Raw genomic sequence first — 57,671 nt, forward strand, 5'->3', positions numbered from 1 at the left:
TAGCGGCTTTTTTGAACGTTGTTGCCAGTGACGAAAGCTGCTGCGATGTACGCTAAATACTTGGCACAGTTTGTTAACTGGATAGCTCGTCTTGAGTTTCTCGATTATCGAGAATTGTTCAGAGAGTCGGACATCAAGAGAGCGGTAGCCTTTTTTAAAATGTCATTATGCTCCTCAAGGCGCGCCAGCTTTTTCTTTAGCTCCCGAATTTCAATTTGCTCTTGTGTGATGKGGGAAGCATGAGGCGTAACGCCTTGTTGCTCTTGTCTCAGTTGTCTTACCCACTTGTCCATGGTGGATTTGCCCACGCCCATGGCAGTAGCTGCTTCGATAATCGTGTAGTTTTGTTCGAGAACAAGCTCAGCGGCTTCACGTTTAAATTCAGCGCTGAAAGTACGTCTTGTGCGTTTGGTCATGGTTTCACCTGTCATGCTATGAGGCGTATCTTAACACCTCTAATCAGGTGGCCAAATTCACTATGCCACTACACTGGGAAGAAGGCATTCAATCCCCAGCAAAGTAGGAGAGTGACGCCGAGCATACTAAAAGATGCCCACACAGGGTATCGACGAAGAGACTGTAACATTCTCGAAGCTCACACCATTCACGAAGGCCCGTAATGTATCAAAAACGTCGCCATTCGCCGCGTAAAAAAAGCGTAAAGTCTATTCGAGTGATGGCAAAGAGGTAGAATTTGTCGACGAAACCACGCTCTTTTTAATTAATCATTATTTACCAGTGCCCAGATTGACATATGGAATTCCATATATATGATATGCCATATGTATGAAAAGTAGACTATAGCGATGTGTGACACCCTAACGTTTTACAAAGCCTTATCTGAGCCCACTCGGCTGACCTCTTTACTGCTGCTGTCTGAGCATGGTGAGCTTTGTGTGTGCGATTTAATGACGGCGCTGGCGTTGAGTCAGCCTAAAATTTCACGGCATTTGGCGGAGCTACGCAAGCATCAGTTAGTCGTCGCAGAGCGTCGTGGTAAGTGGGTCTATTACCAATTACACCCAGCCTTACCTGAGTGGATGCGCGGTGTTTTGCGCACCACAGCTATCAATAACCCCTCGCTTCTGAGCTCTGTCACGCCTGTAATGCAGGGCAATACGGCTTGTGGACATCATCAATAGGTAGCGTGTCGCATCATGAGCAACACGAGTGATTCAACGTCAAATAACCAAGGACTTGTCTTATGACTCAATCTGAAACCTGTGCACCGTCGGCCGCGCAAAAAATGGGATGGCTCGATCGGTATTTAACCGTGTGGATTTTTCTCGCCATGGCCATTGGGGTCAGTGTGGGATGGCTTTTTCCCGACGTTGCGACCCTCAGTGAGCGCTTATCGGTCGGCAGCACCAATGTGCCGCTGGCGATTGGCTTGATCTTAATGATGTATCCGCCACTGGCAAAAGTGAATTATCGTTTACTAGGCTCGGTCACGCGCGACAAAAAAGCCATCACGCTGTCGCTGATCATGAACTGGGTGGTGGGTCCTATTCTGATGTTCGCGCTGGCGGTGCTGTTTTTACGTGATGAGCCAGGCTATATGGCAGGAGTGATACTAATTGGCTTAGCACGCTGTATTGCCATGGTCTTGGTGTGGAACGACATCAGTGGTGGCAATAAAGAGTATGGCGCGGCCCTAGTGGCTCTGAATAGCCTCTTTCAGATCCTGACCTATAGTGTGATGGCATGGCTATTTATCACCGTTTTACCTCCTATGCTGGGGTTACAAAGCTATGTGGTGGATGTGACCATGGGGGACATCGCGCAAAGTGTGCTGATTTATCTGGGTATCCCTTTTTTGGCGGGCTATCTATCACGTACCGTGTTGGTCGCTAAAAAAGGTGAACAATGGTACGAAGACGTCTTTTTGCCACGTATTTCCCCGATAACGTTAATCGCTTTGTTGGCGACCATTGTGTTGATGTTTAGCCTAAAAGGGGAGGCGATTATTGCGTTGCCGCTTGACGTGTTACGTATCGCCGTACCGCTGGTAACTTACTTTGTGTTGATGTTCTTTATTAGCTTCTTTGTGGGTAAAAAACTGGGGATCCCCTATGACCGCAACGCATCAATTGCGTTTACCTCATCCGGTAATAACTTTGAACTGGCGATTGCGGTGGCGATTGCGGTATTCGGCATTCACTCTGATCAAGCCTTTGCAGGAGTGATTGGGCCGCTGGTGGAAGTACCGGTGTTGATTGCCTTAGTGAATGTCGCGCTAAGAATGAAACGGCGCTATACGATTTAATATGAAGTTTTTATGAATACTGACTGATAAGGGTTGTGTGCATGTTGGAAGGTAATAATATGCGTATATCCATATGTGCATTTAATAAAGCGTCATGAGAGAGCGTATGTTGCCTCACCAGTTTTTCAAATTGTTGGCCGATGAAACGCGCGTGCGATGTTTGTTGCTCATTGCTCGTGAAGGGCAGTTATGTGTGTGCGAGCTCACTGAAGCGCTAGACACCTCGCAGCCGAAGATCTCACGTCATTTGGCGCAACTGCGGGCCAGTGGTGTGTTGGTTGATACGCGCCAAGGGCAATGGGTGTTTTATCGCTTAGCCGCTGACTTACCCGGCTGGATGCGCAAACAAATTCAGGGGTTAGTTGATTCCAACTGCCTAAAAGACACTTATCAAGAAGATATCACGCGGCTGGCCAAAATGGCGTCACGCCCCACCTGCTGCGTGTAAAGGAGAAAGCAATGACAATTAAAGTCGGAATCAATGGGTTTGGCCGTATCGGTCGTTTGGCATTAAGGGCAGCATTTGATTGGCCAGAGCTCGAGTTTGTGCATATTAACGATGTGGCGGGAGATACCGAAACGCTGGCGCATCTGCTGGAGTTTGATTCGGTACAAGGGCGCTGGCATCACGCGGTGAGTGTAGAAGGTAACCGCGTACAGATTAACGGCCAAACACTGACGACAAGCCAAGAAAAAGCGATTGATGCCGTCGATTGGTCAGGTTGTGATGTGGTGATTGAGGCAACGGGAAAACACCGTGACGCGGATTTGTTACAACAATACTTGGACCAAGGCGTAAAGCGCGTGGTGGTCTCTGCGCCGGTCAAAGATGAGCGTGTGGCGAATATCGTGGTGGGCGTCAATGACGCGATTTTTGATCCGAGCAAACATCGAATTGTTACTGCGGCGTCGTGTACCACGAACTGCCTGGCACCGATTGTGAAAGTGATCCATGAAAAGCTGGGCATTGCGCAGTCGACCTTCACCACCATTCATGATTTAACCAATACCCAAACGATTTTAGATGCGCCGCATAAAGACTTACGTCGTGCCCGCGCATGCGGCATGAGTTTGATCCCGACAACTACAGGATCGGCGACCGCTATCGTAGAAATTTTCCCGGATCTAAAAGGCAAGATTAATGGCCATGCGGTGCGTGTCCCCCTTGCCAATGCGTCGTTGACGGATGTGATCTTTGATGTGGAAACCGATACCACCGCCGAAGAGGTGAATGCACTGTTGCAAGAGGCCGCGGACGGCGATCTTAAAGGCATTCTTGGTTTTGAGGCGCGTCCTTTAGTCTCGATTGATTACCGTGGCGATCAGCGCTCTACCATTGTCGACGGGTTGTCCACTATGGTGGTGGGTAAGCGTATGGTCAAAATCTATGCGTGGTATGACAACGAAATGGGTTACGCCACGCGCACCGCTGAGCTGGTGCGCAACGTCGGTCTTATCGATCAGTAAGTGATGCTTGTTAACGGTGGCGGTGCATACAATGCATCGCCTTTATTTATCGCTTTTATCAAACCTAAATAGACGGCCACTATGTTTGCTCAATTAAGCCAATCTGTGCGCCAGTATATGCTGGTGACCTTTAATTATTGGAATTTCACCATCACCGACGGTGCACTGCGGATGCTGGTGGTGCTGTACTTTTATGACTTAGGCTACGGCACCTTAGAAATTGCCTCGCTGTTTTTGTTTTACGAATTCTTTGGGGTAGTGACCAATCTTGTCGGCGGCTGGTTAGGGGCTCGATTAGGGCTTAACCGCACCATGAATATTGGCCTAGGCATGCAAATTGTGGCGCTTACTATGCTGGCGGTACCCGCGGCTTGGCTCACCATCCCTTGGGTAATGGCAGCACAAGCGCTATCTGGGATTGCGAAAGATCTCAATAAAATGAGTGCGAAAAGTGCGATCAAAACCCTGGTGCCCGATAATGCACAGGGTGCGCTGTTTAAGTGGATTGCGATCTTGACGGGCTCTAAGAACGCGCTCAAAGGGGCAGGCTTTTTTGTCGGTGGTGCACTGTTGTCTTTCATTGGCTTTCAATACGCGGTGGCAGCCATGGCCGGTGTGCTGACGGTGGTCTTTATTGGCAGTGTAGTGTCACTAAAAGCGGATTTAGGTAAAGCTAAAAGTAAGCCTAAGTTTTCAGAAATATTTTCCAAGTCGCGCAGCGTCAATATCCTCTCAGCGGCACGCATGTTTCTCTTTGGTGCGCGAGACGTGTGGTTTGTCGTCGCCTTACCGATTTATTTGGGCAACACATTCGGTTGGAGCCATAGTATGGTCGGTGGCTTTCTTGCGCTGTGGGTGATTGCCTATGGTGTGGTGCAAGGGATTGCCCCAAAAATTACTGGGAGCCAAGCAGGGCACTCACCGGGTGGTAAAGCGGCGTTAGGTTGGGCAGGTTTATTAGCCGTGGTGACGGGTGTTATTGCTTACGCGATTGGTGAGCAGTGGCATCCGCAAGGGGTGATAATCGTCGGGCTTATGGTGTTTGGAGCGATATTTGCGATTAACTCTTCACTGCATTCCTACTTGATTGTCAGCTACGCCAAAGGCGATGGCGTGTCGTTGGACGTGGGCTTTTACTATATGGCCAACGCGATGGGGCGATTAATTGGCACGGTGTTGTCGGGCTGGGTGTTCCAAGTATGGGGGTTAGCGGCCTGTTTGTGGGTCTCGTTCGCCTTCTTGTTAATCACGACGGTGATTTCGCTGTGGCTACCTAGATCGCACGTCTCGGTGGCTCAAGCCTAAACAATAAGGGCAAGAGAATACACTTGCCCTGTTCCAAGCTATATTCACTCATTGATCATGTTGCTGATCTGCTTTTGCAGTTCTTTATCTTCACGCGCTTGACGAAAGACATTGTTATATTCTTCAATGGATAGGCCTGTTGCCTCAATGGCTTGCGCCATTTCTTTCTGCGTTTCCATCATTAGTGCTTTAGCTTGCTCTTCATCACTGATGCTCTCGAGCTTACTTTGATAGTCTTTAGATATTGAAACAACCTGTTCAGCCGCTTCTGCGTAGCTGCTCACCACTTGGTCAGTCAGCTGATCTGCTGACATTTCGGTTGTCTCATTGGCAGCGAAACTTGGCAGACTGGCTGCAACAAAAAACGCAAAAGGTAGGGTCGCAAATAAACGTTTCATCAATTTTCTCCTTTTATTCATCGCTGTTCACAGTAGAGGACATAGTGAATGAAGGTCAAACGCGAAAAAGGCGATTAAGAAAGTTCTAACAAAATCATGACATTCTCAATATCGGAGCCATTGCTCAGTTTTTTCGAATAACTCCAACAATCGGGTCTGCCGACATTTCTATTGTTGCTTCATATACTGCACATAGAAAGAAAGGAGGACCTATGGGAAAACTGATTGACGGTATTTGGCACGATGTGTGGTATGACACCAAAGCATCAGGCGGGCGCTTTGTTCGTGAAGATGCTGGATTCCGACATTGGATAACCGCGAGCGGTGAAGCTGGCCCAAGCGGGGATACTGGCTTTACAGCAGCGTCTGATCGTTATCATCTCTATGTATCTCTCGCTTGCCCGTGGGCACATCGCACCTTGATTATGCGTCATCTCAAAGGGCTTGAACCCCATATCGACGTGACTGTTGTCGCGCCCGAAATGTTGGAGCATGGCTGGACGTTTTCCGAGCCCGAGCCTTTATACGGGTTTGAGTACGCTCACCAGCTTTACACGCAAGCCAAACCTGACTATACCGGCCGGGTCACTGTGCCGATTTTGTGGGATAAGCAAACCCAGACCATTGTCAGTAATGAATCGGCCGATATCATTCGGATGTTTAATTCGGCCTTTAATGCCATTACGGGGAATGATGACGACTACTACCCAGAAAACCTGCGTGCAGCGGTCGATCAGTGGAATGAATTTGTTTATCCGAACGTGAACAACGGCGTGTATAAATGTGGCTTTGCCACCGAACAAGCGGCTTATGAAGACGCTTTTGATAAGCTATTCAGTGCATTGACGGTATTGGACGATCATCTGAGTCGCAACCGCTATCTGGCTGGGAATCAGATCACAGAAGCAGACTGGCGATTATTTACCACTTTAATCCGCTTTGATCCTGTGTACGTGGGTCACTTTAAATGTAACAAACAACGTATCGCCGACTACTGCAATTTGTTCTGTTATATGAAAGAGTTATTTCAAGTGCCAGGCGTGGCAGGAACGGTCGATATGCACCATATCAAAACCCATTACTACTACAGTCACGGCAACATTAATCCGACGCGCATTGTGCCTAAAGGGCCAGAGCAAGATTTGTGGTCGCCGCATGGGCGGGCGGCTTTGAGTGGATAACGAATAGAATGTGTTGTTTCGCACAACAAACAAGGGCCAGCAAATGCTGGCCCTTTAAAAATGGTGGTGGAGGAAGGATTCGAACCTTCGAAGGCTGAGCCGTCAGATTTACAGTCTGATCCCTTTGACCGCTCGGGAACTCCACCACGGAGTCTTGCTTTRTAAAATTGGTGGTGGAGGAAGGATTCGAACCTTCGAAGGCTGAGCCGTCAGATTTACAGTCTGATCCCTTTGACCGCTCGGGAACTCCACCACGCGATTGGGGCGAATCTTACCAAACCGATTGGAGCTGTAAAGGGTTTTCTTAATCTCAGAATGCGGTTGGTGTTTTTTTCAACGTCTTGCGCCCAAAATCAGCGATAAGCGTTGTTTTTATCGCTTTTTGAAACCTGCCTGAGTTTTCAAAGTCTGAATGCTATGTAGCTAAATCTCGAATTTGGATGTAATAACGATAAAAAACAACGTCTTTACAATTCTTTAAGGACAAAAAAAAGTAGATCAGTACACTGGTGCTATTCAAATAATAAGGTGTGATGCAATGAAAAAATGGATGCTATTGGGCGTCGCTGTGTTGGCGGGGATCGCGTACTGGCAGTTTGGTGACTCGGCGCCATCGACCGACGAGACATCTGCGCCACCACCAGGCGCTCGCTCTGTGGATGTGATGACCGCGCCGGTAGAAACCCAGTCTGTTTCACCGTCTCTGTCGTTAGTGGGAAACGTCAAAGCTCATCAACAGATCAGCATTGAATCGGAAGTGTCGGCACGGATTGAAACCGTCCATGTGCAGCCGGGGGAAACGGTTGAAAAGGACGCACCTTTGGTGACATTTAACCGCGCCAAAGCCCAAGCGGCTGTGCTGGAAGCGTCGGCATATCTGAATGATGAAATGCGTAAACTTAAAGAATACAATAAGTTGGCGCAGCGCGGAGCATTGACGCAAACCGAGTTGGAAGCACAACAAGCCAGCGTCAACATTGCCAAAGCCCGTCTGCAGTCGGCGCAATCTGATTTAGATGATCATCGCCTAACCGCGCCATTTTCCGGGCGTATCGGTTTGTTTGATCTTAGCGTTGGTCAGCGTGTGGACATTGGTGAAACCTTGTTCAGTCTCGATAATCTGTCGCGAATGAATTTGGATATCCAAGTCCCAGAGCAGTATTTCAGCCGCTTATATCCTGATATGCCGGTGGTAGTGACCTCCCAAGCTTGGCCGGACAAAACGTTCAAAGGTGAGATTCGGGTCGTGGACTCGCGTATCAATCAAGACGCGTTATCTGTTGGTGTCCGGGTCGCGTTGGATAACCCTGAAAGCCAGCTGCAACCTGGTATGCTGATGGAAGCAAAATTGGCCTTACCACAACAGCAAGCGGTGATTGTCCCGGTGCAAGCGCTGCAGTATTCCGGCACCCGTCGCTATGTGTTTCGTGTTGATGATGAAGGTATCGCCCATCGTACGGAAATTACCCTCGGTGCACGCATTGATAACCAAGTGGTAGTGAGTAAAGGACTTGAACCGGGGCAAAACATCGTCATACAAGGCTTGGTGAACATGCGCGATGGCGCACAAGTATCAGTGTTAAATGCAGAAGCGCCTAAACATCAAGCTGATGATCAAAGTCGTGTCGATGAGACCGCATCTGAGACGGAGGCCAGCTAATGTGGTTATCTGATGTGTCGGTGAAGCGGCCGGTGATGGCGGTGGTTTTGAGTTTACTGCTATGTGTGTTTGGTGCTGTGTCTTTTTCGACGCTCTCTGTGCGTGAGATGCCGGATATTGATAGCCCTGTGGTGAGCATTTACACCGGATATTCGGGCGCGTCGGCAAGCATTATGGAAAGCCAAGTCACACAGTTGATTGAAGATGAGCTGTCCGGGATCAGCGGTATTGATGAAATTACGTCAGTCAGTCGTAATGGTTCATCGCGCATCACGGTGGAATTTAACCTCGATCATCCCTTGACTGAAGGGGTGAGTGACGTGCGCGATGCGGTGGCGCGTGCGCAAGGAGGATTGCCCGATGATGCCGATGATCCAATCGTGTATAAAGATAACGGCACCGGTGAAGCAGCGATATACATCAACCTAGCGTCATCGGAAATGGATCGCAACCAGCTTACCGAGTACGCTCAGCGCACCCTGGAAGACAGATTCAGTTTGATTTCTGGGGTGAGCTCGGTCGACTTATACGGCGCGCTGTATAAAGTGATGTATGTCAAACTGAACCCCACCCAGATGGCAGGACATGGGGTCACGACCCAAGATATTCTCGATGCATTGCGGGAGGAAAACCTAGAAAGCCCGGGCGGGGAAATCCGTAATGACGTGATGACCATGCCGGTGCGTAGCGATCGTTTATATCGTGATGCGGAAGATTTTAAACAGCTGGTGATCCGTACCACGGCCGATGGTACGGCGATTTATTTGTCGGATGTGGCGGACGTCGCTATTGGCTCACGTAATGAAGATGCCACCTATAAAAATAATGGTATCAACAACCTGAGTTTGGCCTTGATCCCACAATCCGGTGCCAATCCGCTTGATATCTCTGATCGTGCCCATAAGCTCGTGGATGATATGCAGGCGTTTCTCCCTGAAGGCACGCGTCTGTGGGTCGATTATGACACCACCATATTTATCGAGCGATCGATAGAGGAAGTGTACAGCACGCTCTTTGTGACTGGTGCGTTGGTGGTGCTGGTATTGTATATCTTTATCGGCCAAGCGCGTGCGACACTGATTCCCGCGGTGACCGTGCCCGTATCATTGATTTCGGCCTTTATCGTCGCCTCGGCACTGGGATTCTCGATTAATCTTCTCACCTTAATGGCGCTGATCTTAGCGATTGGGTTAGTGGTGGATGATGCCATCGTGGTGGTCGAAAATATCTTCCATCATTTACAGCAAGGCGATAAACCCTTGGTGGCCGCGTACCGCGGGACGCGAGAAGTTGGCTTTGCGGTGATTGCGACCACGGCGGTGCTGGTGATGGTGTTCTTACCCATTACCTATATGGACGGCATGATAGGCAAGCTATTCACAGAATTTGCGGTGATGCTGGCCGTGACCGTGTTGTGTTCATCCTTGATTGCTCTGACGCTGACGCCCGTGCTGGGCAGTAAGTTACTGCGCTTAAATGTGTCATCCAGTCCGGTCAACCGCATTGTGACACGTGGGTTTGAGCGGCTTGAAAGCTATTATCGGCGCGCTTTAGTGCAGGTGCTGCGCTGGCGTTGGATGGCCCCAGTAGTAATCCTACTTTGCCTTGGTGGCAGTGGGGCGTTAATGCAATCTTTACCGTCTCAGTTGGTGCCGCAAGAAGACCGTGGTGTACTGTTAGCCTTTGTGAAAGGCGCTGAAGGGACGGCTTATAACCGCATGGTGGGCAACATTGAGCAAATTGAACAGCGCTTAATGCCACTGGTGGAAGCGGGCACCTTGAGTTCGGTGAGCTTGCAGACGCCCGCGTTTGGTGGTCGTGCCGGCGATCAAACCGGCTTTGTGATCATGCTTTTACCGGATTGGGATGAGCGCGATCGCTCAGCGCAAGCCATTCTCGGAGAAGTGCGTCAGGTGCTAAACGGTGTGCCAGATGTGCAAGTGTTCCCGTTTGCGCCTGGCTTTGGTGGCCGAAGCTCTGAGCCAGTGCAATTTGTGCTCAGTGGCCCGGATTACCCGGAACTTCATAACTGGGCGGAAAAACTAGGTGAAATGGGGCGCGAAGCGGGCATGATTGAAAGTCCCGATTACGACTACAGCCAAAATACACCAGAGCTAGTCGTGAAAGTGGATCGTCGCCGTGCGTCTGAACTCGGGATCTCGGTACGGGATGTTTCAGATACTCTGGAAGTCATGCTCGGTGGCCGCGCCCAGACCAGCTATGTGGATCGTGGTGAAGAATACGATGTGTATGTCCGTGGCGATGAAAATGCGTTTAGCAGTAAGAGTGATCTTAGCCGTATTTACATGCGCAGCCGTAGCGGTCAATTGGTCTCGCTGGATGCGGTGACCTCGGTAGAAGAAACGGCGTCTGCGCAGCGTTTAAGCCATACCAACAAGCAAAAATCGATTACCGTATCGGCGCACTTAGGTGAAGATGTGACCCTAGGTCAAGCGCTTGATTATCTCGATTCCGCAGCGGCCGAGATGCTGCCTGCCGACATTTCGGTAGGCTACTCGGGTGAGTCGAAAGACTTTCGTGACAACCAAACCAGCGTGCTGGTGGTGTTTGGTTTAGCCCTCTTGGTATCGTACTTGGTGTTAGCGGCGCAATTTGAAAGCTTTATCAACCCCTTGGTAGTGATGTTGACGGTGCCCATGGGGATGCTAGGTGGCTTTTTAGGTTTGTGGCTGACCAACCAAGGGATCAATATCTATAGCCAAATTGGTTTGATCATGCTGATTGGGATGGTGACCAAAAACGGCATTTTGATTGTGGAGTTCGCTAACCAATTACGTGACCGTGGCATTGCGTTCGAAAAAGCGATTATCGATGCGTCAGTCCGTCGCTTGCGACCGATTTTGATGACGGCGTTTACCACCTTGGCAGGGATGATCCCGCTGATCCTGTCAACCGGGGCGGGGGCAGAGAGTCGTATCGCGGTTGGGACGGTGATCTTCACCGGCATGGCCTTTGCGACCTTTGTCACCTTGCTGGTGATCCCAGCGATGTATCGCTTGCTCTCGGTACATACCCATTCGCCTGAGTATGTGGCGCAGCAATTAGATAAAGCGTTGGCAGTGGAAACCGTGCATCGGACCAGTCATGGTGAGTTTGATACCCATCCGCATGATGAGCCGCATAAATAGCCGCTGTTGTATGCTCGATACAAAAACCGCCTCGCGATGAGGCGGTTTTTTATTTCTTGTTACTATCAGGGATGCGCGCTGTTACGCGTTTTCGGCTTGTTTGCGTTGCAGTGCGGCTTGCACGTCCGTTTGATTGGCAAGGTAGTCATCTAAGCCACGCTGACGTAAGTGACAGGCTGGACATTCACCACAGCCAGTGCCTTTAATCCCGTTATAACAGGTTAGGGTGTGGTCGCGCACAAAATCGAGGGCGTGATACTGATCGGCCAGTGCCCAGGTCTCGGCTTTATTCAGCCACATCAGTGGTGTGACTAGCGCGAGTTTTCTGTCCATGCCGCGTTCAAGCGCTTGCTGCATCGATTGAATAAAATCATTACGACAATCGGGGTAGCCCGAAAAGTCAGTTTCGCAGACACCGGTGATCACCGCCTCAGCGCCAATTTGATAGGCGTAGATGCCGGCCAACGTCAAAAACAAGATATTCCGTCCCGGCACAAAAGAATTGGGCAGGCCGTTTTCGTTCAGCGCGTTAGAAACGGGAATGTTGTCGCGTGTGAGCGAGCTAATCGCTAATTCGTTGAGCAAGCCAACATCTAATACCTTGTGCGCACTGACTTCGCGGTTTGCAGCAATCTCACGGGCAACGTCAATTTCTTGCTTGTGACGCTGGTTATAGTCGAAAGTGAGGCAATGCACTTCGTCGTACGCTGCCTGCGCTTGAATCAAACAGGTGGTTGAATCCTGTCCTCCGCTAAATACCACAACGGCTTTTTTCATCGGTTTGTCCTTTGGCGGTGCTACTTACCCAGTGTTACACAGAGCACGGATGGTACCCCTGTGTGGTATCGACAGCAAGCCAGACGCGATGATGTAATCCGTTAGGCAACGCGCAGTGTTCGTCCCTATGCTTACTGTTTCGCCACAAAGGCTTTTAACCCTTCGAGCGTTTCAGCTGGGATAGGGCAGCTTTTACCGGTGTTAAAATCGCAATAGACAATCAAAGCTTCGCCCTCGGCCACACAGCGCTCTTGATTGTGACTGTAGATTTCATACTTCATCGCATAGCGCTTTTCTTGAATATCTTCCACCCAAGCCACGGTGGTGATGGTATCTGGATACACCAAAGGGGCGCGATAATCGCAGCGCGTCGAGCCGACCACCGGGCCAACATGCAGTCGTTTGGCTAGCTCGAACACTTCCAGTTTTTCAAGCATCACCACGCGCACATCTTCAAAATAGCGAAAGTACACGGTGTTATTGATGTGTTGCAGGGCGTCCATGTCGTTCCAAACAATTGCCTGCGTATGAGAGAGTGGGTAGTTTTCTACTGGGATATTTGCCACAAGACAATCCTCCTTTATTGTGTGCCTTGATTGCACACCAAGCACAATGACAAGACAAGCTGGGCAAGTGTAAATACGGAGCTTGGTCTAACAATTGCGTAACAGAATGAATAAAGTGGCAAAGTAGGGAGCAAAGCGTGTGGCTATAATCGACTAATGTGGCAGCAGCCAGATTCTGGTATGATACGCCCCCTTTTTGGCCGTGCTTGGGCGCGGCTTTGTTTACTTTTGCTGTGGATACGACTTTGACTGATACCGCTTTTTCCTCGCTCGCGTTACCTGCTGATTTACTCGATAACTTAGCGACGCTGGGTTACACCGAAATGACACCGATTCAGGCGCAGAGCTTGCCGTCTGTGCTCGATGGTAAAGACATTATTGCTCAAGCAAAGACAGGTTCAGGGAAAACAGCGGCGTTTAGCCTTGGCGTGTTAGCCAAACTGAACGTGAAGCGCTTTCGCGTGCAATCTTTGGTGCTGTGTCCAACCCGTGAGTTGGCCGAGCAAGTCGCTGAGGAGATGCGCAAGTTGGCGCGTGGCCGCCATAATGTCAAAGTACTGACACTGTGTGGCGGGGTATCGATTGGCCCACAAATTGGCTCACTGGAGCATGGTGCACACATTATTGTCGGCACTCCAGGGCGTGTCGACGATCATTTACGCAAGGGTACATTGCGCCTCGATGATGTTGAAACCTTGGTGTTGGATGAAGCCGATCAGATGCTGGATATGGGCTTCCAAGATACCTTGGATGCTATCATTGCGCGTGTTCCCGCTCATCGCCAAACCTTATTATTCAGCGCCACCTTCCCGCGCTCGATCAATGCTATTGCCCAGCGAGTGCTGAGCCACCCTGTCTCCGTTAAAGTGGATGAGGTGCAAACGCAAAGTACAATCTCGCAACACGTCTATAAAGTTGATGATAACAGGCAGCGTTACCAAGCGTTAAAACTACTGTTATTGCACTTTCAGCCGCAAAGTTGTGTGGTGTTCTGTACGACCAAAGTCCAAACACAACAAGTGTGCGATAACTTAGAAGATGATGGTTTTAGCGCTGTTGCCTTGCATGGCGATATTGAACAGCGTGGCCGTGAGCGCACTTTGGTAAAATTTGCCAACAAAAGTGCGTCCGTGCTGGTGGCCACTGATGTCGCCGCGCGAGGCTTAGACATTGATGACATGGATATGGTGATCAACTATCAACTCGCCCACGATCCGCAAACTCACGTGCACCGCGTCGGCCGTACCGGTCGCGCTGGCAAAAAAGGGGTGGCGTGTTCTCTGTATAACGATGCTGAGCACTATAAGCTGGCGATGATTGGCGATCAATATGACCGCGATTTTCTCCCTGAATCTCTGCCGTCGCAGCACTTGCTTGACACTGCGCCTTACCAGCCTGAGATGGCAACCTTGATGATTGACTCGGGTAAAAAGCAAAAAGTACGCGCGGGCGATATTTTAGGCGCACTAACCGGTCAAGATGGTATTGACGGTAAACAGGTGGGTAAAATCAATGTGCTCGATAATGTGGCGTTTATTGCAGTGTCACAATCTTGCGTTAAAGCCGCGTTGCGTAAGTTGAATGATGGAAAAGTGAAAGGCCGCACCATTCGCGCCCGCCGGGTTTGATCTTTACCTCAAGCTATAGATTAGCTTGCTAAGCTGCTAAATTAACTGCAATGGTGCCATTGGCGACGATGACACAAGCCCCAGCACGATGATGGGTATGTGCACATTGTCAACGGGCGCCTGTCACGTTTGGCGCCAATTTTGACCCCGATGTCGGATGGCGCGCGGCCCATATCGTGATAATGATTGGCATTGTGCTGGCGCTTATACCGACCTACGCCTGATTTATATATCGGTGGTGCCATCGGCGACGATTGCTCGTTCCCACGCTCCTGCGTGGGAATGCATACAACGTCTGTATAGACGATGGCGCGTTACCCCAACACCGTCTGCAAATCATGGGTCGCTTGGTCGAGCGCGCCAATGTGCTCGCGTACCCAATCAGGGTTGTAATAGGTGTCTAGGTAGCGCTCGCCGCTGTCACATAGTAAGGTGACGATAGAGCCTTTCTCGCCGTTGGCGCGCATTTCATTCGCCAGCATCAAGACGCCGTACAGGTTAGTACCCGTGGACGCACCGGCTTTGCGGCCAAGCTGGCTTTCTAGCCAGTGAATGGTGGCGATACTGTGAGTGTCCGGCACTGTGGTCATTCTATCAATCACGCCGGGAATAAAGCTGGGCTCGACACGTGGCCGTCCAATCCCTTCAATCCGACTGCTCTCATCCGTCGTTAAGTTTTTATCGCCGGTGAGGTAGTAATCGTGAAACACCGAGTGCTCAGCATCGGCCACCATCAGCTGAGTCGGTTGGCAACGATAACGAATGTAACGGCCAATGGTCGCTGAGGTACCGCCGGTGCCTGGGCTCATCACAATCCAGCGAGGGATCGGAAAGCGCTCGTACTGCATTTGATCAAAAATACGGTTGGCAATGTTGTTATTGCTACGCCAGTCCGTTGCTCGCTCGGCATAGGTAAACTGGTCCATGTAATGGCCGTTTAGCTCTTTAGCAAGGCGGCGAGACTCGGCATAGATCTGGTCTGACCGCTCGACAAAGTGCGCTTCACCGCCATAAAAACGGATTTGCTCAATCTTCTTACACGCAGTGTTTTTGGGCACTACGGCAATAAAACGTAAACCAAGCAGACGGGCAAAATACGCTTCGGAAATGGCAGTACTGCCTGATGAGCTCTCAATAATGGTGGTGTGCTCATCAATCCAACCATTACATAAGCCGTACAAAAACAAAGAACGCGCCAAGCGATGCTTCAAGCTACCGGTCGGGTGGGTGCTCTCGTCTTTAAGATAGATATCAATGTCTGTAAAGCTAGGGAGATCGAGCTTAATTAAATGCGTATCTGCAGAGCGTTTAAAGTCCGCTTCAATCAGGCGAATCGCGTTACCGACCCAAGTATGGCAAGGCTGTGGGGTTGTCATCATGCGTCTCCGAATGCGTAATTAGCACCAGTTTACGTAAAGTGTGGGATAAAAACCTTGCTATTTTTGCTCTATAATGACGCCAAAAGAGAAAAATAAACTCTTAAATAATACTTAATGGAAATAAATTTTCATGACTGTCACTTTAGATGAGATAGATCGCACTTTACTCGCGGCGCTGCAGGAAGATGCCAACTGGTCTGTGGCTGCGTTGGCCGAACGGGTGAATTTAACCACCACCCCCTGTTGGAAGCGGCTGAAACGGCTGGAATCACAAGGCGTGATCCGCGGGCGGGTGGCATTGCTTGACCCGGAAACCGTTGGCCTAGCCTTTACCGCCTTCGTCCACATCAAAACCAATGACCACAGTGAGCAGTGGTACAAAACCTTTACGGAGGTGGTGACTGAGTTTCCTGAGGTGATGGAATTCTATCGCATGGCAGGTGAGTATGATTACATGATGAAGGTGCAGGTGGCTGATATGACTCGATTTGATCATTTTTATAAAAAGCTGGTCAATTCTGTGCCAAGTCTGAATAATGTGACATCAACGTTCGCCATGGAAGCACTTAAATACACCACCGCCCTACCGATCGGATAGGTCAGATAAATAATAAAAGGCGGGGAGAATAAGGAGCCCTCATGAAGGTGTTTTGGCAGTTAGGCTGGTTTTTTAAACGTGAATGGCGTCGTTATCTCGGCGCCATGATTATTTTGGTATTTGTCTCTGTCTTCGAGCTGATCCCGCCGATGGCCGTGGGCCATGTGGTCGACGGCGTGGTTGCGGGGGATATTTCTACGCAAACACTGTTATGGCTATTAGCGGGCATGCTGGCTATCTGGGGGGTGGTGTATCTGCTGCGCATTGTTTGGCGAGTGTGGCTTTTCGGTGCGGCGGCGGAGCTTGGCTCTGTGCTGCGTAATCGGCTTTATGATCACTTTACTCGCCAATCTCCGCATTTTTTCCGTCGCTATCCGAGTGGCGATATCATGGCGCGCTCCACTAATGATGTAAAAGCGGTGGTGATGACCGCCGGAGAGGGAGTCCTGACCGCGGGTGATTCCATTATCACAGGTGCGGCGGTATTGATTGTGATGGTCAGCCAAATCAGTTGGCAACTGACGATTTTAGCGCTGTTGCCGATGCCGGTGATGGCCTTTTTAGTCAATCGGTTTGGGCGCCGTTTACATCATACCTTCACCGAGTCACAAGCGGCGTTTTCTGATCTGTCAGAGGTAAGTCAGTCCTCACTGTCAGCAGTGCGTATGGTGCGTGCATTCGGCTTAGAGCAGCATCAAATGAATCAGTTTGATCAAGTCGCCGATCGCACTGGGGAGAAAAACCTCGCGGTGGCGCGGGTTGATGCGCTGTTTTCGCCGGTGATCCAAGGCACCATTGGCGCGTCGTTTTTCTTTACCGTGTCCGGTGGTGGCTATTTGGTTGCTAACGGTGAGATTTCGTTAGGGGATCTTACCGCGTTTACCTTGTACCAAGGTTTGATGATTTGGCCGATGCTCGCGATCGCCTGGCTGTTCAATATTATCGAACGGGGCCGAGCGGCGTGGACCCGTATTGATGCGCTGATGCAAGAGCAGCCAGACATTGTTGGTGGTGACACGCCGCTGCCAGACACCATGCAGCCGTTGACGCTAGCCATTGAGCAGTTTAAGTGGCAACCGGATGACAGTTTTGCCCTCAAAGATATCCATGTGACCCTCTCGCCAGGGGCAATGCTGGGGATTGCGGGCCCGGTTGGCAGCGGCAAGTCCACCTTGTTACAACTTCTATTGCATCTGACTACGTTGGAAAAAGGCGATATTCGTTATGGTGATGTATCGATTGCGAACGCTGATTTGTCGTCGTGGCGACAACGTTTTGCGGTGGTGACGCAAACACCGTTTTTGTTCTCGCGATCGATTGCGGAAAACATCGCCCTCGGTCGCCCCGACGCAAATCAAGCGGAGATTGAACACGCGGCTCACTTGGCTTGTATTGACGAGGATATTCGTCAGTTGCCGCAGGGCTATCAAACGGCTGTTGGAGAAAAGGGGATTACTCTGTCCGGTGGGCAAAAGCAGCGGATTTCGATTGCTCGCGCATTATTGGTGGGTGCCGAGTGTTTGATTTTGGATGATGCCTTGTCGGCGGTTGATGGTGACACTGAGCATCGGATTTTGCAGAATCTACAACAGCATCAACAAACGCGTACCACGATCGTGATTGCTCACCGCTTATCGGCCTTGGAAAGCGCCGACGAAATCGTGGTGCTTAGTCATGGCCAAATACGCGAGCGCGGTCAGCATCGTCAATTGATTCAACAGCCAGGATGGTATCAAGAAATGCATCAATATCAGCAGCTGGAAGCGGCACTGGATGCCGATGAGGAGCCGCGCAATGACTAAGCGAGAGATTTTATATCGGCTATTAAGCTATATGCGTCGCGATCGTCGCCAGTTTGTGATTGCCGCCATTTTCTTATTGGTAGCCGCGGTGGCGGAAGTGACCGGCCCTTATTTGGTGCAAATCTTTCTTGATAGCTATGTTGCCAAAGACCATTATCCGGCGATGATCATGTGGGCGCTTGCGGTGGGGTACATTGTATCCACCATTGTTTCGGCCGGCTTCCAGTATCAGTACGAGTTACGCTTTAACACCATGGCGGTGGCGATTATTCAGCGGATTCGAAAAACCGTGTTTGCCAATGTGATCAAACAGCCGTTATCCGCGTTTGACTATGTGCCGATGGGACGGATTGTCTCGCGCTTAACCAATGACACCGAGTCGTTGAAAGAGCTGTATGTGTCGGTGCTTTCGACTTTTTTACGCAACATCGCCTTGATTAGCGTGATGCTGGTGGCGATGCTGATGCTCAGTATTGAACTGACGTTAGTCGTGCTGGTGTTATTGCCCTGTGTCATCTTGGTAATGGTACGGTATCAAAAACGCTCAGCGCCCGCCTATCGACGAGCGCGAGACCGACTTGCTGATATCAACGGGGTGATGAACGAGTCGGTACAGGGCATGAATCTTATCCAATTGATGCAGCAAGAGCAGGCGTTTTCTTCCCGTTTTCAAACGATGACGGCGGATCACTTGGATGCCATGGTCACCATTCAGCGCCTTAACGGGATCTATCTCCGTCCCTTGATTGATTTGCTCTCCGGTGCCGCCTTGCTGTCCTTAGTGGCAATTTTCGGCGTCAGTGGAATGGAAGTGATTGGCGTCGGGGTGCTCTATGCTTTTTTGAGTTACCTGGGTCGAATCACTGAGCCGCTGATTGAGATGATGCAACAATTATCACTGCTTCAGCAGGCGATTTCAGCGGGGGAGCGATTGTTTGAGATGATGGATACCCCGCCTGAGCAATATGGTCATGACAGTACACCGATTCCTGACGGTGCCATTGCACTGCGTGATATATCCTTCTCTTATGATGGCGAAACGCCAGTGTTGTCAGAGGTAAATGTCAATGTACCTGCTGGCGGATTTCTGGCACTGGTGGGCCATACGGGGAGCGGTAAATCAACCTTAGCGTCATTACTCATGGGGTTTTATCGCCCAGGAAAAGGCACGTTAACGCTGGGTGGTTTGCCGATTGAAACCTTAAGCCATCAAAGTTTGCGCGAGGGCGTGGCGATGGTGCAACAAGATCCGCACATGTTAACCGGCAGCTTAAAAGAAAACATCGCGCTGGGACAGACACTGGACGATGCTGTGATTTGGCATGCATTAGAGCAAGTAGCATTGGCAGAGTACGTGAAAGGCTTACCTGCTGGTTTAGAGACTCAATTGGGCGAGGGGGGAATGACGTTCTCAGCTGGGCAACGTCAGCTATTGGCTCTAGCGCGGGTGTTAGTCCGTCAGCCTAAAATATTGATCCTTGATGAAGCCACCGCCAATATCGATTCCGGTACCGAAGAGCTTGTTCAGCAAGCATTAAATAGGTTACGTCAGCAGATGACAGTGGTAGTGATTGCGCACCGTTTATCGACTATTGCCGAGGCTGATAACATCTTGGTCTTGCATCGTGGCCGCGTGATTGAGCAAGGGCGTCATCAAAGCCTGCTGCGTCAGCAAGGTCGCTATTGGCAGATGTACCAGCTTCAGCAAGCCAGCGCTCACTTGGCGGCGCTTGAGGAAGAAGCGCAGGCTTAGTCGTGTCATAGGTAAGAAAATTAAAAAGGGGCTCAGGCCCCTTGTTTGCAGCGAACAGAGTCGCTGAGCGCTAGGAGAGCTTACGCATTAACCCTTCTTGAGTAGCAGAAGCCACGAGGTCACCTTGTTGGTTAAAAAGCTCTCCGCGAACAAATCCACGTGCACCACTGGCGGAGGGGCTTTCAATCGCAAACAACAGCCACTCATCCATTCTAAACGGGCGGTGGAACCACATAGAGTGATCAATAGTGGCCACTTTCATGCCTGGAGTCAGTAATGTTACCCCGTGAGGTTGTAGCGCAGTGACCAAAAACCCCCAATCCGCCGCGTAGCCCAGCAAGTATTGGTGGACATGGTAGTCATCGCCAACTTCACCGTTAGCACGGATCCAGAGGTATTGCTTCGCTGGGGCCGTCTCTGGCTTCAGTGGGTTGATCACAGTCGTAGGGCGAACTTCTATTGGTTTATCACTGCCAAACGCTTTGACAACATTGGCGGGCAGTTTGTGGGCAATATCTGCGACCAGTGATTGCTCCGAGCGCAAGGTTTCCGGAGCGGGCACGTCTGTCGGCATTGAGTTTTGATGCTCGAAACTTTCCTCTTCCTCTTGATACGATGCGGTAAGATAGAAAATCGGTTTGCCGTACTGTACGGCTTTTATTCGCCGAGTACTGAAACTTTTTCCATCTCTGAGTATCTCAACATCATAGATGATCGGTTGTTCCGGGTCGCCTGGACGCAGGAAGTAGCTGTGGAATGAGTGCAAAAAGCGATCGGCTTCGATGGAGGTTTTCGAGGCAGACAACGCTTGTCCAATCACTTGCCCGCCATACACTTGGGGCAGTCCAAGGTTTTCACTCTGGCCGCGGTAAAGGCCGGTGTCTAATCGCTCAAGCTGCAGTAATTGTAAGAGTTCTGTCAGTGGTTGGCTCATAAGTCCTTGATTCATGTTATGCTTCCATTGTTATTATTCAAGCTATCATAACCTTAGCGTTTTTGCCGCATTCAAACGCGTTTCGGTGAGGATTCTTTAATGAAGAAACTAACGTTTCTGTTGTTCGCCTTATTTACTGCTCTAGTGTTTACCGCGTGCTCTGGTAATAACCAACCCAATGATTTAGCCAATATTTCTGGTACTTTGATCTATCGTGAGCGCCTTGCTTTACCCGAGACAGCCAGTGTCACTGTGCGTTTGGTAGAAATAAAAAAAATGGACTCGCCGGGTAAAGTGATTAGCCGACAGTCTTTTGTGACTGAAGGTCAGCAAGTGCCCCTCCATTTCGCGCTAAATTACGATCCAAGCCAAATTTCTGCTTCTCATGATTATGTGATCACCGCGCAAATTGATGTCAGTGAACGCCCGTTATTTATCACCAATACGGTTAAAAAAGTGATCACGGATACGAATCACACCTATGATCCAACCATTACGCTGGTACGATCCGACAACGAGTCGCTACACTGGGAATCATGACCACAGCACAAGGAGTGTGCATGCGGATTTCCTCATTAGTTTGGCCCGCGATCGTGCTAGCGATTGCTATTGCTGCGAGTATAAGTGCCGGCGATGCCTTACATGGGCTAGCGATCATGGCGCCTGCGTTGTTTTTCTTCTACCCAGACAAATTGGCGAGTTGGTTATTGCTGTTGGGAATGGCGGCCTTGGCCCTTTCTTTACCGCAGTTACCTGCTTTGCTTGCGGCAAGTACTTTGCTGATCTTGCCAGCGTTATCTTTATGGTTTAATCCTGACCGACATCCCCATGTTAAGTGGTTACTCGGGGCTGTGATGCTCGCTATTTTCGCAGGGATAATGGCTTTGCAGTCGGAAGCAAAATTAGGCGGGGCTCCCTGGTTTTTGGCTCTTCAACTTGCGGCGTTATGCGGGTTATGGTTATCGATGCAATATTGGCCAGGCTACCAACCACCTCGCCGTGGCGCTTGGCTAGTGCTTCCCATTCTGGCCGCGGCAGTTGGGTGGCCATCCGCGCTGTGGAGCGTGGCAGTGGTTGCGATGATTGGGCTGTTACAGTGGGTGGCGCTTACACCGCGTTTAGCCACTTCACGTCACCTTGCGATGCACATTTTGCCGTGCGTGCCGTTTTTAGTTATTGCTTGGCGTGTTCCCTATCAATTAACAATGTCGTTACTGGTGGCGTGGGCCACTATGCTGGCGGCTATCTGGGTAGGTGAGTATTTACTCTTGGAAGACTCAGACGATAATTAAGCGATAATTGCTTATAATATCAACAGTTAATCGGTAAGAAAACGAATCCTTCTTGCATTGCATCCAGCCTTGCCACATAATGCCCCGCAGTTAAGCAAGCTTAACGACATATCGATGGAGGCCTCCTTGGTTCTCCCGCAACACTATCTTGTGTACTGGGTCAGGTCCGGAAGGAAGCAGCCCGCGCTTGGGACGTGTGTGCCGGGATGTAGCTGGGGAGGTCTCCGCCCTTTCTGCTCCCCTAAAATTCAATTTCTCGTTACAATCTCATACTTCTCGAGCAATAATGGTGCCGCCTTGGTTAGGGCTTTTACGTCCGTATTACTCACTCATTGAATGAGATTGTAGGTTGTTTAGGCATAAAAATAGCCCGACAAAGCGGGCTACTTTACGTTATCGAACAAGTGATTAGTTCAAGTATGCGTTGAACATCCACAGTAATTTTTCTTGTTCGCGGATGTAATCGCTCATTAGTGCTGATGTGCCTTCGTCGTCAGCTTCACCAGCAAGGCTCATAATGTCACGTTGTAGGCTAATTAATACACTAAACCCGTCAACAATGGCGCGTAGACCGGCTTGACCGTTCGCCTCTGGTGCATGCTCTTTGATTTCACTGATTTTCAAATATTCACTGAAGCGGTGTTCAGCGGTACCACCAATAGTAAGAATGCGCTCGGCTACTTCATCGATCTTAGTTTGTAAATCGGTATAGATCTCTTCGAATTTTACGTGTAGCTCAAAGAAGTCGCCGCCTTTGATGTTCCAGTGAAAACCACGCACATTGGTGTACAGCACTTGGTAGTTTGCTAATAGCGTATCTAGGCGAGCGGCTAACTCTGCAGCTTTGGTGCTGTCCAATCCGATCAATGCTGATTGTTTACTCATCTAATGCCTCCTTAGTGGCAAAATCAATGTGTTAAATCGTCGCGCTATCGCGAAAATTGAACACTGGAAACTGTATTGTTTCGATTGATGAAATTAGAGTAACGTCCCGAATTAAAAAAGGAAAATGGAGTTAACCTATATACCTGATAGGTTAAGCCTATGATGTGATCGATGTATCGTCATGAACAATAAAATGCTCAGGAAGACGAGATTTTTGCTGTTTTGAGTCATGTTTAGAAACACAATAATTATGTGTATCTATGCGTCGCCGTGCTTCCTTTCCCCTGCGTTCTGACGTACTCTTTGTGACTAAGATCATTTTCACACGGCAGTCTGTGTAACATTTTCATAAAGAATCCTTACAGTTTGCAATTAAAATCCTTTTCTATTTTCAATAATTTCTGAAAATTCCAAATTTTCATTGATCCCACGCAAATAAACTCCGTATTATCTCTCAAACGTATTGTGAGGGAGATTAAAATGGAGTTGTCACAAGAATTACGCAATGTCGTGATGCACTTTGGTGAGATGGGAAGCCGTTGGGGCTTTAATCGCTCAGTCGGTGAAATGCTAGCGCTGATTGTGCTAAGCGAACATCCTTTAAGCGCTGACGATATTGTGTCTGCACTCAACATATCTCGTGGCAACGTCAGTATGGCAACCAAAGAGTTGCAAGGCTGGAATTTGATCCGCTCACAGCGTACCCCCGGAGATAGAAAGGATTACTTCGTGCCCAATGGCACTATCTGGGAGTTGGCGCAGCAGGTGCTTGCTGAAAGGAAAAAGCGAGAAGTCGACCCCACCTTATCTATGTTGCGTTCACATTTTATGCGAAGCGAAGACGATGCAGATAGTCACGCGGTGACGCAGCTACATGAGATCCATGATCTTTTGGAGCTGTTCAACCATTGGTTTGATGATGTGCAGCAAATGAAACCTGAGCATCTGAAAAATTTGATGAAGCTGGGTAGCAGTGTCGGCAAGCTTCTTGAGCTATCCGGCAAGCTGTTTCACAGCAAGTCTAACGAAGTATCGGGTAAGTAACGTCCTGAGGGTAATGTCATGTTAGATACATTAATGTTGTCGCGGATCCAATTTGCGGCCAACATCAGCTTCCATATTCTTTTTCCCACCATCACGATTGCACTCGGATGGATGCTGGTGTTTTTCAAATTCAGACACAATCGCACGGGTGAGCAAATTTGGCTCGACACCTATTATTTCTGGGTCAAAGTATTTGCGCTGACCTTTGCGCTTGGGGTGGTCTCTGGTATCACCATGAGTTTTCAGTTTGGCACCAATTGGCCGGGCTTCATGGAAAAAGTGGGCAACATTGCGGGTCCTTTATTGGGCTACGAGGTGATGACGGCGTTTTTCATGGAAGCGACCTTCCTCGGTGTGATGTTATTCGGTAAAAACCGGGTGCCTAACTGGGTGCATACGCTGGCAACTTTGCTGGTGGCGATTGGCACGACGCTTTCTGCTTTTTGGATCCTGGTTCTCAATAGCTGGATGCACACACCAACCGGCTTTGAGATCATTGAAGGGGTGGTCCACCCAACCAGCTGGTTTGAGATTATTTTTAACCCATCAATGCCGTATCGCTTAAGCCATATGCTTTTAGCGTCAGGGCTGACCGCGTCTTTCTTAATTGCCGGTATTTCCGCCTATCAGAAATTGAAATCACCCACGTCCGGTGTGTCAGACAAGCCACTTAAAGTGGGGATTACGGCAGCCGCCATTTTGATCCCCTTGCAAATCATTATCGGCGACATGCACGGGTTAAACACCCTAGAGCATCAACCGCAGAAAATTGCGGCGATGGAAGGGGTCTGGGAGACCGAGCAAGGCGCGCCATTACTGCTTTTTGCGGTACCTAACGAACAAACACGTTCAAACGACTATGAAATCGGTATTCCGAATCTGGCCAGTTTGATTCTGACTCACAAACTCGATGGTGAAATAAAAGGCTTGGACAGCTTTGAGTATCATCCACCGGTGAAACCACTTTTCTTTGGTTTTCGAATCATGGTAGGCGTAGGTGTGCTCATGTTGTTGGTGAGCTGGTACACCGCGTACCGTGTATGGCGAAACCAGCCAATGCCTAAGTGGCATCTGATGGGGCTTGTGGCGATGACCTTCTCAGGCTGGGTCGCTACCTTATCGGGATGGTATGTCACTGAGATTGGTCGTCAGCCTTGGCTTGTTGAAGGTGTATTAAAAACGGCGGATGCGGTGACGACAGTCGCCAGTTCTAATGTAGGGATTTCATTAACCATCTATCTCACGCTCTATGCCGTGTTGATGGTGGCCTACATTCGAACCCTGTTCTTCTTGGCGAAAAAACGTTTGCCAGAGTATCAATCTGACGGCGCAAACACCGCGCAGTCAATTAAAGAGGTGAGCGTATGACCATCACACCATATTTACCTGAAATCTATCTATTGCTCTTTGGGTTTACGGTATTTATGTATGCCGTATTAGATGGCTACGATCTCGGAGTTGGCATGTTGCTCCCGAGCTGTAACCAAGCACAGCGCGATCGCATGATTGCATCGATTGGTCCTTTTTGGGATGCCAACGAAACGTGGTTGGTGTTGGCGGTTGGTATTTTGTTGATTGCATTCCCAACCGCACATAGCTTGATTTTGACTGAGCTATACTTGCCGACCTCAGTGATGTTAGCGGGATTAATCTTGCGCGGGGTCTCCTTCGATTTCCGTGCCAAGGTGCGGCCTGAACGCAAAGATCTCTGGGATCGTTGCTTTAAAGCCGGCTCTTTTATTGCAGCGATGACCCAAGGCTACATGATAGGCCGTTATGTGTTAGCATTTGATGAAAGCATCGGGGCGTACTTGTTTGCCTTATTAAGTGGCCTTTGTGTGACCGCAGCTTACATCTATATCGGCGGGACCTGGCTGGTGATGAAGACTGAAGGCGATTTACAAAAGCGAGCGGCTAAATGGTCGCGTCGTGGTGGTTGGTTAGCCGCGTTAGGCGTCTTAGCCATTAGCATTGTGAATCCACTGGTAAGTGAAACGGTTGCCGCGCGTTGGTTTGGCTTCCCTGAGATCTTGCTGCTCGCCCCCGTTCCATTAGTGTGTCTGGCGATTATGGTACTGGTCGACCGATATTTACGCCATGTACCGGTTGAAAATGACGTGGGATACCAATTCCCATTCATTGGCGCGATATTCTTGTTCGCATTAAGCTTTTTTGGCTTGGCCTATAGCTTCTTTCCGGACATCGTCCCAGGGGTAATGACCGCACAAGAGGCAGCGAGTGCACCAGGTACCTTATTGATTGTGGGTTATGGTGCCATGTTTGTGTTGCCGATGATCTTCTTGTACACCGTATTTGTCTATCGTGTGTTCTCCGGTAAAGCAACGGATCTTAACTACGAGTAATCTCTCTCACCGTTAGCCGTTTAACTATTTTATGAGCGCCCAGTCCATCTTTTGATGGCCTGGGCGCTTTTTTTATCCCTACATATTTGTCATTAACGCGGAAAAAGATAGTCACACTAAACATTGTCCGCGTTAAATATTACATCTCGCTGGATTAGCCCTCCTATCTATCAAGCAAAGACCTAATTTTTCCTGAGACCATTACGTTAGAGCTTGGTACTCGATTCCAATTTTGTCTTGTTCTATCTGGTAATCGGCGATATAAGCGGATTTTCGTTGCTTTTTTACGCTTTCTAGCGCTTTTGGTGATGATGTCGCTGGTAATGAGTGAGGCTAAATCATAGCGCTTCTCTTGTTTATGGCCCTTAATAATCGCTTATGATAGCTGTGATTGTGGTCATTTATTGAGCGATTTGGTGATAAATACTGCTATCAGTACAAACAATTAGGTGACAAAAGAGTGGGGTTAAAATTGACTTAAATCATTGTTTTTGCTTTATCTAGCTGTTTTTTCGTAGGGTGGGGTGTAGCGAATTGGTTAAAAATAATGTTTGAGATCTAATGATTAGCGTGTAAGATTATCTTTAACTAATCGTTCAATTAAAAAAACGAATGGAGACGTAATGCCTAAGGTAGGGATGCCGGAAGTACGGAAACCGCAGCTGGTTAAGGCCACGATGACGGTTATCGGTCGAGTAGGGCTGCATGCAGCCACGATTTCTTTGATCAGTAAGGAAGCCGGCGTATCAACAGGCATTATTAACCACTATTTTGGTGGTAAGCATGGCTTGCTAGAAGAAACCATGCGCGTGGTTCTACGTGAGCTATCGGCGACGGTGATTAGCGCATTGCGTGAAACCCCACGCCACCACCATCAGGCGCGCATTAACGCGATCATTAACGCTAACTTTGAAGGGTTTCAGGCCAAATCCGATGTGGTTAAAACCTGGTTAGCGTTCTGGTCGTATGCCATGCACGACGAAGAATTATACCGTTTACAACGCGTGAACGAAAAGCGCCTACTGTCGCATTTGCGCATTGAGCTACGTGCATTATTGCCGCTTGATCAGGCGGTGATGGTCGCTCAGGGGATTGCGGCGTTGATCGATGGTATTTGGTTGCGCGGTGCATTGAACCCTAAAGGTATTGATGCCAACAACGCGCGGACCATTATCAATGATTATTTGGAAAAGCAATTGACCTTTTATGGTCGTCCTCAGAGCTAAGGCCGCAAACGCCTGACATATACACTCGAATACAAAAGAATTCAGGATTAATTATGGACGCGAAAACGCTATTTATTAATGGCCAACTGACCGCTGCAACCAGTGGCGAGCACTTTGCAACCGTCAACCCGGCCACGGGTGAAACGCTTGCACAAATTGATCAAGCTTCGGCAGACGATGTACAAGCGGCTGTCGATGCTGCCAAACAAGGCTTTGCAGTTTGGTCGCGTATGACAGCGATGGAACGTAGCCGTATTCTACTAAAAGCCGTTGCCCTGTTACGTGAGCGTAATGATGAATTAGCGAAGCTCGAAGTACTCGATACCGGTAAGCCGATGCAAGAAGCGGTCGAGGTTGACGTGATCACCGGTGCGGATGCGATTGAGTATTTCGCCAATCTTGTCCCGTCCATGCAGGGCGAGCAACAACCGCTTTCTGAAAAACAATTCTTCTATACCCGTCGTGAGCCACTTGGCGTGTGTGCAGGCATTGGTGCATGGAACTATCCGATCCAGATTGCGATGTGGAAGTCAGCACCTGCCTTGGCCGCTGGTAATGCCATGGTTTTCAAACCCTCTGAAGAAACACCGCTAACCGCCTTAAAACTGGCAGAAATTTTTGCCGAAGCAGGGATGCCAGCCGGTGTGTTTAATGTGGTTCAAGGTGACTACCGTGTGGGCCAAATGCTGACTGCACACCCTGAGATTGCCAAAGTCTCGTTCACGGGTGAAGTCGGAACCGGTAAAACGGTCATGGGTGACGCGGCCAAAACACTCAAGTCGGTCACTATGGAACTAGGCGGTAAATCACCTTGTATCGTGTTTGATGATGCAGACCTTGATAATGCGGTATCGGCAGCCATGGTCGCGAACTTCTATACCCAAGGCGAAGTGTGTACACACGGCACCCGTGTATTTGTTCACGACAGCATTTACGACGCCTTTGTTGAGCAACTGAAAGCGCGTACAGAAAAGCTCGTTATCGGTGACCCAACCGATATGAACACCCAGGTCGGTGCGCTGATCTCGACTGAACACCTTAATAAAGTGATGACGGCGATTGAAACGGCAAAAGCAAGCGGTGCAACCTTGCTGACCGGTGGCTACCGCGTCACTGAGAACGGGCTTGATAAGGGTAACTTTGTCGCGCCAACCATCTTTACAGACTGTGATGACAACATGGCGCACGTGCGTGAAGAGATCTTTGGCCCTGTGATGTCGGTATTGCGTTTTTCTGATGAGGAAGAAGTCGTTGCCCGTGCCAACAATACCCATTATGGCTTAGCGGCAGGTATCTTTACGCAGAATCTATCGCGTGCTCACCGCATTATTCATCAGCTTGAAGCCGGTATTTGCTGGGTTAACACCTGGGGTGATTCACCCGCAGAAATGCCAGTTGGTGGCTACAAACACTCAGGTGTCGGTCGTGAGAATGGTGTCGAAACCCTTACACATTATACCCAAACCAAGAGTGTCCTGATTGAGCTTGGCGACTTCGCCAGCCCTTACGCCTAATTTCTAACGGAGCGACCAATATGTCACAACGCTACGATTATATTATCGTCGGCGCGGGTTCGGCCGGCTGCGCATTGGCCGATCGGCTGACCGAATCTGGCCAACATCAAGTGCTACTGCTTGAAGCGGGCGGTACCGATAAGAGTATTTTTATCCAAATGCCGACAGCTTTGTCGATTCCTATGAACACCAAGCGCTATGCCTGGCAGTTCGAGACATTGCCAGAGCCAGGCCTTGATGGACGTGAACTTCATTGTCCCCGCGGTAAAGTGCTCGGTGGCAGCTCATCGATTAATGGCATGGTGTATGTCCGTGGTCACGCTTGCGACTATGAAGAGTGGGTTGAGCACGGTGCCAATGGCTGGGATTACGCGAGCTGCTTGCCGTACTTTAAGCGTGCTGAAAGTTGGTCAGGCGGGGCAGATACCTACCGTGGTGGTAACGGTCCTGTCGGCACTTGCAACGGTAACGACATGAAATTAAACCCATTGTATCAAGCTTTTATTGATGCAGGGGTGGAAGCTGGGTATCCAGAAACCAAAGATTACAACGGTTATCAGCAAGAAGGCTTTGGTCCAATGCACATGACCGTCGATAAAGGTGTGCGTGCCTCAACATCAAACGCTTATCTGCGCCGCGCACTGAAGCGTAGCAACCTCACCTTGAAAAAAGGCGTGGTGACGCGCCGTATCTTGCTAGAAGGCAAGCGTGCTGTCGGTGTGGAATTTGAAAAAGGCGGCAACATCGAGCATGTGATGGCGGATAAAGAAGTGATCTCCAGTGCCGGCTCTGTTGGATCGCCTCAGCTTTTACAGCTATCCGGTATTGGTGCGCGTGACGTGCTCGAAAGTGCAGGTGTTGATGTTCAGCACGAGCTGCCGGGCGTCGGTGAAAATTTGCAAGACCACCTCGAGGTGTATTTTCAGTTCCATTGTAAGCAACCCATCACGCTGAACAGCAAGCTGGGCCTTATTAGCAAAGGCATGATTGGTACCGAGTGGATCCTGACCCGTAAAGGCTTGGGCGCCACCAACCATTTTGAATCTTGCGCCTTTATTCGCTCACGTGAAGGACTGAAGTGGCCAAACGTGCAGTATCACTTTTTGCCTGCAGCTATGCGCTATGACGGTAAAGCGGCATTTGATGGCCATGGCTTCCAGGTGCATGTCGGCCCTAATAAACCAGAAAGTCGCGGCCATGTTCGGATTCAGTCTGCCGATCCGCATGCTAAGCCAGCAATTTTATTTAATTACATTACGACTGAGCAAGACCGCCAAGATTGGCGCGACACCATTCGTTTAACCCGCGAAATTATGGATCAAAACGCGATGAACGCATTCCGTGGTGATGAGATCCAGCCGGGTAAGGATGTTCAGTCGGATGAAGCGATCGATCGTTGGGTGAAAGAGAATGTGGAAAGTGCTTATCACCCATCGTGTACTTGCAAAATGGGCGCCGAAGACGACGCAATGGCGGTGCTCGATGAGCAATGCCGTGTGCGTGGAGTTCAAGGGTTGCGCGTGGTGGACTCCTCTGTCTTCCCGACGATTCCTAATGGCAACCTGAATGCCCCAACCATCATGGTAGCGGAGCGCGCCGCTGACATGATCCTTGAGAAGCCACTCTTACCTGCCGAGCAGGTGCCAGTATGGATTGCGGCTGAGTGGCAAGACAAGCAACGCAATCAAAACGCGCAGAGTGACGATGCCACCCAAGGGTGAGCACACACTAGAAACTAATTAGTAAGCATTACAAGGAAACTAAGATGTCAATGAATAAACGTAAAACCACCAAAACGCTGATGACTGCCGTTGGCTTGAGCTCAATGATGGCGTTCGGCGCTGCAGCGAATCAGTGTGAAACCGTGCGTTTCTCGGATATCGGTTGGACAGACGTCACTTCAACGACGGCTATCACCACGGAAGTACTTAAAGGCATAGGTTACACCACAGAGACAGATTTACTGTCACTGCCTGTGACCTTCTCATCACTGGCGTCGGGCGACATCGACGTATTCCTCGGTAACTGGATGCCAACACAGACAGGCGATATTAAGAAGTACATTGATAACGGCACTGTCGATAGCGTTCGCGCTAACCTAACGGGGGCAAAATACACCTTAGCTGTGCCAAAATATGTGTACGATGCCGGTGTGAAGAGTGTTGCAGATATCGCGGAATATGCTGACAAATTTGATTCACGCATTTATGGCATTGAACCCGGTAACGATGGCAACACGCAAATTCAAAAAATGATCGACACCGACGACTTTGATCTGGGTGATTTCCGCCTAATCGAGTCCAGTGAAGCGGGCATGATTTCGCAAGTCTCACGTGCCGTTCGTCGTGACAAATGGGTTGCCTTCCTCGGCTGGGCCCCGCACCCAATGAACAGCAATTTTGATATGAAATATCTATCTGGTGCCGATGAGTACTTCGGCCCGAACTATGGCGGTGCCACGGTTCATACCAACGTACGTAGCGGCTATGTCGAGCAGTGCGCAAACGTGGGTCAAATGCTCGAGAATCTTGAGTTTAGTCTCAAGATGGAAAACGAAATGATGGGCAAAATCCTCAACGACGGTGAGAAGCCACAAATGGCTGCACGTGAATGGCTACGCAACAACCCAAGTGTGTTGAACAAGTGGCTAGACGGTGTCACCACCGTTGATGGTCAAGACGCTGTTGAAGCGGTCACTGAATACCTAAAAAAGACTGAAGCGTAATTATAAAAGTGTAGAAGGAGAGGGCGGTGTTAACGCCGCCCCTAAGGTTTTATTGTGAATATTATTACAGATAACAAGATCCCACTCGGTCAATGGATGGAAAGTGGTGTTGATTGGTTGACCATGAATGCCGCCGGTTTTTTTGATGCGATTTCAATTGGCTTAGATACTAGCATCACACTATTGGTCGATATTTTTAAATGGATGCCAGCAGCCGGTCCGATTCTTATGACCGCGGCCCTTGCTTGGTACCTGCAACGTCGAATTTCTATCGTGATCTTTGTTGTGAGTGCGCTCTTGTTGATCCTCAACCTGGGCTACTGGCAAGAGATGCTGGAAACCTTTGTTCTGGTTTTTGCCGCGACAACGATTTCCGTATTAATTGGCATACCTCTGGGCATAATGGCGGCGCACCGGCCTTTGGTATATACCTTTATGCGGCCATTGCTCGATTTAATGCAAACCGTACCACCGTTTGTGTATCTCATCCCAACGCTGGTGTTGTTTGGTTTAGGGATTGTGCCGGGCCTTATTTCGACCATTATCTTTGCTATCGCATCGCCAATCCGCCTGACGTATCTAGGGATCACGCGGGTGCCTGAAGAATTGGTCGAGGCGGGACGTGCATTTGGTGCCACTCGTATGAAGTTGTTGTTTAAAGTGGAATTGCCGGCGGCATTGCCAAGCATTATGACAGGTGTGACTCAGTGTATTATGTTGTCGCTGTCGATGGTGGTTATTGCTGCGCTGGTGGGGGCTGATGGCCTGGGTAAACCGGTTGTTCGTGCACTGAATACAGTGAACATTTCTCAAGGGTTTGAAGCGGGTCTTGCGATTGTATTGGTCGCCATCATTCTTGACCGCTTGTGTAAAGCACCCAACCAAGGCAACGAATAAGAGGTAACCATGGACGCAATCGCAATTAAAAATTTAGATGTCGTGTTTGGCGATAACGTACAGCCAGCACTTGATCTGTTGGATAAAGGCCTTTCTCGGTCAGAAATTATTGAACAAACTGGACAAGTTGTCGGTGTCGATAATGTATCGCTCAATGTTAAAGAAGGCGAAATCTGTGTGCTCATGGGCCTTTCAGGCTCAGGTAAATCGAGCTTACTCCGTGCAGTTAACGGCTTAAACCCTATTAGTCGTGGTAGCCTCGAAGTCCGCGACGGCGATCAAATGGTCGATATGGCGACTGTTGATTCGCAGACATTGCGTCACTTGCGCACCAGTCGTGCTTCTATGGTGTTCCAAAAATTTGCCTTGATGCCTTGGATGACGGTTGTCGACAATGTGGCGTTTGGCTTGGAAATGAAGGGGATCAGCAAAAAAGAGCGCCGCAAGCAAGCGCTTGAGAAATTGGAGCTCGTTGGTCTAGACGTGTGGGCTAACCAATATCCTCATGAACTGTCTGGTGGTATGCAGCAGCGTGTTGGTTTAGCAAGGGCCTTTGCCATGGACAGCGATATATTGCTGATGGATGAGCCTTTCTCTGCGCTTGACCCACTGATCCGAGCCCAGTTGCAAGATGAGCTGTTAGAAATACAGAAAAAACTCAATAAAACCATTCTGTTCGTCAGTCACGACTTGGATGAAGCGTTGAAGATTGGTAACAACATTGCGATTATGGAATCGGGCCAATTGATTCAGCATGGCAAGCCGGAAGACATTGTATTACGTCCAGAAACTGACTACGTCCGTGACTTTGTGGCGCATACTAACCCATTGAATGTCTTAAAAGGACGCTCAATGATGAAAACGGCTGATAACTTAATGCGCGTTGAGAATCGTTGGAAAATCTGTGATCGACGTGAAATCTGGGTCACGGCTGAGCAAGGTGGCACTTTCTCTGCAAGCGCGGGCAATCAACCATTGCGTGTGGTTAAGTGGGACAAAGACACGCTCGATTTCTCACTCGTTGGCGATAACACCATTGTTGTGGCCTCACCCGATATTGAGATGCGTGACGCGATTGAAATTCGCTATAACACCAATACGCCTGTATTGCTGGTAGAAAATGGTGAATTGCTCGGTACCTTGTCTGATCATGACTTCTATCATGCTTTATTGGGTAAATTTCAGAAAAAAGACACAGCCAAAGCGGCATAACTCACCACGAGTCAGCCCCATGTCTAGCCATACAAAAGGCCTGCTCGAGAGCAGGCCTTTTCTGATCATTGCGAAGTTTGTTGATAACCGAATTAATACTACGGCATGATCACGGTATCAATCACGTGAATGACGCCGTTGGACGCCATGACATCGGGTTTCACCACAGTCGCGTTGTCTACTTTCACATCACCGTAAGAGACTTTAATCATCACGTCGCTACCTTGCACCGTGGTTGCTGATGACATACCCATAACTTGCTCGGCTGTGACCTTACCGGGGACAACATGGTAAGTAAGGATATCGGTTAGTTTGTCTTTATTCTCTGGCTTCAGCAGTGTTTCTACGGTGCCATCTGGGAGCTTATCAAAGGCAGCGTTGGTCGGCGCAAACACTGTAAATGGGCCATCACCTTTCAATGTATCAACCAGGTCAGCGGCTTTTACTGCTGCGACCAACGTTGAAAAGTCATCATTTTTCATCGCAGTATCAACAATATCATGATCACCCTTGTGGTGAGCAGCGACCGCGGAGCCCATGCTTGCGAGGAACGTGGCAGTGACTGCAAATTTGGTCATTGTGTGTTTTAACATCATTGTTCTCCCTTTCATTTTTTACTCCCCACCATGACGGCGATGCAACATTGCAAACGCTTGGTGACTTCCTGGGAATGATTAATTGACTGCCTTGTAGAAAACGAAGAGAGAGATGAAGCCGATCACAGCGCCAAAACTATTCCTGGCCACGATTCCTTCTTTTACGCCTGATTACCTTGATATTCACGTGAAATTTTTCGAACAACTCATTCGCATAATTGTGATTGTCCGCACACTTTTATCGGCGTAATCTCGTGCTCGTTCCAACGCAATAACGCGAACATGCTGTCGATTCTAGGGAGTATGCTTTGTGAGCAAGTTTCTGCGAAAAATAGCATTTTCAAAAAAATAGCCATTTTTCAAAATAGAGACAGTGAGGTGACAAAGCATCCGCGTTATTGGCGTTTAATCGCAGTCAACCCGATACGAAAGAGGAAATAACCATGAAAAAACTTGCAGCAATTTTCGCCCTGACGCTCGCTTCAACCTCTGTAATGGCTGGTGGTTTAAACCTCGATGTCATCCCAGCTGAAGGCGGCGCTTGGGTAACCGTTACCGAGCAAGGCCAAGCGGTTGAAGGTGCGAAAGTGACCAGCGAATCCGGTCTGGATGCGAAAGTCACTGACGAGTCTGGTCGTGTATTTATTCATGCACAAAACCAGAACAGCCGTTCAGTCAACTATGTCGCTAACACAGATCAAGGCCAGCACGCTGAAAAAGCAGCCTTTGTACGTGGCGACCACAGCTAAGCATTGTTTGTAAGCCATCGTGGACAAATCTTGTCCACGAGTCATTGAGCATAAAAAAGAGAGCATTACGCTCTCTTTTTTTATGCCTTTCGGTTAACCACAACCACGTTTTTAGAGCAACTACGTTTTCAGAGCAACCATGCTTTTAGATCAAAAAGTGACTCGACTTGATGGGTTGGCGTAATGCCTGCTGGTGACGGTGTGTTATCGCTATTAAGCCAGCATGTATCAATCCCTGCACGCATGCCACCCAACACATCAGAATGTGGATTATCGCCAACCATTAAGATTTTGTCCTTGGGGGGATTTCCCATTTTTTCAAAGGCATGTTCAAAGATCCGAGGGTCCGGCTTGGCGATGCCCACTTGCTCGGATATCACTAAGGTTGAAATCGCAGACTTCAACCCGGTTCTTTCCAGGCGGATATCTTGGAGAGCGGTAAATCCGTTAGTAATGATACCAATATGTGCATGTGGCTTGATCGCACTAATAAGATCGCGCGCGCCTGGCAATGGTTCGCAAATCTCAGCCATTGCATCTAAAAAACCCTGGTTCAATGTTGCAGGCGCCACGTTAAGACGCTCTCCCCAACGCGTAAAACGCTCGGTTTGTAGCGTATGAGCGTCAATTTCACCATCTTGATATTGTACCCACAAAGGCTTGTTTAGCGCTGAGTATTCCGCAAACGCGTGATGGTCAAAATTGACATTATAGCGCGAAAACATACGTTGCAGTCCCGCAAACGCATCGAAGTGAAACAGGGTTTGATCCGCATCAAAAAGCACCCAAGGATATCGCATCGAWTTAACTCTCTTAATGTAAAGTGAAAGAGTGTAACAGACCCAGAGGTTTGCTAGCGAGCCTCCACAAGCGACTCACCGTCCATGGTGATAAATAACGAAAACACAAAGCCATGTTGCTATTAAAGGGAGAGGTATAGCCCTGCCAAGGTGGCACTCATGAGGTTGGCTAAGGTTGCGGCAAGAATGGCGCGCATGCCTAATTTAGCGATATCACCGCGGCGCTCTGGGACAATGCCGCCCAAGCCGCCCATTAACATTGCTATTGAGGTGAGGTTGGCAAAGCCACATAACGCAAACGTAACAATGGCTTGGCTATGGGGAGAGAGCGCCCCTTTTAGGTTCATAAAATCCGCAAACGCCACAAATTCATTTACAGCAATTTTCTTACCAATCAAGGTGCCTGCTGTCATCGCCTCTTGCCAGGGAACGCCAATAAGCCAAGCCACCGGTGCAAATAGGTAGCCGAATAGCCACTCAAGGCTTAGTTGCGGCAAGTTTAAAATAGGCCCCAGTTTCCCTAACCCACCATTAATCAGCGCGATCATGCTAATCACCGCCAACAAGCTAGCACCCACGGCCATCGCAATTTGTAAGCCACTCAAGGCGCCTTGCGTGCCAGCATCAATCACATTCACCGGTTTATCTTGATCGTCTTCGAGCGCTTGGTGTTGAGCATGATTCATGGGGGATTCGGTCTGCGGTACCATTATCTTAGCCATCATTAACCCAGCAGGTGCCGACATAAACGCGGCTGCAATCAGGTATTTCATCTCTACTCCTAAGCCTGCGTAACCGACCATGGTGCCGCCGGCGACTGAGGCGAGCCCGCCTACCATAACAGCAAACAGCTCGGAGCGAGTCATGGTAGAAAGAAAAGGTTTCACAACCAACGGCGCTTCAACGGAGCCAACAAAGATATTAGCCGTAGCAGACATCGACTCAGTGCGAGAAGTGCCAAGTACGCGGCTTAATAAGCCACCAATGAGGCGAATGATCCAAGTCATGACCCCAATGTGGTAAAGCACAGCGATCAGTGCAGAGAAAAAAACGATGGTAGGAAGTACATTAAAGGCGAAAATAAAACCAAGTTTAAACTTAGCCAGATCACCAAATAGAAATTCAGCGCCAATATCGCCAAAACTAATAATCGCCGACACGGCTTCTGATGCGTTAGCTAGAATACGCTGACCAAGCGGAACAGAGATGATAAAGCCAGCAAAGACGATTTGTATCAGGAACGCACCTCCCACTGTGCGCCAATTAATCGCGGAGCGATTTTCCGAAAAGACAACCGCGATAAGGAAGAGGACACTAATCCCCAAAAGGCCAATGCCAAACTGCATGATGTTGCTCCGCAAACGTTAAACTTAGGATGGAAAACGATTGCGGCGGTATTGTACGCGATTTTAATAATGTGACAAGAGTCACTCTTTTTTCTCTTTGTGTTCATTTAATTGCACGTGTGTCTATATTGATAAAAAATGTTGTGGCTCGTAAATGATGCGTGACACCTTGGTTATAAAAGATGTCGAGACGGGTTCTTCCTATCAGCATTGTGAGTGAAGATTGCGTTGCATCAAAAGTGTTGATGGTGAATGTGTCTATTTTTCATGGGCATCTAGAATAAAACCCGGCTATGATTCGAATAAGTCAAGGGTAGTGCTATTTCCTTAGTTACACGATTATTTATAGTTCTGAAATAAAGAGTTCAAATAACTCGCTGAGCGAGTAAAGACATAGGATTCGGGCTGATTTTTTCTTAGTGGCTGGTCACAAAATGAACATTTGGTTAGGCCCCTAATTAAAAAATTTTTGAGATGTGTTAATGTAGCCGACTGTGTGGTGATGACTGAYCTTTTATTGATGTTAAAGATGGCTTAAACATCAATAAATAATGAGCTCGCTACCAACACTCACAGGCTTCCGAATAAACGGACTAAGGAGTTAACTCGTGAGCGATAAAAGCCATGAAGATATGATGACACCAGACGGGAAGGTTAACCCGATCGATACTGACTATCAGGTCGGTCAGGATAACGTAGCGCTGAAACTCGGCCCGTTTGGTTTTGATATTCATAACCGAGTATTTATGATTTCCGGGCTGTCAATTTTGGCCTTTATTTTTGTCACCTTGGCATTTCAAAACCAAATCGGTCCTGTTTTTGGGGATTTGCGTGGATGGCTAACCTCAAATCTAGACTGGTTCTTCCTTTCTGCAGGTAATATTTTTGTTGTTGCTTGTCTAGTGCTGGTTGTGTCACCACTGGGTAAAGTTCGATTGGGTGGTACTGAGGCCAAACCGGATTACGGCTATCCTGGCTGGTTCGCGATGCTTTTTGCGGCCGGTATGGGCATTGGCTTGATGTTTTATGGCGTATCTGAACCATTGACGCACTTCCAAACCGCGTTAGGTGGAACGGCAACCGGTGCTGACGGTCTTCGCACTGACTGGGCGCCTTTGGGGGCGGCAGCCGGGGATACTGAAGCTGCTCGTCGCCTAGGTATGTCTGCGACTATTTTCCACTGGGGCTTACACCCATGGGCGATTTACGCGGTATTGGCTCTAGGCTTGGCACTGTTTGCGTATAACAAAGGCTTGCCTTTGACCATGCGTTCTGTGTTCTACCCGCTGTTCGGTGAGCGAGTTTGGGGTTGGACAGGGCATGTGATTGACATTCTCGCAGTCATTGCGACCTTGTTTGGTCTTGCTACTTCGCTAGGCTTGGGGGCATCACAAGCATCCGCCGGCCTGCACTTCCTGTTTGACACGCCGTTGGGTGATACCACCGAAGTCTTGCTGGTGATGGGTATTACAGGGGCAGCCATTTTTTCGGTTGTTGCAGGGGTTGATAAAGGGGTCAAACGCCTGTCTGAAATCAACATGATTTTGGCACTGTTGCTGCTGATCTTTGTGATTGCCGTGGGTCCAACGATTGCCATTTTTACCGGCTTCTTTGGAAACCTCGGAGCATATCTACAAAATCTGCCTGCGCTGTCTATGCCATTTGGCCGTGAAGATGCGAACTTTACCCAAGGCTGGACTTCCTTCTATTGGGCATGGTGGATTTCTTGGTCCCCATTTGTGGGTATGTTTATTGCGCGTGTTTCACGCGGTCGTACTGTGCGTGAATTTATCACCTGTGTACTGATCATCCCTTCAGCGGCCTGTGTGCTTTGGATGACCGCCTTTGGTGGCACAGCGATTAGTCAATTCCTTAACGACTACAGCGCAGTTGCTGATGCGGAACTTTCACTTAAGCTGTTTGCAATGCTGGATGGTTTGCCATTGGCGACAATCACATCGTTTATCGGGATTATCCTGGTTATGGTATTCTTTGTGACCTCGTCTGACTCGGGCTCATTGGTTATTGATACCATTTCAGCGGGCGGTAAAGTGAATGTGCCTGTACCACAGCGTGTTTTCTGGGCGTCTTTCGAGGGCTTGGTTGCGGTTGCGTTGATCCTTGGCGGTGGCTTGGTTGCCCTGCAAGCGATGGCGGTATCAACCGGTTTCCCATTCACGATTGTGCTGCTGGTCGCGACGGTCTCCTTGTTTAAAGGCTTGATGTCAGAGCCGCGAGTCTAGTTAGCGAAACATCGTTAATCTAGTCAATGATGAAAGAGGCAGCGCACCATGCGTTGCCTCTTTTTTATTAGCTCTGTTTTATTGTCCTCTTTTTTCAGCCTCCCTTTTTGCCGCTAATGTTCGTCTCCCGAGACCAAGTGTTATGAAGTGGTTGAATCTTGACCAAGCTCGCCAGCCCTTTATTCACCTATTCATCTTGTGTGATATTCTTGCTGACTTTTCTGTCATTGCTTCTTTTTGCGTGCTGACGTTTACCTCGATATCGAGTGTCATCCAGGCAGCGTTTAGTAATAATGACAGGTTGCCGAGTAGACGGAGTAAGGAGTTTACGTGTGAGCGATAAAAGCCATGAAGATATGATGACACCAGACGGGAGGGTGAACCCGATCGACACCGATTATCAGGTCGGTCAGGACAACGTTGCCCTCAAGTTTGGTCCGTTTGGCTTTGATATTCATAACCGCGTATTTATGGTCGCGGGTTTGGTAATTATGGCCTTTGTGTTTGTGACGTTGGCTTTCCAAAATCAAATGGCCCCGATTTTTGAGCAGATGCGCGCTTGGTTAACCGCAAATCTCGACTGGTTCTTTCTTTTAACCGGTAATGTCTTTGTCATCGCTTGCTTGGTGCTAATTGCCTCACCACTAGGCAAGGTGCGGTTGGGGGGCACTGAGGCCAAACCGGATTACGGCTATCCTGGCTGGTTTGCGATGCTTTTTGCCGCCGGTATGGGCATTGGTTTGATGTTTTATGGTGTCTCTGAGCCACTAACCCATTTCCAAACGGCGTTACAAGGGACCGCAACGGGTACTGATGGTCTACGTACCGACTGGGCGCCTTTGGGGGCTGCCGCCGGTGATAACGAAGCCGCGCGTCGACTGGGGATGTCGGCAACCATTTTTCACTGGGGCTTACACCCTTGGGCGATTTATGCCATATTAGCACTCGGCTTGGCATTGTTTGCTTATAACAAAGGGCTTCCTTTGACCATTCGGTCGGTATTTTATCCGTTGTTTGGTGAGCGTATTTGGGGCTGGACCGGTCATGTGATTGATATCTTAGCTATCGTCGCGACGCTCTTTGGTCTCGCTACTTCGCTTGGCATTGGTGCATCACAAGCATCCGGTGGTTTGCATTATTTGTTTGATACACCATTGGGAGCCACCACTGAAGTCTTGCTGGTGATCGGCATTACTGCGTTGGCGATCTTTTCGGTCATAGCGGGTGTGGATAAAGGGGTAAAGCGTTTATCTGAGATCAACCTAGGCCTAGCGTTCTTACTCCTCCTTTTCGTGATTATCGTCGGTCCAACGTTAGCGATTCTGACCGGCTTCTTTGGTAACCTCGGGGCGTATTTACAAAACCTGCCGGCGCTGGCTATGCCATTTGGCCGAGAGGATGCCAACTTTACCCAAGGTTGGACCGCGTTCTATTGGGCATGGTGGATTTCTTGGTCTCCATTTGTGGGTATGTTTATTGCCCGCGTCTCACGTGGTCGAACCGTTCGCGAGTTTATTACCTGTGTGCTGCTGATCCCATCCGCCGCGAGCGTATTGTGGATGACTTCATTTGGTGGCACCGCGATTAACCAGTTCGTCAATGAAGGGTATACCGCAGTGGTTGACGCAGAGTTGTCGCTGACCTTGTTTGCCATGCTAGAAGGGTTGCCGTTAGCAGAGATTACCTCGTTTATCGGTATTATCTTGGTCATTGTCTTCTTTGTGACCTCGTCTGACTCCGGCTCTTTGGTGCTAGATACCATTTCGGCAGGCGGGAAAATGGACGTACCGGTATCGCAGCGCGTTTTCTGGGCAACCTTCGAAGGCCTGGTCGCGATCGCACTGATCCTCGGCGGCGGGCTTGTTGCGTTACAGGCAATGGCGGTTTCGACGGGCTTCCCGTTCGCGGTGGTCTTGCTGGTGGCGACGCTCTCCTTGTTTAAAGGCCTTGCTTCTGAGCCGCGTGCAAAATAAAGAAGTGTGCTAACTGCTTGATAGTTAGCTAAGATAGAAAAGGCAGGCTTTCGAGGCTGCCTTTTTTTATGGCAAGTGATACGGCACACTGTGTCACAGCCAACGGACATCCTGATTCACTGTGTCCTACCACGATATTATCGCACGTTTAGGTGAGCGCTATGGAAGCTGAACAAATCGAGATTGCAACATTTCTTGCACAGTACGCCCCATTTGATTCAATGCCCGAAGAGGTGGTCGCAGAAGTGGCAACCAGCATTGAGATCAGTTATTTCCGTGCAGGCACCGATATTTTTGCTTACGGTGATGAAATTCACGACTTGGCGATGATGCGTAGTGGCGCTGTCGAGTTGTTTCGCCGTAATGGCACCCTGTATAACCGCATATCCGAGGGCGACATTTTTGGCCAAATGGGTCTATTGATGAACAATCGTGTGCGGATGCCAGCGAAAGCGATTGAAGACACCTTGATCTATTTTATTCCGGAAGCCACGTTTAATCGCTTATTTGATGATTTTGAGCATTTTGCCGATTTTGTCGAGGTAGAAGATAGAACACGCTTGCGCCAAGCGGTATCAAGCCACAATGAAGCCAATGATCTCACCACCTCCAAAGTGAAGAAACTGATTATTCGCGACCCGGTGATGATTGCCAGTACTGACTCCGTGCAATATGCCGCGCAAGTGATGTCGCAAGAAACCGTCTCATCGATTTTGGTCATGGGTGATGAGCCCAATCCAGAAACAGGGCTCAAACCAGTACTAGGGATTATTACCGATCGAGACTTGCGTAATCGAGTGTTAGCAGAAGGCTTGCCTTATGAAACGCCGGTTCAGGAGATCATGTCGCCACAGTTGATTACCTTGGATCATAATGCGTATATTTTTGAGGCCATGCTGACCATTCTGCGTTCCAACCATCATCATGTGCCGGTGCTACAACACGGCAAGCCGATAGGTGTGGTTGCCTTGTCTGATATTGCACGCTACGAGTCGCAAAACAGCTTGTTCTTGGTGGCGAGTATCTTCCGTCAGCAGTCGGTCGAGGATTTGGTGATCTTATCTAAGCAGGTCAAAGATTGCTTTGTACGCATGGTCAATGAAGATGCTAACTCGCATATGATTGGCTCGGCACTGTCGGTGATTGGACGCAGTTTTAAGCAGCGTCTTTTAGAGCTTGCCGAAGAAGAGTTGGGTGAGCCGCCTGTGCCGTATTGCTTTTTGGCGATGGGCTCTATGGCGCGTGATGAGCAGCTGATTGTCACCGACCAAGACAACGCAATTATCCTTGATGACAACTACGATCATGGCCAACACAATGCGTATTTTGAAGCTCTGTCTAAGCGCGTCTCTGATGGCTTAAACGCATGTGGTTATACTTACTGCACCGGTAATATCATGGCGACCAACCCCGAGTGGCGTAAAACGCTGAAACAATGGGAGCAATGCTTTGCCGATTGGATAGATAATCCTAGCCCGCGTTCACTGCTCGACAGTAATATTTTCTTCGACTTAGATGGGGTGCATGGTCGAACGAACTGGGCTGAGCAACTTAAAGCTTTCGTGGGTCGTCGCGCCCGTCGCAATAATCGCTTTTTGGCGTCCATGGCGCGTAACGCCTTGAATCGCACGCCACCATTAGGCTTTTTTAAAGATTTTGTCATGGAGCAAGACGGTCGCCACAATAATTCGATTAACTTAAAGCGGCGTGGTACCGCACCCTTAGCCGACTTGATACGTGTTCATGCATTGGCGACCGATTCGCGCTCACAAAACTCGTTTGAGCGTTTAGACGATATTATCGAAGCAGGGATCTTACCCAAAGGCCGCGGTCCCGATCTGCGCGATGCGATGGAGTTTATTTCGATGGTCAGGATCCGTCACCAAGCATTAGATATAGAAGCGGATCGTGAACCTGATAACAATATTGAGCCGGAGAACTTATCTGACTTTGAGCGCCGTAATTTAAAAGACGCCTTTCAGATTTTAAGTAATGCACAGAAATTTTTGAAATTCCGTTATCAGCCCAATCGGTCGTAAAGGAAGGATATGTTCCACTTTAATCTTAGGAAAAAAGAGGATGCAGACCAGGTAGACTGGCGTGCGATGCTAGACACGAAACGCGAGACCGTGCAGCACGAAACCTTGCAGGCCTTTTATCAGCAAGGATGGGTGTCACCCGATACGCCCGTTTCGCAAGTACCGTTTGTGGCGCTTGATTTTGAAACAACTGGGCTCGATAGCCAGCAAGATGCGATTGTCAGTATTGGCTTAGTGCCTTTTACTCTCAATCGTATTCGCTGCCAACAGGCCCTACATTGGATAGTGAACCCCAACCGACCACTTGCCGAATCGTCGATTGTCATTCACGGCATCACGCACTCCGACATTGTCAATGCACCGGATTTTTCCCATGTGATTGAGCCATTACTCAGCGCGCTGGCCGGTTCAGTGGTGGTGGTGCATTATCGCCGGATTGAACGCGAGTTTTTGGATCGTGCGATAAAAGAGCGGCTAGGCGAGGGCATTATTTTCCCCATGGTCGATACCATGGAATTGGAAGCCTGGAAGCATCGCACCGGCAAGCGTAGCTTCGCTGACTGGATAGCCCGTCGGCCACCGGAATCGATTCGCTTGGCTGACAGTCGGCAGCGCTATCAGTTGCCATTTTATCAAAGCCACCATGCGCTTACCGATGCAATCGCCACTGCTGAGCTGCTACAGGCACAAATTGCATACGACTTCTCGCCTGATACACCCATTAGTGAGTTATGGCGATAATAAATAAAGACACAATGAACGTTTCTCGTGTGGTTTCCGTATTTGTTGACAAGGCGTATAATTTGCGTGCTACAAGCCAGTGACGGAAAGTAAGAGGAACACAAATGACATTGATCCACGTAGTAGAGGGGCTGGCATTCGGTCTCGGGGTGCTATTGTTATCGTCGTCGGTTGGCTTTGCCTATTGGGGATTGACGCTCAAACCGGAAGAAGCRGAAGACATGACAGCGCGTAAAATTGAGTTGGGTTTTTACGCCGGCGCGTGTCTGGTATTTACGCTGTTAATCGGTTATTGGTTGAGCGTGTAAGTTTATCGCCTTAAAACGTGAGCCCAATAAAAAACCACCGAATCCTCGGTGGTTTTTTTGTGTTATCGGCTTGGCATTACCAAACGTCTTTATCGATTTGCTTATCCAGTTTCGGGAATTTGGTACGATCAAAGGTCGGTTTTTTACCCGCACGACGCTGGTCTTCGTAGTCTTTCATCAAGGCGAATGCGACGCCAGACAGCAACGCAATCGCGACCAAGTTAATCACAGCCATCATCCCCATTGATAAGTCAGCAAAGCTCCAAATCAGTGGCAGATCCATCACCGCGCCCATCAGCACCATTGCGAGCACCGCAATACGATACAACAAGATGGCCTTACGACACTTAAAGATATACTCGATGTTCGACTCGCCATACGAATAGTTGGCAATGATCGAGGTAAAGGCAAACAGCAGAATCGCGATAGCGATAAAGGCAGCCCCCCAATCACCGACTTGGCTGACCAAGGCTTCTTGCGTCAGTGCAATACCTGTCAGGCCGCTCTCAGGCTCAAGCATGCCTGAGATCAAGATAATCGATGCGGTCGCGGTACAAATGACAATGGTATCGACGAAGACACCCAGCATCTGAACGTAGCCCTGCGCGGCAGGATGATTCGGCTTGGTCGTCGCCGTTGCCGCAGCATTAGGGGCTGAACCCATACCTGCTTCGTTTGAGAACAAGCCGCGTTTAATCCCTTGTATCATTGCTTGCGCGATCGCATAGCCCATAGCACCGCCTGCAGCCTGCTCCAAGCCTAATGCGCTTTTGACAATGGTTGTAATCACTGCGGGAAGCTGTTCGATGTTCATGGCGACCACGATCAAGGCAACCAATAAATAAGCCAGTGCCATAAAGGGGACAATCAGCTCTGCAACGCGTGCGACTGAGCGCATACCGCCAAAAATAACCGGTGCGGTGACCAACGCCAGACCAATACCGACAGCGAGATCATTAAAGCCAAACGCGGTGTCCATGGCTGCGGCAATGGAATTCGATTGCACCCCGTTAAAAGCCAAACCAAAGGCGATAATCAAGCAAATGGCAAATGCAATCCCAAGCCAGCGTTGACCCAAGCCTTTTTCGATGTAGTAAGCCGGGCCTCCGCGGTAGGTTTTGTCGTTGTGGTTCACTTTGTACGCTTGCGCGAGAGTGGATTCGACAAAGCTGGTGGCCATACCCACCAGGGCGGTTAGCCACATCCAGAAAATAGCACCCGGGCCACCAAGATACAGCGCCACCGCGACACCGGCCATATTCCCGGTGCCGACACGCGCGGCAAGACTGGTACTGAATGCTTGGAACGACGAGATCCCGCCTGATGCGCCAGTACGGCTGTCTGCCATCAGTTTAAACATGTGGCCAAAGTTACGGAATTGAATGAAGCCTGATCGCACCGTGAAGTACAAGCCTAAGCCAATCAAAAGATAAATCAGTACGCTGCCCCAAAGGAGGCCGTTACCTGTATCAACTACGGACACAAATAGATTTTTAAGTAGTTCCATCATTAAACTCTGTTTTGTCTGTTGGGAGACGCCTTGCACGGTTGTTGCTCGGGCCATAACCCGATGATTACCGAATGCGAGGGTCGACAACCACTGTCCCTGTGAGATCGCTGCCATCCATGCAGGTGAGCAACGCGTCACTCGAGAAAGTCATGCATCAAGGCCTGATATGACCAGTGGACGTTGAGTCTGCAACAGCATTTTGAATCCATGCTCGGCTGTTGCCAGAGTGCGCTTTGATTAGCCATGCCGATGTTTCAACGCACCGGTACACTAATTGGAGCACGCCGGATAATACCGATATTTGTGAGACAAAACACTATATGATTAGCGAAGTGTTGGTTTTTTAATCGGTTGCATGTGTTAATAACAGCACTAAAAACTGTAACCAAAATGTAATGCTTTGCAGGCTAATTGCTTGATGTTAAAGCAGTCCAGGTTCAATTGGATAAATAATATAGCGTAAATAATGACTAGTTATTCACATTGTCAAGACTGAACAAAATGTGATCGAAAGCACGTAATATCAGCAAAATCGAGTGGTAAGCATGCAAGCCATTCGGAAACGCCAACCGTTTTTGTCAGAAAAAGTAGCGGCCGCATGCCTAATTGATTAGGGAGGTGAGTTTTTTTTCGCCAGCAGGTCGCGTCTCACCATCTCAATCGCAGATAAAGCGGTATCTGGATCAATGGCATGGTTTTCGAGCAAGTAAATAAGATCGACGGCGAGTTTGACGTCATCAGGGGCGTTTTCTAAGGCGCTTGGTGTCGACGCGTGCGGGTCAGTCATGATACCTCCGGGCTGGATGCAAAATCAGCAAAATGAATAAGGGCCGCTTGAATGAGTTGTTCGTGCAACGGCACCAAACTGGTGTGCGAGTCATGGTATCCGCCACCAATCACCGCGGCGACCGGAATATCATGCTTGGCACAGCGTGAGAGTACCCCGCTATCGCGTTGATAAATGCCCTCGGTCGATAACGCCAAATAGCCAAGCGCATCGGCTTGGTGGACATCGACCCCCGCATCATAAATCACCATATCAGGGCGGTATTGTGCGAGGGCGAGATCTAACAAGGGCAAAAAAGCGCTGAGATAGTCCTGATCGCCTGTGCCTGTTGGCAGGGGTAAGTCCAAATCGGAGGGCGGTTTGCGTGAGGGAAAATTTTTCTCGCAATGGACAGAAAACGTCACAATATCGGGGTGGCCGGCGGCCAAGGCGGCGGTGCCATCGCCATGATGTACATCACAATCGACAATCATCACCTTATCAATGCCTGGCTGGGTGAGCGCATGGCGGGCGRCAATCATCAAATCATTAAATAAACAAAAGCCGCTGCCAAAGTCGTAGTGCGCATGGTGATAGCCGCCGGTGAGATGAATAGCAAGGCCTGAATCCAGAGCGTGATCGACCGTTAGTGTGGTGCCGCCGAGCGAGGTTAAGCTGCGCGCGATCAGTGCCTCGCTCCATGGAAAACCAATCCGACGCATTTTGACTAAGGGGAGATCCCCTGCCAGCAACTGACTGACATACGCGGGATCATGAACGGCATCAATCACTTTTCGAGTGGCCGGAATCGGTTGATGAAATTCAACTGGTAATGCCAGGCGTTGTAACCGCTCAAACAACAATCGGTATTTTTGCAACGGGTAGCGGTGGCCGTCAGGAAGGGGAAAGTCCGAGTACACCGGATGGTAAATCAATGGCAGCACGTATTTCTCCTTGTTGGTCGCTTGGGCATCTTATCTGGGTATCGGCGGAGCCGGGGTCACGACTTTTTTTCTCGATAACTGATGGTGGTTTCGATACGCTCTCGCGCTTTGGTGCAGCGGGCCAGGCGTTGTTCTAAGGCAAGCACTTGTTTTTGGTACTGCTGACGCACCGCAGGGGTCGATGCCATCTCGACGCTGGCATTGGCGTCTCGGAGTTTATCGGCCAATCGACGCTCCCAATCTTGGTGCTTGGCTAAGTCTTGATAAAGCTCACCAATCGCCTGGCGTCGTTGCCCGCGTTTGGCTTGCTCTTGCTTGCGTAAAGGCTGTGTCGCCAGTTCACGTTGTAGCGCGGTGATTTGCGATAACAAGGTGTCGCAAATATGGGTCGCACGTGCATCGGTCAGCGTCCCTTGTTGGTGATCGCGCTGCATTACTGTCAGCAATCCTTGGGCTTCGTTCACACAGGGTGTGAGCAATTTGCCTTTGCAATGAAAAAGCGTTGTCGCGAATAAAGGCGCGCGGGCTTCGCCACGGCGTCGGTCGACCTCTGCGGCTTGATTAGCCAGTTGCTCAAGGTGTTGGCACATTGCATCGATTTGCGCTTTCATTATAGGTCTCTCAGTCACGCACAGCGGCGACGATAACGGCGATTAAAACCAAGCATCAACGGCCAGTTTACCGGCTAAAATCACCACCGCGGTCACAAAAATAGGTCGAATAAACTGACTGCCAAAACGAATCGCGGAGTGGGCGCCAATAAATGCCCCCAGCATCAAGCATACGCCCATGGTCAGCCCGAGTGCCCAGTTCACATGGCCCAAAAGCGCAAACGCCACCAATGAGGTAATATTACTGGTGAAGTTCATCGCTTTCGCCAATCCGGAAGAGAGCAAAATATTCATCCGATAGAGCGACATGGTAGACACCGTCCAAAATGCGCCCGTACCCGGACCGGCAACGCCATCATAAAAGCCCAACGACAGGCCTTGGCTCCACTGCTTGATAGGTAGCTTGGGGCAGCGTGCGGGGAGCTGGTTGTTATCTCCCTTCGGGTGGGGATGCCAAACGGTGTAAATCGCGGCCACAAGCACCACCACGGGTATCGCTTTTTCTAACCATTCAGTGCTTAGCACATCAACCAGTAAGGTCCCCGCGGTTGCGCCAATTAAGGTGCCCCAAAACGCGTGTTGCCAAAATAAAGGCGAAAAAAGACGTTTTTTATAATAGGTGAAGGCGGCAGTGCTAGAGGCAAAGGTCGCGGCCAGTTTATTGGTACCTAACGCCACATGGGGCGGCAAACCCAGTGATAATAAGGCGGGAACAGTCAGCATGCCGCCACCGCCGGCGACGGCATCGATAAAGCCGGCGACAAAAGCAGTCAGCCCTAGGATCACTAAGGTCGAAAGATCAATCAATTCAAGCATAGTCACTCGTTAATTTAAGGTTCGATCACGCGTTTGAATGGCGGCAGCGAGTCGAGTAAAGATTGGCCATATCTGCGGGTGATAATGCGCCGGTCAAGAAGCACCACCTTACCAGAGTCTTCCTCTTTGCGCAGTAGACGACCGACTGATTGCACCAGCTTTTTACTCGCTTCTGGGACCGCGATTTGTAAAAACGGATTGCCACCGCAGCGTTCAATGTACTCCGCGTGAGCTTCTTCCACCGGAGAAGTGGGGACCGCAAAGGGAATTTTTGTAATAATGAGATTAGTCAATAAGTTACCGGGCAAATCTAAGCCCTCGGAAAAACTGCCGGTGCCAAAAATTATACTGGTTTTGTCCGCACTGACTGCTTGCTGATGGGCCTTTAATAGCGCCGTGCGTGATTGTGTGCCCTGACAGAGCAGTTGCCAGCCGCGTTGTGTGACCGTTTGCTCAATGGCTTGGGTGACTTGTTTCATCTGCCAATAAGAGGCGAACAATACCAAGGACGCTCGCTCGCCCTCTAAGTGCTCAAGAATTTTCTCGCTCAGCGCCGCCGTAAAGGCACTGGCTTGCGGCTCACAAGGCATGGTTGGGATCACCAAGCGCGCTTTATTGGCGTAATCAAATGGCGAGGGCAAGGCTAAATAGCGCGAACCATCGCTTTCACTCAGCCCCACTTGGCGGCAAAAATAGCTAAAGCGATTCAGGGCGCGCAAGGTCGCAGAAAACAGGCCAACGCCCGCCGCGCGTGACCAGAGCATTTGATCCAGACGCCAACCGACCTCTAAGGGAGAAACATGCACCCATAGATCGCCCTCGCGCTCACGGCAGGCTTGTACCCAACGGGCAAGCGGTGCGCCTTTGTCAGAATTGGGCTGGGCCATCAAGGTCCAGACTTTTTCCAAATTTTCTAACCGTTGCAGGAAAAACGCGGTTTCGGCAAGCGCCGGATCGGCCAGTTTCGCCGAAATGTCATTTTCTTTCAGACGTTCATTGATCAAATCATGGATCTTTCCCAATGCCTGATGGGCTTTTTTGCTCGCGGTTTTTAGCTGCTCACTGGGCGCATTGAGAGCCTCTGGCAGTTCACCATCGGCAAAGCGATAACAACCGTCGTCGTTGAGCGACAGTTGACTGAGCATGTTTTTTGCCTCGCGTAACCCTGGGATCAGGGTTTGAATGGCGTCTAATACGCTATCGACAAAGCGGTGTGCACGTTTGATATCCGCAGTGTTCCCGAGTTTAGTGGCGGCTTGATTGAGCTTTTCTAACCAGCCCACCACGCCAAGCAAACTGGCACTGGCGGCAGAAAAATCGCGCGCCACCGTGGGAAGGTGGTGCGCCTCGTCAATCATATACAGGCACTGCTCTGGCTCGGGCAAGATCACCCCGCCACCGAGTTCGAGATCGGCGAGCAGCAAGCTGTGATTGACCACCACCACATCGGCTTTATCCATTGCCTCGCGTGCTTTGGCAAAGGGGCAACCACGGTGAGCGGGCAGGCCAGCATGGCAGGTGTGTTTGTCAGAGGCGATCGCTTGCCATAGGTGATCGGCAATCGGTTTGGGCCAGCTGTCGCGGTCGCCATCCCATTTTCCTCGACTCAGGGCAACGTAAAGATCATTCAGCAATAATTGCTCGCTGCGCTTGGGTTTTTGAGCAAATAGCGCCCCTTGGATGCTCTCGGTATCTGCCACTGCACTCAGCTTGTGTGCACAGCAATAACGTTGCCGCCCCTTGGCCAAGATAAAATCAAACGGTTTGGGGCAGATACGATGAAAAAACGGGATATCTTTATCGGCGAGCTGCTCTTGCAACGCCACGGTTGCGGTCGACACCACCACTTTTTTATTGTTGTTAAGCGCAAACGGAATCGCGCCCATCAAATACGCCATTGATTTGCCCACCCCGGTGCCGGCCTCGGCCACCAGCAGCCGACGCTTGGGGTCATAATCACCCGCCAAGGTTTTGGCCAGCTCTGCCACTAAATAGTTTTGAGCTTTGCGCGGAATAAAGTGGGGAAGTTGGTCTTGTAGCGTTTGGTAGCACGCGCGAATGTCTGATTTTACGGCAGGGCTGAGCATCAACAGGTCCGAGTTACAAAGGTTAGCGCTCAGTATAACACGGGGCAAAAACGTGAAAACGATCGCGAACTGCAAGATATCCTTATAGATATGAGAACTTGGTCACGAATTTAATTTGAACCATTCGCTGCTATCTTGCTGATCTGCCGTTTGATTAACAAAACGCCTGATTTAAGCCATTGATCAGTTTTTTATGCCAGTAAGTTGCCTTAAAAATTAAATATTTGGTTTTTTATGCTGAATTACTTTGTTGTTAACTTTCACGATCTCGATGTGTAAATAAAGGTCAAACTGTGATCCTTGTTCGTTTATGTTTGTTAAATCACTGTTTTGTTGGGTATTTATTCTAAAATGTAATGCGCTTCCAGCCAGTTGACAGAACCTCAAATGTTCTGCACGATTAGCCACGAAGTTTCAGTGAACTGGCATTTTGTGCTTTGCAGCGTTTGCTGCACGTAACAGAGTGACAGTCACCATAAAACAGAGTTCCATAAAGGAACTCATCATAATGACTAAATAGAAAAGGCAGTGGATTAACCATGAAAAAGACTATTCTAGCAATGGCAGTACCCGCTCTGCTGGCTGCTGGCTCAGCATCAGCAAGCATTAACCTGTATGACGCAGAAGGCGTTAAAGTCGACGTTTCTGGTGCGGCTGAAGTTCAGTACATCAGCGGCCTAGCTGAAAACTCTGAAGGCCAGTGGAAGCTTGACGACGGTGATATCGCTGTTAACACCACTATTGCTATTTCTGACAAAGTGAACGCACTGGGTGGCTTCGCGTATAAGTTTGAAGACCAGGCTGTAACCAGCGACGAGCTCTTCGTTGGTTTCGGCGGTGATTTCGGTACGGTGACTTTCGGTCGTCAATACCTGATCGCGGACGATGCTGGCAATGGTAAAGACTATGAGTTCGGTGGTCAGTCAATTGATTTCGTTGCGGCACAAGGTGACCAAGTTGCTAAGTATGTTTACGACAACGGCACTTTCTACGCAGGTATCTCTGCACTGCTGGAGTCTAACGGTGAAGACAACGATGACGATGCCCAAGATGATGGTTTTGGTGAAGCGGATCAAATCATCGATGGCCGTATTGGTTATCGTGCCGGCGATCTTGATGCACGTATCTATGCGTACGATGGTCAAAATATCGATGTTGCAAAAGACGCAGATTATTTAAACACATTTGACGCGAAAGACGTTGATATTAACGGTTTCAATATCGAAGCTGATTATGTCATGGACGCCTTTAGCTTTGCCGCTTCATACGGCCAAGTAGAGTATAAAGAATCAGTGGGTTCTACAGAAGTTAATGTAGATACCATTGGCCTTGCGGCTGACTACACCATGGGTAAAAACGTGTTTGCGATCGGTTATAACCGCTACGAAGCGGATAGAAATACCGAATCAAACAAAGCCGACCAAGATACGCTATACGTGAACGCGACGCACAGCTTCCACAGCAACGTAATCGGTTATGTTGAGCTGGCGGTAGCTGACGGTGAAGGCTTTGACGGTAAAGACTTAGACTTCGACACTGCATACCTAGCAGGTATGGAAGTTAAGTTCTAATTGAGCTTAAACCATTATTGCTACATGTAGCACTGGTTACAAAAGCCGCCTTAGGGCGGCTTTTTTATTAGTTATTTGGGGGTAAAGCGTGAAAAAAGTCACTTGGTTCAGCGCACTCGCTGTTTTATTCGCGGCAGGCGCTACGCAGGCAGCGACCATTACATCAGCACGTAATATTGAGTTCTTGGTCGCGGATGGTAAAGAGGTGACCTTTGAAAACTGGGCACCACAGCAAAGTATTGCGCTCAGCGAGGGAAAACACCAGTTGGTGATGCGCTTTGATGGCGAAGTGCAACGCGGCAGTAAAGCGGTGATTTTTACCTCGCGTCCGTATTTGTTTGAGCTTAACGTTGATGGCCGCGATGCCACCATTAACATTGATGCCAATCTAAGGGTGAAAACCCAGGCGACCAGCTATTTTGATGATAACCCACAATGGCAAGCCGAGTTTGATAATGGCGAGGTAATGCCGTTAGAGGCCGTCGAGCTTAAAGGTGGTGGGTTTGGCGCCTATGCGGATATGGAAGCGCTGGTGGCCGAGTACAACCGCGAAAACGGTATTATTATCGACCAAGGTGCAAGCAAAAACCTTAACGACGTGTTAGTCGAGGTCGACGACCAAGGACAAGCCTCCATTAAAGGCGATGCCTTGTCGCAGCTTAAGCTTTGGTACACCAAAGCCAGCGACCAAGAGCGTAAAACCTTCCGTCGTTGGATCATTGATCAAGATTAAGCGCGTGTTCGAGGGAGGCGTGGTAGTCAGTATCACCCACTTGACAGCTTTACACGGTCAATAAAAAAACGCGCCCAGCTGATGCTGGGCGCGTTCCGTTTAAGCCACGGTGAGACAAGCGAAAGTCGACCTTGGGCTCACACCGATTTACGGGGGCTCGTTGTCGCGCGGCGAGTGGCCGGATCGTGGTGATAATAGTTTGATGCGCGGCACTGCGGACAGCGCTGCTCCGCGGCATCCTTGATTAAATCATCGAGTGGAATGTCACTCTCACAATCGGCACACAATCCGTAAATTTCCAAATCCATGGCACACAAAGCCGCATCGACTTTTTCCAGACGTTCACCGAGGCAACGAATTGCGCCAGGCAGGCCTTGGCTTTCTTTGATCAGCTCTGTGACAGTCAGGGTGTCGCAATGCTTGTCCCAGTCTTCACGCAAACGCGTGGTTAAGGTGGCGATCAGCTCGGCACGCTCACGAGTGAGCTTACGCCGCAGCTGCGCAAGAGTATTTGTATCCATGGTCAGTTCGCTTGATTGGCTAAATGACGTTTATCATGACCCAATGCACCCAGTTGTTACCCTGATGTAAATCAATAATCGGATTAAAACCTTACAAAACGTCCGTTTTTAGCGGGGGCAAGCTAGGCTATAGTAGCTGCCTACTGATGTTATGTTGTTGTGAGCGTTGTAACCTATGAGTCACGAATTTAAAGAACCTTATAACCTAAAGTATTTTATCGGCTTTTTGTTGGTCTTACTGATCCCCACCTTACCCGCAAGCCTCACTTGGCTCGGGATTGTATTTGGCGGTTAATCACCGCCTCATTCATTACCGCCTCATTTTTCCTCAGCTCGCCCTGTACCCATTGCGGCTGGATCACTACACTGGGGTAAGAGGGTCACCCTGGTGACCGTGCAGCAATAAGGGCAAGTTGGCTATGCAGTCAAAAGCGGTGCAGTCAAAAGCGGTGCAGTCAAACGCGCCACAGGCAAAAGCGCCACAGTCAAAAGCGCGACAAACAACAGCCGCGCCGCCAGCTCCATCCGTCGCTTGGCGTTGGGCGTGGAACGGTTTGGGTTGGTTTTGGGTCGCACTCGGTGCCGCCGGGGCGTTTTTGCCTGTGTTACCAACAACCCCGTTTTTGTTGCTCGCAAGCGGCTGTTTTATGCGCGGCTCTCCCCGGATCGCCAATTGGCTTCATGCCCATCCAACGTTCGGGCCAATATTGACTGACTGGTACCAACAACGCGCCATCAGCCGGCGGGTCAAAAAGCGGGCAACGGTGATGATCGTGGTCAGTTTCTCATTCTCAATATACATGGTGCCAGCGCTCTGGTTAAAAGGCATGCTACTGCTTTGTCTGATTGTGCTCTTATGCTGGTTTCTCCGCCTGCCTGAGACGGAATCTGTTGCTGGTACGGCCGAAAATTCATAACATGGCGGTTTGCGTTTTTTACCGATGAGAATTGGCCATGAGCAACGACAACTTGGATGTGATTAAACAAAGCATTCAAACCATTCCTGATTACCCTAAGCCAGGCATCTTATTTCGTGATGTCACCAGCTTGATGGAAGACCCGACCGCCTACCAGGCCACCATTGATGCCCTGGTAGCAAAGTATCGGGGTCAAGGCTTTACCAAGGTGATTGGCACCGAATCACGCGGCTTTTTATTTGGCGCGCCCTTGGCCTTAGCGCTGGCATTGCCATTTGTGCCGGTGCGCAAGCCAGGCAAATTGCCACGGGCGGTGATCAGCGAAAATTACCAGCTCGAATACGGTGAAGATACGCTTGAGATCCACAGTGATGCCATTGATGACGGTGATAAAGTGCTGGTGATCGATGACTTGCTCGCCACCGGTGGCACCATTGAAGCCACGGTCAAATTAGTGCGTCGGTTGGGCGGCACCGTGGAACACGCCGGTTTTGTGATTAGCTTACCGGATATTGGCGGTGAGGAAAAACTGACGGCGCTTGGCGTTAGTGTGTACAGTTTGTGCGAGTTTGCCGGCCATTAATGGTGAACACGACGCTGGGCCTTGGGTCATTTATCAGCCACTAGGAAGCCAATTGACATGAGTTATCAAGTTCTTGCACGCAAATGGCGCCCCCATAACTTTGACGCGGTGGCGGGGCAGAGCCATGTGCTGACGGCGCTCGCCAATGCGCTCGATCATGACCGCCTGCACCATGCTTACCTGTTCAGTGGAACACGGGGGGTGGGTAAAACCACCATCGCACGTATTTTTGCCAAAGGGTTAAATTGCGAGCAGGGTGTGTCGTCCTCACCGTGTGGCCAATGCGCCACCTGCCGTGAAATTGATGAAGGGCGTTACGTTGATTTGTTGGAAATTGATGCGGCGTCACGCACCAAGGTAGAAGATACGCGCGAGCTGCTTGATAACGTCCAGTATAAACCCGCACGCGGACGGTATAAGGTGTACCTGATTGATGAGGTCCACATGCTGTCGCGGCATAGTTTTAATGCCTTGCTTAAAACGCTGGAAGAGCCACCCGAGTATGTGAAATTTTTGCTGGCGACCACGGATCCGCAAAAGTTGCCGGTGACCATTTTGTCGCGCTGCTTGCAGTTTCATTTAAAACATTTTGACGCCAGTCAGATCCAAACCCAGCTCGATTACATTCTTGGCCAAGAGGGCGTCGAAGCTGACGCGCGCGCGCTGATGCTATTGTCACGTGCGGCAGAAGGCAGTATGCGCGATGCGCTGAGCTTAACCGATCAAGCGCTTGCGCTCGGTAACGGTCAGATTAGCACCCGCGCAGTCGCAGAAATGCTAGGGACCTTAAGCAGTGACAATGCGTTGTTGTTACTGGAAGCATTAGTCAATCAAGATGCGGTTGAGCTGATGAATGGGCTGGCGCAGATTGCACAAATTGGCGTCGAATGGGATGGGTTGCTTAAAGAGCTCGCAGGCCAGCTTCATCAAATTGCGTTGGCGCAAACACTGCCACAAACTCGCGATGATGCAGAGGGTGATCACGCGCGCATACAGGCTTTAGCGTCGCGCTTAACGCCGCAAGATGTGCAGCTATGTTACCAAATAGCGCTGCAGGGTCGACAAGATTTACCTTATGCCCCCGATGGACGTGCGGGACTAGAGATGGTATTGCTGCGGATGTTGGCGTTCCAGCCGGTTAAAACGGTCCCTTATGAGCCGGTGGCTATTGCCGTGCCCGAACACGCCCCAACGTCGCAGCCAAGCGCCTCAAGTATGGCGTCAGGCGCACAGCCCAAAGCGGCGAGCGAAAACCCTGATCCGACACAAGCAATTAGCGCATTAAAAGCGCAAGTTGCCGCGTCGGATCGCCGTGGGCCTACCTCATCCGAATCATCTATCTCGGCGACACCCTCTGCGCCTGACACCAGGCCGGCCGATCCGCTCGCATCTGTGCCTGATCACGCTTCGTCGGCGGCTGATCACGATGACAGCACACCGATATCGCCTGCATCGGCTCCCGCGACAGACGCGACGCCAGCAACGGACGCGGCTCCAGCTAAGGATACGACGCCAGCAACGGACGCATCAGACGTGCCAGCCAGTGAGGCGCCCGCGTCTGCGGCATCGAGTTTGATTCAAGCCCGCAACCAGCTGCGTAGCAGGATGAAGCGACAAACCAGTCAGACAGAGTCTGGCGCAAAAAAGGCGAGACAGACACCGGCCAAGAGTGATGCATTATCTGTGTTGGATCGCGTTGCGACCGCTGCAGAATCGACATCGCCTGTGTCTGACGCCAACTCAGTCGCGACCTCCACTGCAACGCCATCTGAGCCGGTGCCCGCACGGCAACGCGA

The 57,671-nt window shown here is 49.7% G+C and carries 50 protein-coding genes, 2 tRNA genes, 1 other RNA gene and 1 pseudogene (1 of these 54 running past the window's edge); 35 read left to right on the forward strand and 19 right to left on the reverse strand.

Features of this window, described 5'->3' with window-relative positions; genetic code table 11:
• Window positions 1-416, reverse strand: a pseudogene (locus tag BZG77_RS07310) (transposase); the annotation flags it as partial.
• 390 nt (window positions 417-806) lie between these two features.
• On the opposite strand from BZG77_RS07310, the gene BZG77_RS07315 reads away from it, so the two are divergent.
• The 5 genes from BZG77_RS07315 (at window position 807) to arsJ (ending at window position 5,038) form a co-directional block, all read left to right on the forward strand.
• A complete protein-coding gene (locus BZG77_RS07315) occupies window positions 807-1,142 on the forward strand; it encodes a metalloregulator ArsR/SmtB family transcription factor (protein ID WP_077646749.1) in 336 nt (111 codons plus the stop codon).
• 62 nt (window positions 1,143-1,204) lie between these two features.
• A complete protein-coding gene (arsB, locus tag BZG77_RS07320) occupies window positions 1,205-2,266 on the forward strand; it encodes an ACR3 family arsenite efflux transporter (RefSeq protein ID WP_077646750.1) in 1,062 nt (353 codons plus the stop codon).
• Between the two features lie 106 nt (window positions 2,267-2,372).
• Entirely contained in the window at window positions 2,373-2,714 is a 342-nt protein-coding gene (locus BZG77_RS07325; protein ID WP_021024015.1) for a metalloregulator ArsR/SmtB family transcription factor, read from the forward strand.
• Between the two features lie 11 nt (window positions 2,715-2,725).
• Complete coding sequence (locus BZG77_RS07330; RefSeq protein WP_077646751.1) at window positions 2,726-3,733, forward strand: ArsJ-associated glyceraldehyde-3-phosphate dehydrogenase; 1,008 nt, start codon at window positions 2,726-2,728, stop codon at window positions 3,731-3,733.
• Between the two features lie 81 nt (window positions 3,734-3,814).
• Window positions 3,815-5,038, forward strand: a complete 1,224-nt coding sequence (arsJ, locus tag BZG77_RS07335) for an organoarsenical effux MFS transporter ArsJ (protein ID WP_077646752.1) — start codon at window positions 3,815-3,817, stop codon at window positions 5,036-5,038.
• A gap of 44 nt (window positions 5,039-5,082) precedes the next feature.
• Here arsJ and BZG77_RS07340 read toward each other — a convergent pair whose 3' ends face one another.
• A complete protein-coding gene (locus BZG77_RS07340; protein WP_158011424.1) occupies window positions 5,083-5,436 on the reverse strand; it encodes a DUF4168 domain-containing protein in 354 nt (117 codons plus the stop codon).
• Window positions 5,437-5,648: 212 nt separating this feature from the next.
• On the opposite strand from BZG77_RS07340, the gene BZG77_RS07345 reads away from it, so the two are divergent.
• Entirely contained in the window at window positions 5,649-6,617 is a 969-nt protein-coding gene (locus tag BZG77_RS07345) for a glutathione S-transferase family protein (RefSeq protein ID WP_077646754.1), read from the forward strand.
• Between the two features lie 61 nt (window positions 6,618-6,678).
• On the opposite strand, the gene BZG77_RS07350 is transcribed toward BZG77_RS07345, so the two are convergent.
• Window positions 6,679-6,763: transfer RNA gene (locus tag BZG77_RS07350), tRNA-Tyr, on the reverse strand.
• Between the two features lie 22 nt (window positions 6,764-6,785).
• A tRNA-Tyr gene (locus BZG77_RS07355) sits at window positions 6,786-6,870 on the reverse strand.
• 285 nt (window positions 6,871-7,155) lie between these two features.
• On the opposite strand from BZG77_RS07355, the gene BZG77_RS07360 reads away from it, so the two are divergent.
• Both BZG77_RS07360 and BZG77_RS07365 read left to right on the forward strand, forming a co-directional pair.
• The gene (locus tag BZG77_RS07360) at window positions 7,156-8,277 is read left to right on the forward strand and encodes an efflux RND transporter periplasmic adaptor subunit (RefSeq protein ID WP_077646755.1); all 1,122 of its coding nucleotides are present in this window, start codon (window positions 7,156-7,158) and stop codon (window positions 8,275-8,277) included.
• Window positions 8,277-11,426, forward strand: coding sequence for a multidrug efflux RND transporter permease subunit (locus tag BZG77_RS07365; protein ID WP_077646756.1), 3,150 nt, complete (start codon window positions 8,277-8,279; stop codon window positions 11,424-11,426). The genes BZG77_RS07360 and BZG77_RS07365 overlap by 1 nt, the downstream gene beginning before the upstream one ends.
• An 81-nt stretch (window positions 11,427-11,507) precedes the next feature.
• Here the strand turns inward: BZG77_RS07365 and queC are convergent, their stop codons facing one another.
• Both queC and BZG77_RS07375 read right to left on the reverse strand, forming a co-directional pair.
• Window positions 11,508-12,203 carry a 7-cyano-7-deazaguanine synthase QueC gene (gene queC, locus BZG77_RS07370; RefSeq protein ID WP_077646757.1) on the reverse strand — a complete coding sequence of 232 codons (696 nt, stop codon included), beginning with the start codon at window positions 12,201-12,203 and terminating at the stop codon, window positions 11,508-11,510.
• A gap of 131 nt (window positions 12,204-12,334) precedes the next feature.
• Entirely contained in the window at window positions 12,335-12,769 is a 435-nt protein-coding gene (locus BZG77_RS07375) for an acyl-CoA thioesterase (protein WP_241844121.1), read from the reverse strand.
• Between the two features lie 245 nt (window positions 12,770-13,014).
• Between BZG77_RS07375 and dbpA the strand changes: the two genes are divergently transcribed.
• Window positions 13,015-14,397, forward strand: a complete 1,383-nt coding sequence (gene dbpA / locus BZG77_RS07380) for an ATP-dependent RNA helicase DbpA (protein WP_077646794.1) — start codon at window positions 13,015-13,017, stop codon at window positions 14,395-14,397.
• Between the two features lie 314 nt (window positions 14,398-14,711).
• Here dbpA and BZG77_RS07385 read toward each other — a convergent pair whose 3' ends face one another.
• The gene (locus BZG77_RS07385; protein WP_198532399.1) at window positions 14,712-15,773 is read right to left on the reverse strand and encodes a PLP-dependent cysteine synthase family protein; all 1,062 of its coding nucleotides are present in this window, start codon (window positions 15,771-15,773) and stop codon (window positions 14,712-14,714) included.
• Window positions 15,774-15,906: 133 nt separating this feature from the next.
• On the opposite strand from BZG77_RS07385, the gene BZG77_RS07390 reads away from it, so the two are divergent.
• Genes BZG77_RS07390 through BZG77_RS07400 form a run of 3 tightly spaced genes read left to right on the forward strand, consistent with a single transcriptional unit; the run spans window position 15,907 to window position 19,929 of the window.
• A complete protein-coding gene (locus BZG77_RS07390; RefSeq protein ID WP_077646759.1) occupies window positions 15,907-16,374 on the forward strand; it encodes an Lrp/AsnC family transcriptional regulator in 468 nt (155 codons plus the stop codon).
• Window positions 16,375-16,415: 41 nt separating this feature from the next.
• A complete protein-coding gene (locus BZG77_RS07395; protein WP_077646760.1) occupies window positions 16,416-18,176 on the forward strand; it encodes an ABC transporter transmembrane domain-containing protein in 1,761 nt (586 codons plus the stop codon).
• Window positions 18,169-19,929 carry an ABC transporter transmembrane domain-containing protein gene (locus BZG77_RS07400; protein ID WP_077646761.1) on the forward strand — a complete coding sequence of 587 codons (1,761 nt, stop codon included), beginning with the start codon at window positions 18,169-18,171 and terminating at the stop codon, window positions 19,927-19,929. The genes BZG77_RS07395 and BZG77_RS07400 overlap by 8 nt, the downstream gene beginning before the upstream one ends.
• A 70-nt stretch (window positions 19,930-19,999) precedes the next feature.
• Here the strand turns inward: BZG77_RS07400 and tesB are convergent, their stop codons facing one another.
• Window positions 20,000-20,863: an acyl-CoA thioesterase II gene (tesB, locus tag BZG77_RS07405; RefSeq protein ID WP_077646795.1), complete on the reverse strand. Its 864-nt coding sequence runs from the start codon at window positions 20,861-20,863 to the stop codon at window positions 20,000-20,002.
• A 99-nt stretch (window positions 20,864-20,962) separates the two neighbouring features.
• Here tesB and BZG77_RS07410 point away from each other — a divergent pair, with 99 nt between their 5' ends.
• The 3 genes from BZG77_RS07410 (at window position 20,963) to ffs (ending at window position 22,376) form a co-directional block, all read left to right on the forward strand.
• Window positions 20,963-21,403 (forward strand): YbaY family lipoprotein, encoded by a 441-nt coding sequence (locus tag BZG77_RS07410; protein ID WP_077646762.1) that lies wholly within the window; start codon window positions 20,963-20,965, stop codon window positions 21,401-21,403.
• A 20-nt stretch (window positions 21,404-21,423) separates the two neighbouring features.
• A complete protein-coding gene (locus tag BZG77_RS07415) occupies window positions 21,424-22,155 on the forward strand; it encodes a hypothetical protein (RefSeq protein WP_077646763.1) in 732 nt (243 codons plus the stop codon).
• 124 nt (window positions 22,156-22,279) lie between these two features.
• An RNA gene (ffs, locus tag BZG77_RS07420) (signal recognition particle sRNA small type) lies at window positions 22,280-22,376 on the forward strand.
• Window positions 22,377-22,563: 187 nt separating this feature from the next.
• On the opposite strand, the gene BZG77_RS07425 is transcribed toward ffs, so the two are convergent.
• The gene (locus BZG77_RS07425; protein ID WP_077646764.1) at window positions 22,564-23,040 is read right to left on the reverse strand and encodes a Dps family protein; all 477 of its coding nucleotides are present in this window, start codon (window positions 23,038-23,040) and stop codon (window positions 22,564-22,566) included.
• 480 nt (window positions 23,041-23,520) lie between these two features.
• On the opposite strand from BZG77_RS07425, the gene BZG77_RS07430 reads away from it, so the two are divergent.
• From BZG77_RS07430 to choV, 9 genes are all read left to right on the forward strand, one after another.
• Window positions 23,521-24,084, forward strand: coding sequence for a GbsR/MarR family transcriptional regulator (locus BZG77_RS07430; protein WP_077646765.1), 564 nt, complete (start codon window positions 23,521-23,523; stop codon window positions 24,082-24,084).
• 18 nt (window positions 24,085-24,102) lie between these two features.
• Window positions 24,103-25,452, forward strand: a complete 1,350-nt coding sequence (locus BZG77_RS07435) for a cytochrome ubiquinol oxidase subunit I (RefSeq protein ID WP_077646766.1) — start codon at window positions 24,103-24,105, stop codon at window positions 25,450-25,452.
• On the forward strand, window positions 25,449-26,447 hold the full coding sequence (cydB, locus tag BZG77_RS07440; RefSeq protein ID WP_077646767.1) for a cytochrome d ubiquinol oxidase subunit II: 999 nt from the start codon (window positions 25,449-25,451) through the stop codon (window positions 26,445-26,447). The genes BZG77_RS07435 and cydB overlap by 4 nt, the downstream gene beginning before the upstream one ends.
• A gap of 623 nt (window positions 26,448-27,070) precedes the next feature.
• Window positions 27,071-27,673 carry a transcriptional regulator BetI gene (gene betI, locus BZG77_RS07445; protein WP_077646768.1) on the forward strand — a complete coding sequence of 201 codons (603 nt, stop codon included), beginning with the start codon at window positions 27,071-27,073 and terminating at the stop codon, window positions 27,671-27,673.
• A gap of 53 nt (window positions 27,674-27,726) precedes the next feature.
• Complete coding sequence (gene betB, locus BZG77_RS07450; RefSeq protein ID WP_077646769.1) at window positions 27,727-29,187, forward strand: betaine-aldehyde dehydrogenase; 1,461 nt, start codon at window positions 27,727-27,729, stop codon at window positions 29,185-29,187.
• A 20-nt stretch (window positions 29,188-29,207) separates the two neighbouring features.
• Complete coding sequence (gene betA / locus BZG77_RS07455; protein WP_077646770.1) at window positions 29,208-30,908, forward strand: choline dehydrogenase; 1,701 nt, start codon at window positions 29,208-29,210, stop codon at window positions 30,906-30,908.
• A 44-nt stretch (window positions 30,909-30,952) separates the two neighbouring features.
• Window positions 30,953-31,912 carry a choline ABC transporter substrate-binding protein gene (locus tag BZG77_RS07460; RefSeq protein WP_077646771.1) on the forward strand — a complete coding sequence of 320 codons (960 nt, stop codon included), beginning with the start codon at window positions 30,953-30,955 and terminating at the stop codon, window positions 31,910-31,912.
• 54 nt (window positions 31,913-31,966) lie between these two features.
• Window positions 31,967-32,809 carry a choline ABC transporter permease subunit gene (gene choW / locus BZG77_RS07465; protein WP_021022506.1) on the forward strand — a complete coding sequence of 281 codons (843 nt, stop codon included), beginning with the start codon at window positions 31,967-31,969 and terminating at the stop codon, window positions 32,807-32,809.
• A 9-nt stretch (window positions 32,810-32,818) separates the two neighbouring features.
• Complete coding sequence (choV, locus tag BZG77_RS07470; protein WP_077646772.1) at window positions 32,819-34,021, forward strand: choline ABC transporter ATP-binding protein; 1,203 nt, start codon at window positions 32,819-32,821, stop codon at window positions 34,019-34,021.
• 98 nt (window positions 34,022-34,119) lie between these two features.
• Here choV and BZG77_RS07475 read toward each other — a convergent pair whose 3' ends face one another.
• Window positions 34,120-34,617: a fasciclin domain-containing protein gene (locus BZG77_RS07475; protein ID WP_077646773.1), complete on the reverse strand. Its 498-nt coding sequence runs from the start codon at window positions 34,615-34,617 to the stop codon at window positions 34,120-34,122.
• A 443-nt stretch (window positions 34,618-35,060) separates the two neighbouring features.
• On the opposite strand from BZG77_RS07475, the gene BZG77_RS07480 reads away from it, so the two are divergent.
• Window positions 35,061-35,366 (forward strand): hypothetical protein, encoded by a 306-nt coding sequence (locus BZG77_RS07480; RefSeq protein ID WP_077646774.1) that lies wholly within the window; start codon window positions 35,061-35,063, stop codon window positions 35,364-35,366.
• 128 nt (window positions 35,367-35,494) lie between these two features.
• On the opposite strand, the gene yjjG is transcribed toward BZG77_RS07480, so the two are convergent.
• Both yjjG and BZG77_RS07490 read right to left on the reverse strand, forming a co-directional pair.
• Window positions 35,495-36,166, reverse strand: coding sequence for a pyrimidine 5'-nucleotidase (yjjG, locus tag BZG77_RS07485; RefSeq protein ID WP_077646775.1), 672 nt, complete (start codon window positions 36,164-36,166; stop codon window positions 35,495-35,497).
• Window positions 36,167-36,288: 122 nt separating this feature from the next.
• A complete protein-coding gene (locus BZG77_RS07490; RefSeq protein WP_077646776.1) occupies window positions 36,289-37,512 on the reverse strand; it encodes a NupC/NupG family nucleoside CNT transporter in 1,224 nt (407 codons plus the stop codon).
• Window positions 37,513-38,120: 608 nt separating this feature from the next.
• Here BZG77_RS07490 and BZG77_RS07495 point away from each other — a divergent pair.
• From BZG77_RS07495 to BZG77_RS07515, 5 genes are all read left to right on the forward strand, one after another.
• On the forward strand, window positions 38,121-39,755 hold the full coding sequence (locus tag BZG77_RS07495) for a BCCT family transporter (RefSeq protein ID WP_077646777.1): 1,635 nt from the start codon (window positions 38,121-38,123) through the stop codon (window positions 39,753-39,755).
• Between the two features lie 356 nt (window positions 39,756-40,111).
• Window positions 40,112-41,728 carry a BCCT family transporter gene (locus tag BZG77_RS07500; protein WP_241844123.1) on the forward strand — a complete coding sequence of 539 codons (1,617 nt, stop codon included), beginning with the start codon at window positions 40,112-40,114 and terminating at the stop codon, window positions 41,726-41,728.
• 161 nt (window positions 41,729-41,889) lie between these two features.
• Window positions 41,890-43,767 (forward strand): DUF294 nucleotidyltransferase-like domain-containing protein, encoded by a 1,878-nt coding sequence (locus BZG77_RS07505; RefSeq protein ID WP_077646779.1) that lies wholly within the window; start codon window positions 41,890-41,892, stop codon window positions 43,765-43,767.
• A 9-nt stretch (window positions 43,768-43,776) separates the two neighbouring features.
• Window positions 43,777-44,508, forward strand: a complete 732-nt coding sequence (locus BZG77_RS07510; RefSeq protein ID WP_077646780.1) for a 3'-5' exonuclease — start codon at window positions 43,777-43,779, stop codon at window positions 44,506-44,508.
• Between the two features lie 104 nt (window positions 44,509-44,612).
• Window positions 44,613-44,816, forward strand: coding sequence for a hypothetical protein (locus BZG77_RS07515; protein ID WP_021022497.1), 204 nt, complete (start codon window positions 44,613-44,615; stop codon window positions 44,814-44,816).
• 76 nt (window positions 44,817-44,892) lie between these two features.
• On the opposite strand, the gene BZG77_RS07520 is transcribed toward BZG77_RS07515, so the two are convergent.
• The 6 genes from BZG77_RS07520 to dinG all read right to left on the reverse strand — a co-directional run bounded on the left by BZG77_RS07520 (window position 44,893) and on the right by dinG (window position 51,550).
• The gene (locus BZG77_RS07520; RefSeq protein WP_077646781.1) at window positions 44,893-46,323 is read right to left on the reverse strand and encodes an alanine/glycine:cation symporter family protein; all 1,431 of its coding nucleotides are present in this window, start codon (window positions 46,321-46,323) and stop codon (window positions 44,893-44,895) included.
• Window positions 46,324-46,936: 613 nt separating this feature from the next.
• A complete protein-coding gene (gene rsmS / locus BZG77_RS07525; RefSeq protein WP_021022495.1) occupies window positions 46,937-47,113 on the reverse strand; it encodes a pleiotropic regulatory protein RsmS in 177 nt (58 codons plus the stop codon).
• Window positions 47,110-48,036, reverse strand: a complete 927-nt coding sequence (locus BZG77_RS07530; protein WP_077646782.1) for a histone deacetylase family protein — start codon at window positions 48,034-48,036, stop codon at window positions 47,110-47,112. Before BZG77_RS07530 ends, rsmS begins: the two co-directional genes overlap by 4 nt.
• Before the next feature lie 56 nt (window positions 48,037-48,092).
• Complete coding sequence (locus BZG77_RS07535) at window positions 48,093-48,647, reverse strand: primosomal replication protein (protein ID WP_241844122.1); 555 nt, start codon at window positions 48,645-48,647, stop codon at window positions 48,093-48,095.
• A 42-nt stretch (window positions 48,648-48,689) separates the two neighbouring features.
• Window positions 48,690-49,463: a sulfite exporter TauE/SafE family protein gene (locus tag BZG77_RS07540; RefSeq protein WP_077646783.1), complete on the reverse strand. Its 774-nt coding sequence runs from the start codon at window positions 49,461-49,463 to the stop codon at window positions 48,690-48,692.
• 14 nt (window positions 49,464-49,477) lie between these two features.
• Window positions 49,478-51,550 carry an ATP-dependent DNA helicase DinG gene (dinG, locus tag BZG77_RS07545; protein ID WP_077646784.1) on the reverse strand — a complete coding sequence of 691 codons (2,073 nt, stop codon included), beginning with the start codon at window positions 51,548-51,550 and terminating at the stop codon, window positions 49,478-49,480.
• A gap of 539 nt (window positions 51,551-52,089) precedes the next feature.
• On the opposite strand from dinG, the gene BZG77_RS07550 reads away from it, so the two are divergent.
• On the forward strand, window positions 52,090-53,121 hold the full coding sequence (locus BZG77_RS07550) for a porin (protein ID WP_077646785.1): 1,032 nt from the start codon (window positions 52,090-52,092) through the stop codon (window positions 53,119-53,121).
• Between the two features lie 88 nt (window positions 53,122-53,209).
• Window positions 53,210-53,854, forward strand: a complete 645-nt coding sequence (locus tag BZG77_RS07555; protein ID WP_077646786.1) for a YccT family protein — start codon at window positions 53,210-53,212, stop codon at window positions 53,852-53,854.
• A 137-nt stretch (window positions 53,855-53,991) separates the two neighbouring features.
• Here BZG77_RS07555 and BZG77_RS07560 read toward each other — a convergent pair whose 3' ends face one another.
• A complete protein-coding gene (locus BZG77_RS07560; protein WP_077646787.1) occupies window positions 53,992-54,375 on the reverse strand; it encodes a hypothetical protein in 384 nt (127 codons plus the stop codon).
• 419 nt (window positions 54,376-54,794) lie between these two features.
• Here BZG77_RS07560 and BZG77_RS07565 point away from each other — a divergent pair, with 419 nt between their 5' ends.
• The 3 genes in view from BZG77_RS07565 to dnaX are tightly spaced (at most 57 nt apart) and all read left to right on the forward strand, a layout consistent with a single transcriptional unit that may run on beyond the window.
• Window positions 54,795-55,292 (forward strand): DUF454 family protein, encoded by a 498-nt coding sequence (locus tag BZG77_RS07565; protein ID WP_077646788.1) that lies wholly within the window; start codon window positions 54,795-54,797, stop codon window positions 55,290-55,292.
• 37 nt (window positions 55,293-55,329) lie between these two features.
• Window positions 55,330-55,875 (forward strand): adenine phosphoribosyltransferase, encoded by a 546-nt coding sequence (gene apt / locus BZG77_RS07570; protein ID WP_077646789.1) that lies wholly within the window; start codon window positions 55,330-55,332, stop codon window positions 55,873-55,875.
• Window positions 55,876-55,932: 57 nt separating this feature from the next.
• Window positions 55,933-57,671, forward strand: the 5' portion of a protein-coding gene (dnaX, locus tag BZG77_RS07575) for a DNA polymerase III subunit gamma/tau (protein WP_077646790.1). 532 nt of this gene lie beyond the right edge of the window; only the first 1,739 of its 2,271 coding nucleotides appear in the window; the start codon lies at window positions 55,933-55,935; its stop codon lies off the right edge, out of view.

Origin of the sequence: Salinivibrio sp. IB643 (genome assembly GCF_001996105.1) — a bacterium.
Taxonomy (GTDB): Bacteria; Pseudomonadota; Gammaproteobacteria; order Enterobacterales; family Vibrionaceae; genus Salinivibrio; species Salinivibrio costicola.

What these genes read in the sequence shown, in the direction of transcription:
- BZG77_RS07360 (WP_077646755.1), top strand. Translation starts at nt 7,156, where the DNA reads ATGAAAAAATGGATGCTATTGGGCGTCGCTGTGTTGGCGGGGATCGCG.
- BZG77_RS07480 (WP_077646774.1), top strand. Translation starts at nt 35,061, where the DNA reads ATGAAAAAACTTGCAGCAATTTTCGCCCTGACGCTCGCTTCAACCTCT.
- betA (WP_077646770.1), top strand. Translation starts at nt 29,208, where the DNA reads ATGTCACAACGCTACGATTATATTATCGTCGGCGCGGGTTCGGCCGGC.
- BZG77_RS07340 (WP_158011424.1), bottom strand. Translation starts at nt 5,436, where the DNA reads ATGAAACGTTTATTTGCGACCCTACCTTTTGCGTTTTTTGTTGCAGCC.
- arsB (WP_077646750.1), top strand. Translation starts at nt 1,205, where the DNA reads ATGACTCAATCTGAAACCTGTGCACCGTCGGCCGCGCAAAAAATGGGA.
- BZG77_RS07330 (WP_077646751.1), top strand. Translation starts at nt 2,726, where the DNA reads ATGACAATTAAAGTCGGAATCAATGGGTTTGGCCGTATCGGTCGTTTG.
- arsJ (WP_077646752.1), top strand. Translation starts at nt 3,815, where the DNA reads ATGTTTGCTCAATTAAGCCAATCTGTGCGCCAGTATATGCTGGTGACC.
- BZG77_RS07565 (WP_077646788.1), top strand. Translation starts at nt 54,795, where the DNA reads ATGCAGTCAAAAGCGGTGCAGTCAAAAGCGGTGCAGTCAAACGCGCCA.
- BZG77_RS07395 (WP_077646760.1), top strand. Translation starts at nt 16,416, where the DNA reads ATGAAGGTGTTTTGGCAGTTAGGCTGGTTTTTTAAACGTGAATGGCGT.
- BZG77_RS07345 (WP_077646754.1), top strand. Translation starts at nt 5,649, where the DNA reads ATGGGAAAACTGATTGACGGTATTTGGCACGATGTGTGGTATGACACC.
- BZG77_RS07500 (WP_241844123.1), top strand. Translation starts at nt 40,112, where the DNA reads ATGATGACACCAGACGGGAGGGTGAACCCGATCGACACCGATTATCAG.
- betI (WP_077646768.1), top strand. Translation starts at nt 27,071, where the DNA reads ATGCCTAAGGTAGGGATGCCGGAAGTACGGAAACCGCAGCTGGTTAAG.
- BZG77_RS07430 (WP_077646765.1), top strand. Translation starts at nt 23,521, where the DNA reads ATGGAGTTGTCACAAGAATTACGCAATGTCGTGATGCACTTTGGTGAG.
- BZG77_RS07560 (WP_077646787.1), bottom strand. Translation starts at nt 54,375, where the DNA reads ATGGATACAAATACTCTTGCGCAGCTGCGGCGTAAGCTCACTCGTGAG.
- BZG77_RS07390 (WP_077646759.1), top strand. Translation starts at nt 15,907, where the DNA reads ATGACTGTCACTTTAGATGAGATAGATCGCACTTTACTCGCGGCGCTG.
- BZG77_RS07365 (WP_077646756.1), top strand. Translation starts at nt 8,277, where the DNA reads ATGTGGTTATCTGATGTGTCGGTGAAGCGGCCGGTGATGGCGGTGGTT.
- rsmS (WP_021022495.1), bottom strand. Translation starts at nt 47,113, where the DNA reads ATGACTGACCCGCACGCGTCGACACCAAGCGCCTTAGAAAACGCCCCT.
- BZG77_RS07435 (WP_077646766.1), top strand. Translation starts at nt 24,103, where the DNA reads ATGTTAGATACATTAATGTTGTCGCGGATCCAATTTGCGGCCAACATC.
- BZG77_RS07535 (WP_241844122.1), bottom strand. Translation starts at nt 48,647, where the DNA reads ATGAAAGCGCAAATCGATGCAATGTGCCAACACCTTGAGCAACTGGCT.
- dinG (WP_077646784.1), bottom strand. Translation starts at nt 51,550, where the DNA reads ATGCTCAGCCCTGCCGTAAAATCAGACATTCGCGCGTGCTACCAAACG.
- BZG77_RS07425 (WP_077646764.1), bottom strand. Translation starts at nt 23,040, where the DNA reads ATGAGTAAACAATCAGCATTGATCGGATTGGACAGCACCAAAGCTGCA.
- BZG77_RS07520 (WP_077646781.1), bottom strand. Translation starts at nt 46,323, where the DNA reads ATGGAACTACTTAAAAATCTATTTGTGTCCGTAGTTGATACAGGTAAC.
- yjjG (WP_077646775.1), bottom strand. Translation starts at nt 36,166, where the DNA reads ATGCGATATCCTTGGGTGCTTTTTGATGCGGATCAAACCCTGTTTCAC.
- choV (WP_077646772.1), top strand. Translation starts at nt 32,819, where the DNA reads ATGGACGCAATCGCAATTAAAAATTTAGATGTCGTGTTTGGCGATAAC.
- BZG77_RS07460 (WP_077646771.1), top strand. Translation starts at nt 30,953, where the DNA reads ATGTCAATGAATAAACGTAAAACCACCAAAACGCTGATGACTGCCGTT.
- BZG77_RS07410 (WP_077646762.1), top strand. Translation starts at nt 20,963, where the DNA reads ATGAAGAAACTAACGTTTCTGTTGTTCGCCTTATTTACTGCTCTAGTG.
- BZG77_RS07315 (WP_077646749.1), top strand. Translation starts at nt 807, where the DNA reads ATGTGTGACACCCTAACGTTTTACAAAGCCTTATCTGAGCCCACTCGG.
- BZG77_RS07540 (WP_077646783.1), bottom strand. Translation starts at nt 49,463, where the DNA reads ATGCTTGAATTGATTGATCTTTCGACCTTAGTGATCCTAGGGCTGACT.
- BZG77_RS07475 (WP_077646773.1), bottom strand. Translation starts at nt 34,617, where the DNA reads ATGATGTTAAAACACACAATGACCAAATTTGCAGTCACTGCCACGTTC.
- BZG77_RS07505 (WP_077646779.1), top strand. Translation starts at nt 41,890, where the DNA reads ATGGAAGCTGAACAAATCGAGATTGCAACATTTCTTGCACAGTACGCC.
- cydB (WP_077646767.1), top strand. Translation starts at nt 25,449, where the DNA reads ATGACCATCACACCATATTTACCTGAAATCTATCTATTGCTCTTTGGG.
- betB (WP_077646769.1), top strand. Translation starts at nt 27,727, where the DNA reads ATGGACGCGAAAACGCTATTTATTAATGGCCAACTGACCGCTGCAACC.
- BZG77_RS07325 (WP_021024015.1), top strand. Translation starts at nt 2,373, where the DNA reads ATGTTGCCTCACCAGTTTTTCAAATTGTTGGCCGATGAAACGCGCGTG.
- tesB (WP_077646795.1), bottom strand. Translation starts at nt 20,863, where the DNA reads ATGAGCCAACCACTGACAGAACTCTTACAATTACTGCAGCTTGAGCGA.
- BZG77_RS07415 (WP_077646763.1), top strand. Translation starts at nt 21,424, where the DNA reads ATGCGGATTTCCTCATTAGTTTGGCCCGCGATCGTGCTAGCGATTGCT.
- apt (WP_077646789.1), top strand. Translation starts at nt 55,330, where the DNA reads ATGAGCAACGACAACTTGGATGTGATTAAACAAAGCATTCAAACCATT.
- BZG77_RS07510 (WP_077646780.1), top strand. Translation starts at nt 43,777, where the DNA reads ATGTTCCACTTTAATCTTAGGAAAAAAGAGGATGCAGACCAGGTAGAC.
- BZG77_RS07400 (WP_077646761.1), top strand. Translation starts at nt 18,169, where the DNA reads ATGACTAAGCGAGAGATTTTATATCGGCTATTAAGCTATATGCGTCGC.
- BZG77_RS07490 (WP_077646776.1), bottom strand. Translation starts at nt 37,512, where the DNA reads ATGCAGTTTGGCATTGGCCTTTTGGGGATTAGTGTCCTCTTCCTTATC.
- BZG77_RS07550 (WP_077646785.1), top strand. Translation starts at nt 52,090, where the DNA reads ATGAAAAAGACTATTCTAGCAATGGCAGTACCCGCTCTGCTGGCTGCT.
- BZG77_RS07385 (WP_198532399.1), bottom strand. Translation starts at nt 15,773, where the DNA reads ATGACAACCCCACAGCCTTGCCATACTTGGGTCGGTAACGCGATTCGC.
- queC (WP_077646757.1), bottom strand. Translation starts at nt 12,203, where the DNA reads ATGAAAAAAGCCGTTGTGGTATTTAGCGGAGGACAGGATTCAACCACC.